The organism is Streptomyces sp. NPDC102462 (assembly GCF_044765425.1).
Taxonomy (GTDB): Bacteria; Actinomycetota; Actinomycetes; order Streptomycetales; family Streptomycetaceae; genus Streptomyces.
Window position 1 is genome coordinate 1 of the sequence record NZ_JBIWKB010000048.1, and the last position, 55,916, is coordinate 55,916.

The window sequence follows — 55,916 nt, forward strand, 5'->3', positions numbered from 1 at the left end:
AAGCGAGCCGAGCACCGCGATGCGCCACCACCAACCACGGCAGTCCTCACGATCTCCAGACCGAACACCACCTAAGTCACCGGCATTGGGCCTAGGCGGGCTCGCTGCCCGTCCGAGCCGGAGCGGGTCGTGCGAGGCCCGCGAGGAGGACGTCGACCATGTGGCGGGCGCGGTAGTCGGGGAACGTCCCCGCTCCGATGCACAGGTTGCCGACGGCGATCATCAGGTCCAGGGGGCGTACGTCCGCACGCGTCTGGCCGGCGTCCGCGGACGCCCGCAGCAGCTGATCGAGCACCGGGACCAAGCGGTGGACGAACTCGGCGTGCAGGCTTTCGTAGCCTGCCTGGTCGGATTGCAGGGCCTCGGCCAGGCCGTGCTTGGTGACCAGGAAGTCGGTGAACCGGGCCACCCATGCCCGAAGGGCCTCGTAGGGGGTTTCGGGAGTCCGGCCGGGAGCGGTGGGCTGTGGCGCGGCGAGCGCGTCGAGTTGGTGGCGGAAGACCGCGACGACCAGGTCGGAGCGGGTGGGGAAGTGGCGATAGAGGGTCCCCATGCCGACGCCGGCCTCCGCGGCGATGTCCCGCACCGGCGCGTCGATCCCGGCGCGCACGAACACGGCCGCGGCGGCGTCGAGAAGGGTCTGTGCGTTGCGGCGCGCGTCCGAGCGCTTGCGCCGGCCGACCACGGCCTGCGGCGACTCAGCCGATGACACTGCGGGAACCTCCAGCCTCGTCGAGCGGAGCGATGCTCTGCAGATTGATGTGGAGTGTTGCTCCGGTTGCATCATGCCAGACCGTGGCGCGTCCTGGCCGTCACCCGTGTCTGCTGGGCAAGGACCTTTGCCCCTGTGGGCACCCCCGCTTGCAAAGCGGAGCGATGCTCCATATGGTGTAGCGGAGCGGCGCTCCACATAACTGGTGGTGCCAGACGCCGCGCAGCCTGGGCTCACTGGGCCGTTTGAGAAAGGCATTCACCTCATGAGCGACACCACGTACGCCGACGGCGGCAACGACTTCACCGCCCCGGTCATCTCTGTCAGCCCCATCGCCCTGGCCGCCCCGGACCGCGGCCAGGACCTGCGGGTACGGGTCACAGCGCCGGCGACCGGCCACCACCTGCCCGTCATCGTCTTCTCGCACGGCATGACCTTGACCATGGACGATTACGCACCGCTGGCCGGCTTCTGGGCCGCCCACGGGTTTGTCGTCATCCAGCCCACCCATCTCGACTCGCTGGGACTGCTCCCCGACGACCCGCGCAACCCGCTCATCTGGCGTATCCGCACCAGCGATCTGACCGGGATCCTGGACCAGCTCGACACCGTCGAAGCCGGCGTACCGGGGCTGGCCGGCCGCATCGACCGTGACCGTATTGCGGTCGCCGGACATTCCTGGGGCGCACAGACCGCCAGCACCCTCGTGGGCGCACGGGTCGTCGACGCCGACGGCATTCCCGGTGAGAGCATGAGCGACTCGCGTGTGAAGGCGGCGGTACTGCTGTGCCTGCCCGGTACCGGCGGCGCCGACCTGAGCCCGCTCGCGGTCCAGTACTTCCCGTTCATGAGCCCTGATTTCGCCGAGTTGAAGACGCCCAGCCTCATGGTCGCCGGTGACCATGACCAGTCCCCGCTGACGGTGCGCGGTCCGGACTGGTTCACCGACGGCTACCGCCTCGGCCCGGGCGTCACCGATCTGCTGACCCTGTTCGGCGCGGAACACGGACTCGGCGGTATCCATGGCTCCCACGACACACGCACCACCGACGAAAACCCCGAGCGTGTCGCGCTCGTCCAGAACGCCACGCTGGCGTACCTGCGTACCGCGCTGGGCCTCGACAACGACGCCTGGCCCACCGCCCGTCGGTCTCTGGCCGCGGCCGTCGACCCGCTGGGAAGCATCGACTCGAAGTGACCAAACCCCTCGCAATCGGTGCGGGCATCTCGCCCCGACGTGCCGCTGGCCCGGCGTGAGTACGCAACTCACGGCCTTCCCTACGACGATGCCTCCTGCTGACCCAGCAGCCCCCAGGACCGCTCGTTCCACGACGTCGCCCACCGGGGCGGCGTAGACAGCCAAGGGAAAAATCATGATCGTTGTCACCGGTGCGACCGGCGCGCTGAACGGCACCACCGTCGAGCACCTTCTCAAGCGCGTGCCCGCCGAGCAGATCGGCGTCAGTGTCCGCGATGCCGGCAAGGCGCGGCACTTCGCCGACCGCGGCGTGCGGGTACGCCAGGGTTCCTACGAGGACCCGGCCGCGTTGCGGCACTCCTTCGAGGGAGCCGAGCAGGTCCTGCTCGTCTCCTCCAGCGATCCGCATGCCGGTGCCGTCGCCCTGCATCGCGTCGGCATCGAGGCCGCCGTCGCAGCAGGAGCCCGGCGCATCCTCTAAGGTCGCCTCCGGCACCCCGGAGGGCATGGCGCGGATGACGCTGACCACCTTCCAGGCCGCCCGGGAAGGCCGCTTCGCCGGAGTCGATCCGCTGCTCGCCGAGCTGCTGGGCCGGGAACCCCGCAGCGTCGCCGACCAACTCGCGGACACGAAGGCCGCCTGAAAGAGGGGCCAGCGGCGTGCTCAACAGGGGGCGTGCCGGGCTGCGTGGTCGGTGTGCGGGGCCGCCCCGGCGGAGGCTGCCGCGGGTGCGTTCGGCGGCGTCGGTGACGAGGCCGGCGCGCATGTGGTCCGCGATCGCCCACCCGGCCGGGCGGCGTGAGGCGAGGGGCGCTGCTCGTTCAGCGGCGGCTTGTGGCCTGCTTGCTGGACCATGCGGTGGCGTCAGCTCCGTATCGAGCCAAGAGATGTGCGAACTGGATCCGCTCCTCCGGCGACCAGGCGGCGGTGATCTCCAGGAACGCCTTGCGCTGTTCAGCGGCGAAGCGGTTGCGTTCGGCCTCGCCGTGCTCGGTGAGTTCGAGCACGGTGCGGCGTCCGTCGGACTGGGACGCCGTCCGGCGCAGCAGCCCGTCCTCAATGCAGGCGGCGACGGTCCGGCTGGCCACCGGCTGGGCGACGCCCATCTCGGCAGCGAGCCCACCGACGGTCGTCTCGCCCGGCGCATCGGCGATCACATTGAGTACCAGGTTGCGGGAGAGGTCCTTGCTCGACGCAGGTGCGCGTCGTCGCAGACGTGACAGCGCCGGGCCGATCTGGTCCAACACCGGGTCGTCGGAGGGCTGCTCGGAGAAGGACGCGCTGCTCATGTACCGAGTCTAGGCCAGGGCCGCCCATTTGCATATCGCCGGACAAGTACATAGCATCTGGTATGTAAATCTTGAACGAGCGAGGAAACGAGGCGGACCGCTATGGCGCTCACCGCGATCACCAACGCGCAGATCTTCGACGGAGAGAAGACGGTAGGCGTCCGGACCGTGGTCATCGACGGCGGGAGGATCGCTCGTGTCGGTGGCGACGCTCCCCAAGGCAGTGAGATCGTCGACGGCAGCGGCGCCACACTGCTGCCGGGACTCATCGACGCCCATGTCCACTCCGCTCCGGGTTCCCTGGCGCTCGCCCTGCGGTTCGGGGTGACGACCGAACTGGAGATGCAGGGGATGAACACACGGGAGAACCGGGGGCTCATCACCGACGACGACACCGTGGCCGACGTGCGCTCTTCCGGCTTCGCCATCACACCGCCCGGTGGTCACCCGAGCGAACTGATGCCCGAAGGCTTCCGGCCGAAGTGGGATCTGCCCCCGGTGATGCCCCTGATGCCGTTCTCCACCACTCCCGAGGAAGCGGCCGCCTTCGTGCCCCAACTCCTCGCGCGGGGATCCGACTTCATCAAATTCATGATCGACGACGGCAGCGTGGAGGGACACCCCGGGCTGCCCTCGCTCGACCAGGCCACCGTGAACGCCGGCGTCGCCGAAGCCAAGAAGTACGGCGCCCTCACTGTGGCCCACGCGCTGACCGTGGAGGCCACCAGGATGGCAGCCGAAGCCGGCATCGACGGCGTCACCCATGTGTTCATGGACCAGCCGCACACCGCCGAGATCATCGGCCTCATCAAAGAAGCGGGCATGTTCGTCATTCCCTGCATCACTCTCAATGCCTCGATGATGGGGAAGACCGGCAGCGCACTCGCCGACGACCCCCGGGTCGCCGCACGCCTCGACAGCAAGTGGGACCAGACCCTGCGCTCCAGCTACAACCGCTACCCACAGGGCAGGCTCCAAGACGTGTACGACACCGTGCGTGCTCTGGACGCCGCCGGCGTCGACGTGCTGGCCGGCACCGACGTCTCCATGCCCGAGACGTTCTTCGGGGGACTGGCGCACGGAGCGAGCCTGCACCACGAACTGCACTACCTGGTGGCGGCCGGCCTCACACCGGAACGGGCCCTGCGCGCGGCCACCGCGACCACAGCCCGCCGCTTCCGCCTCAGCGACCGGGGCCGTATCGCCGAGGGCCTTCGCGCCGACCTTCTGCTGGTCGACGGCGACCCGACCAGCAACATCAGCGACACCCTCAACACCCGTGCCATCTGGCGCCGCGGCACCCGTCTGGCGGGATGACGGCAGGCCGACCAGGAGCACCGCCATGCGGCCGACGTTCCGGTTGTCCTCGCCGGCGTCGTCGGCATTGCCCGGGACGATCTCGCCGATCTCGCCCGGGTCCAGCCGCGGCACCTTGGCCGAGGTCGCGCGGCCAGGCCCTGACCCCGGACGCCGTGGCAGGTCCCTCACTTGTCGTTCTGTATCCGGACCAGGTGCACGGCCGCACTGGCCCAGTCTCCGGTCGGCAGATCGAGGTGCAGTCCGTACTCGGTGAGCACGGTGGAGTGGTGGACGGTGCCGCTCTCGGCGTTCCGGTAACGCGCGCCCGGTGGCAGGCCGCACAGGCGGACGGGCAGGAGCGGGCTGCCGTAACGGGGACTGTGCCGATAGGTGAGAATCAGCAACTCGTCGGCGTCCTCGGCGAGATACTGCACAATGGTGGGGCATTCGCCGAGCGGCGCGGCCAGCCGGTACTGACGTCCGTGCTGCATGAGGTGGCGTACCGCCTTGTAGGAGGCCACCAGCGCGGCACCTTCCGCAAGTTCCTCCTGCGACCACTGGGTCAGGTCGCCTAATGGTGATGCGGATGTTCGTCGGCTCGGAACTGGCGGAAAAGGCCGAGGCCGACCAGATCGCCCTGAACGGCGGCGCCACCGTGTTCCACGCCCCGGATGTCACGGACGGTCCCCTCAGCCCCACTCGCCACGTCGTGCCGCTCGCACAGCTGCGGCGCCCGCTGCTGCCTCCCAGGATTTCCCGGGCCACCCTCGCCGCTCTGCTGCTGGACGAGGCGGAGGCGGGCAAGCACGGCACCGGAATCGTCGTATCCCTCAGCTGATCGCAGACTGACGCGAGGGCCCCGTGCCGCCGGGGCACCGGCGTGACCGCACCGCATGAGTGGCTTCTTCGAAAGGTCGACATGAGTAACCACTGGCAAGATCGGACTGGTGACGGGTGCCGGCAGCGGAATCGGCCGCGCGACGGCGATCGAGCTGGCCGGGCAAGGCGCCACCGTCATCGTCACCGACATCGACGAGACGACAGCGACCGAGACCACCGAGATGATCAAGGAGAGCGGCGGGGAAGCACTGGTCGTCGCCCTCGACATCGGCGACGAAAGCTCCGTGCGGATGGCTGTCGAGCGCACAGTCGCTGCCTATGGCGGACTCGACTTCGCCGTGAACAACGCCGGCCTGGCCTCACACCACCGGCAGCTCGACCAGATGGGCCTGGCCGAGTTCGAGCGCGTTGTCCACGTCAACCTGGCCGGAACCTTCCTGTGCATGAAGTACGAGCTGCCCGCTCTGCAGAGTCGCGGCGGCGGCGCGATCGTCACCATCGCCTCCAACGGCGGCCTGTACGCGATCCCGCACGCCCCCGCCTACGTGGCCGCCAAACACGGGATCGTCGGGCTCACCAAGGTCGCTGCCGTCGACTACGCGCCGGACGGCATCCGGGTCAACGCCGTGTGCCCCGGCCCGACCCGCACACCCGGGTTCGAGCGGGTGGCGGCAGGCACCGACATGGTCGCGATGCAGGAGGCGATCACCCGGCTCGGCCGGATGGCCACACCACAGGAGGCCGCGGCGACCGCGGTGTGGCTCTGCTCGGACGCGACGTCCTACGTCACCGGAATCGCGCTGTCGGTCGACGGCGGCCGACGGGCATGAGAGCCACCGCGGTTGTGGACGACGGGCTTTCTTGGCGGGCCGATTTAGTCATGACGGTCACGAGGCTCTGTACGCGGCGTTGGACCGCGGCTGGGGGAGCCGGCACCGCCCCGGAAACGTGCCGCACCGCCTGGGTTCAGGCCACGGCCACCCTGAAGAACTGACCTCTGCTCCGCCAGCCGGAGTGCAGCACACACCCCGTCACCACCCTCGTCCCAGCCATCCATCTCTTGCTCGTGCCTGAAAGTAGATGAGGGAGCGCTCGGTACGTACAGCGCTGTCCCCGGGCTTGGCGGGAGCGGGGCGGTGATGGACCCAGGGTCAGGCCGGCTGGCGCACTCACTGCCAGAAACACTCATCGATCACGATCTGAGGATCGGTGTGCCTGCGGGTGAAGTGGTATCGGAGCCACCCCCGGCCGTGACCGAAGTAGATGATGTGCTCGCCACCGGGGCGGGTGGACTGGACGGGTTCGACACTCATTCCGCCTGGCAGGCCGCGGTCGCTGTCGATGCCCCGGAAGTACGGGTCGGCGGCGGTGACGAGTTCTGCGCGGGCTTCGTCGACCAAGACACGTGCCTCTTCGGGGAGGGCGTTTCGGTTGTCCTCCGCGTCCTTGGTCCAGTCGGCCTGCCAGGGCGGCCCCATGAAACCGTCGCTCACTGGCCGGGCTCTGCCTTCGCTGCCGTGCGCCGAATGCGTCCGGCTTCTTCAATGAGTGACTTGGCGCGGGCGTAGTCAGGTTCTCGGCTGGCCTCGTCCTCCAGGCCGTGCACCTTCGCTTCCAGTTGGGGGTCGCGGGCGAGGGCGAACTCGCCCCACCAGCGGGCCATGAAGGCGGGGACCGGCGCGAGGTCGTAAGCGTCGGCGATGTCACGGCGCCAGTGTCGATCGAAGTCGACGAGGAGTTGCGGCGCATGCTGGGCGATGGCGGCGCGGAGCGCTTTTGGTGTCCTGTCGGGCATGGGGGGCACGGCTCCAGAGCCGAAGGTGGCGGTAGTCATGAACGGCAGTTCCCCTACGCGGCGGTCGGTCAGGCGGCGGTTGGCTTCGTCCGGCCTGGGGCAGTGCCGTCAGGCTCTTCGGTAGATGGCTTCTTGTTGTCCTCGGCGGCGCTTTGTGTGAACCGCTGTCCGGCACGGGCGAGGCTGTTGTCACGCAGGGTGTAGATCATGCTGGAGTCCTTGTAGCCCAGCATGCGGGCAAGCCTGGCGACCCGTCCGTACGGGAGCTTTTCGCCGACGGGTGCGGTGACGGCGGCACGAACGTCGTCTTCCAGTTGTTCACGGAGCTTGGCGAGCTGCTTTTCCGCGCGGGTGATCTCGGCGCGGGTATTGCGGACCCTCTGCACGTCGGGGTCCTGGTCGTCCTCGTGCTGCTTCGCCGACATGCCTGTCAGCATGGCACCGCAGACCACGGTTTGCAACACTGTAGATAATGATACTGTGGTCTCACAGTCCACAGTATCTCTCAGTGTTCTGAGTCGCAGTTGGTGGAGACGGAGCCGCGGCCGGCGTGGCGAGCTCGGCGTTGGGCCGGCCGGTGGTGTGGGTGGCGAAGCACCTGATCCGCATACCGTCGGCGTCCGTGATTCTCAACTGGGCGCCGGGGTGCGGTCGTTCCTTCCCGGACGATCAGCCGTATGCGCCTTCGGCCGGCCGTCGAGCAAGCGCCCCCGGAGTGGGCGGAACCAGTACGGTGTCGTCACTGACAGTCCGGACGCGGTTTCAATAAGTGAGCACCCCTTGCCGGGAGTATCGCTTGTCGGGGTGGTTCCGGCGGGCGGTCAGGGGGCGTACTGTTTGAGAGGGTATGTTGCACCCTTGTGTGATGTGACCGCTGCTAGCGCGAGGAGGTGAACGGGATGAGTTCCTGCAGCAGTAGTCCCAGCTCCCATTCCGTTGCACCTGAGGCGCCCGGCGGCCATCGTGCCGCCGTCTGACGGCTGTCTCGACCCGGGCAGTGATCATGTTCGCCGCCGGCCCGCCTGCGGGTGCCGATCAGGTGGAGGTGCGTCATGACGATCACCATCGCACTGCCCCGCTTCCCTGTTCCCGCCGTGACCGCGCGTGGTCTGCGGCAGTTGCTGCCGGTCGCCGAACCCGCGATCCTCGCCGTGGCCGACGCATGCGGCATCGGGATGCCGGTGAGCCTGCTGTGGCTGAGCGTCAAGCTGGCCCGTTCGTCTGCACGGAGCTGACCGACTTCCTGGAGGCAGACGGTGAACGATCTGCGAGAAGAAGCCCGCCAGGCGGTGCGCCAGGCGGGACAACGGCTGACCGAGGACGCGGCCGCCTTGATGGCCGCGTCCGCGGAGGCAGCCGAGATCGGATTGGAGACGCGTGCGGAAGAGCTACGGCGCGCCGTTCTCGTCGCCTGGAGCGTCGGCGTGGCGCCCGAGGACATCGCCCGTGATGCCGGTGTGGAGATCGGTGTGATCCATGACTGGGCGCCGAGCACATGCGCCCAGGCCACGCCCGGAGGGCGAAGTCCGGAACCGCCGCCGTCCGCCATCGCGTCGAACTGAGATCAGCCGAGACCCCGATGGGCGGCCCACAGCGCCCCCGCACGGCTGGCCGCGTCGGCGACCAGGGCCGCCAGTTCGGGTCTGTCGGGGACAGGGAACGAGACATACGCGCCCCGACCACCACCGACTGGCCGGCCATAGGCTTTCACGGCGAGGTGACCGTCCCGGAGAAGCCGGACGTTGAGTGTGGTCAGTGTGAACGCTTCACCGCGTCGAGTGTCCGTCCAGCGGAGCGCCTGCGGGATCGTGACATTGATCGCCAGAGCACTCACTTCCAACTCGCTGCTCATGGACGGATGATCTCACGCGAGTCGCCACAGTCGGCGGCCGCCTTGAACGTCCCTGACTCCATGAGCACCGGAAGCTGGACCCCGTTCCCGTATTTCTGACGGGCGTGGGCCGGAAGGGAGACCCGGAACAAGGGGACGGTCAGCTCGGCATCGCACCTCGCACAGACGAAAACGAACAAGGGCCCCCTCCGCATGGAAAACAACTACATGGTTGCAGCTCGGCGGCAGCCGGCCGACGTGTTTTCTCGTCCGCCATGGGAAAGGCGCTGCCACGGCGTGGAGCATCAACGCAGCTCGGACGAAGGCCGACCGCCGTCTCTGGCGGCGGCAAGCGGCTCCTGCGTCACAGTGAGTGGCCGTCGCTCCCTCCGGGACAACCGTCGATGTCACGGAAGGTGAGCCAGAACCTGAGTGCAGGCAGCACGACGAGTACTGACCGACGCCCGGTGTGGCGTGCCGCAGGGGAGTTCGGCGTTCCCCCGGGCACAGGCGAGGTCAGATACCGAACGCAGCCGCGTAGCGGACGGTGCCGCTGGGGAGCGGATGGCTGGCGCCGAGGCTGAGTGCCATCAGGGCGTCGTCCGGGACGTCGATGGTCACCCCGATGCCGTGTACCGAGGCACGGACGAACCCGAACCGAGGATAGTACGACGGGTGTCCGAGGACGACCACATAGTGCTCGCCCAGCGACCTTGCTGCGGCCAGGGCCGCGCGGACGGCCGCGGAGCCCGCACCGGTCCGCTGCCGTTCCGGGTGGACGGCACACGGCGCCAGGCACAGGGCCGGTGTGGTGTCGATGTGGCAGCGGGTCAGCAGGGCGTAGCCCACCGGGCGCCCGGCCTCGTCCGCTGCGACGACGGAAAGGCCCTCGATCCAGGCGGTCGGGTCGGCGCGCAGAGCGTCGACGAGGTCGGCCTCCAGGGCGGTGGGGAAAGCGGCGAGGATGATGTCGCGGATGGCAGGGATGTCGGCGCCGGTTTCGGCGCGCGTGATCCAGGTGTCGCCCATGACGATGGAAGATCCTTTTCAGGAGGGGTCCGTGTGGTTCCCCGCGAGCTCACGCTCTCAACGAGGGCAGGGTATGAGGGTCAGGCCACAGCCCGGGACGCCGCGAGGGAGACCCGGGCGCTGCGCATGGTGGCCCTGAGCGCGGTCATCAACCTCACCTCCCCGGTCCTCAATTCCTGATCGCACACGAACACAGCAACCATACAGCGTTCCGAGCTTCCGCCACCGTTGTCCCAAGGGACGCCGAACCGTTGATCCGGCGGTACCCGTGGTACCGCTACCGCTGACCGTACGTGCCCAGGTGGTGGGAGTGCAGCGAGAGTAATCACCGGGTTCGATCTGCCTGCTGACGGCGCCGTCCTTGCTAAGGGCGTTGAAACCCTTCGCGGAGTCCCCGAGGACATACGCACGCGCGCCGCTGCCGGGCTTGCCGGCGCCGATGATGAGGAGGATGCCCGGCCCGTGCGTGACGACCGCATCGTGAGCGCGTTCATGCGGCTCGACCGTACGGTGGGCGCGGTCTGTGTGCTCACCTGCTCGGGGGCCTGACGGTTGCCGTGGGGTCGAGGGCGGTGCGGTCGAACGGGCCGCCGTGGGAGGCGGCGTACGCGATGGCGTCGTTGACGGCATCGAGACCGAACGTACGGACCTGTTCGGGTGCGAGGTCCAGCGTGCCGGAGGCGAGGAGCCGGATGACGCCGGCGTTCGCCGTGCGCGGGTACATCCACTGGCCGCGCACGGTGATGGAGTTGCGCATGATCCACGGGTACGGGAGTGCGAGGTCGTCGCCACCGAGCATGCCGATGCCGCCCATGAGGACGACACGTCCGTACTCGCGCACGGCCATGGCCGCCACACGCACCGCGGAGCTGGGTGCGCTCGGCGGGAGCAGATCGATCACCATGTCGATCGGGCCGCCGCCGGCCGCGGACATCGCCGCTCGGTCGACGGCCTCGTCCCCGGTCAACTGCACCGGGCGTACACGCGGACCGAACCGGTCGGCGAGAAGGTCGAGCGCTGCCCGATTGCGACCCGGCGCGACCACGCGGCCCGCCCCCATCGCGAGCGCGACGGCGACCGCACTGCTGCCGAGGTTGCCGGTGGCCCCGCTGACGAGCAGCGTCTCACCAGCCGCGAGCCCGCCTGCCAGCAGCCCGCCGTAAGAGATGGTGTGCACAGTGAGCGCGGCCCAGCGGGCCGGGTCGTCCCCCGCGGCGGCGGGCAGCGGGAAGACGTTCTCCGTCGGGACCCGCATGAGTTCGGCGAACGCCCCGTCGTGCAGGTGCCGGGCCAGCCGCGCGCCGCCCTCGCCACGGGAGCTCCAGCCCTGAAGCGTGATGTCGGGCGTCAGGGCGTCGTCCCGCGAGCGCACCGTGGAGTCGCACCACACCAGGTCCCCGGGGCGCAGCCGGGTGGCGTCCGGACCCACATGGACGATCCGTCCCACGCCGCCGACCCCGGGCACGACGGGAGGGACCAGCGGGTACTTCCGTTCGCCGCTGAACACCTCGGCCGCGTACGGGGGAACGCAGGCAGCCAGCACCTCGACCACCACCTCACCGCCGCCGGCCTCGGGGTCGGGCATCTCCCGCACCGTGAGCGGGGCGCCGAACCGCGTCAGTACTGCTGCTCGCATGCGATGACCTCCATGTTCGTCCAGGTCCTTCGGCATCGACACTAGGAGTCCGACGATCATGCGGGAAGCGACGATCCCGCATCCGTGGTATGCGTATGACGCATGGACATCTCCAGTACGGGTCTGCGGGTCCTGCAGCAGATCGCGGAATCCGGCAGCTTCACCGCGGCAGCCGCCAGGCTCGGCTACACGCAGTCGGCGGTCTCACGACAGGCCGCCTCCCTCGAACGGAGCGCGGGCACCACCCTGTTCGACCGCCGACCCGACGGGGTCCGGCTCACCCCCGCGGGTCTGACCCTGCTGCGCCACGCCCGCACCATCCTGGACTGCCTCGCGGCGGCCGAGTCCGACCTCACCGGCACCGTCCCACGGACCGAACCGGTGCGGCTGGGACTGTTCCTGAGCGCCGGCGCCGTCATCCTGCCCGCCGCGCTCACCCGCCTCACGGCCACCGATCCGCAGATCACGGTCACGACGACCGAGGGCACCACGCCCGCCCTGATCCGGGCGCTGCGGGCGGGCTCGATCGACCTCGCGGTGCTGTCGTCCCGCCCGCCCCACCGGCCCCTGGACAGCGAGTCGCCGCGCCTGCATGTCGAGACCGCTCTGGACACCGAACTGGTCCTGGCGACGCCTTCGACCGGGAAGTTCGCCGGCCGCACCACGGTGCATGTCGACGAACTGGTCGACGCCGCGTGGATCGCCACCCCGTCGTCGAACTCCGAGCCACTGCTCGGCGTCTGGCCCGGCCTGCCCGGACGGCCGCGCATCGTCCACCGCGCACGCGACTGGCTGACGAAACTCCACCTGGTCGCCGGCGGCTTCGGGGTGACGACGGTGCCGTCCCGGCTCTCGCCGGTGCTACCGCCCGGAGTGAGCCTGCTACACGTCGAAGGCGCGCCCCCTGAGATCCGCCGTGTTCTCGTGGCGCGCCTCCCCGGCCGCCCCACCCCGGCGATCACCGCCGTCACCCGAGCGATCACTTCGACCGTCTGACACATGCCGCCGGAGCGATCGGTACGGCCGTGCCCGATAGGGGCGCCGGAACCAGCGGCGCACTTCGCCGCGCCCGCTCGGCGCCGTAACCCGAAAAAACAGTGGCCGCGCGGGCTCGGGGCCACATACGTTCACCTCCATGGTTGACGCAGCTTTCGGACATCCGCGCCTCGCCGCCATCTACGACCCACTCGATCCGGACCGCAGCGATCTCGACGCGTATCTCGCGATGGCGGAGGAGTTCGAGGCCCGGTCCGTGCTGGACATCGGGTGCGGTACGGGCGTGTTCGCGCTGCTGCTCGCCGGGCGCGGGATCACGGTCACCGGGATCGATCCGGCGCGGGCGTCCGTCGACGTCGCGCGTGGCAAGCCGGGCGCGGAGCGGGTGCGCTGGCTCGACGGCGACGCCGGGGACCTGCCGCCCCTGCAGATCGACCTGGTGACGATGACCGGGAACGTCGCCCAGGCGATCGCCGATCCGCAGGCGTGGCGTACGACGCTGCGCGGCGCGTACGAGGCGTTGCGACCTGGCGGGCGGCTTGTCTTCGAGACACGCGATCCGGCGCGCCGCGTCTGGGAGGAGTGGGCGGAGTGGTCACGCGAGACCACGTACCGCATGACGGACATCCCGGGAGTCGGCCACGTCGAGACCTGGGCCGAGCTGACGGACGTGAGCCTGCCGCTGGTGAGCTTCCGGGGTACGCACGTGTTCGCAGCGGACGGGGAGGTACTGACCTCGGAATCGACACTTCGCTTCCGTGAACGTACGGAGATCGAGCGGGACTTGCACGAGCACGGCTTCGTCGTCGAGGACGTACGCGACGCACCCGACCGGCCGGGCAGGGAGTTCGTGTTCGTGGCGCGGCGCGGTACCGCGGAGCCCGTACCTCCCGGAATGCCCTAGGGAGCGTGCGCACCACACGGCGCCGGGCAGACGGGGCATCGAAGGCCCTCCCCAAGCCCCCTGCCCCAGCGCTTACTTGAGTCCTCCTGCGGTCAGGCCGGCGACGATGCGCCGCTGGAAGAGCAGGACGGCGATGACGAGAGGGACGGTGACGACGACCCCGGCCGCCATTTGTGTTCCGTAGGGCTGGTCGAAGCCGTAGGCGCCGGTGAAGCGGGAGATGGCGACAGTGGCTGTTTGCATGTCCTTCTTGTTGACCATGGAAAGCGCGATGATGAAGTCGTTCCAGGCGGCGATGAAGGTGATGATCGCGGTGGTGTACACGCCGGGTGCGGCGAGCGGGAGGATGACCTTACGGAAGGCTTGACCCCTGGTGCATCCGTCGATCATCGCCGCTTGTTCCAGTTCGGTGGGGAGTTGGCGGAAGAACGACGCCAAGTACCAGACGGCCAGGGGAAGGGCGAACGACAGGCTCGGCACGATCATGGCCTGGTAGGTGTTGATCCATGCGATGTCGGTGAAGAGCTTCAGCAACGGCACGACGATGGAGATCGGTGGGAACATGGATGTCGCGATGATGACGGCCGCGACCAGGTTCTTGAAGCGGAACTCCAGCCGTGCCAGGGCATAGGCCGCAAGGGTACCGATCACCAGGGTGATGACTGTGGTGATGCCCGCCACGATGAGGCTGTTGAGCAGGGCGCGTCCGAACCCGACACCGGGCTTGAAGACCGCGCGGAAGTTCGCGGTGGACCATGGCCTGGGCAGGGCGGAGAGCTGGAACTGGTCCGAGGGCCGGCGGAACGCGGAGACCGCCATCCAGTAGAACGGCGCCAGGCAGTAGACAACGATGACGGCCATGCCGAAGGAGCGGACGACGGCCGCGACACTCGAACGCGTGGCACGCACTCTCCTTCTGGGCCGGCCCGTCGCAAGGGTGGTCATGCGGGAGTTCCCCTTCCTGCGAGCGAGCGCGTTGCCGGCCGGGGCCGACGCGCCGGATTCTTGGTGCGCGCTTCGGCGATGAGATCGGTGCCGAGGATCTTGACGAACGCGTACGCGACGATGACGACGTACAGGAACAGCAGTGTGGCGTAGGCGGCGGCAGGTCCGTAATGCAGGTTGTTGGCTTCGTTGAAGGCGAGCACGGACAGCGTCTGCACCGAGTATTTCTGGTTCCCCACCAGCAGGTAGGGCAGGTCGAACAGGCGCAGCACGTCGAGGAGGCGGAACAGCACGGCAACAAGGAGGGCCGGCTTGACCAGCGGCAGCGTGATCTTTCGGAACTGGACCCAGGCATTCGCACCGTCCACCCGGGCCGCCTCGTGGAGTTCGGCGGGTATGAGCTGGAGGCCGGCGAGCGTGAGCAGGCCGATGAAGGGGGCCGTCTTCCAGGTGTCGGCGATGACGACGGCCCACTTGGCCGGCCAGCCGTCCGCGGACCACAGGATCTGCTGCCCCAGGAGGTTGTTGGCGATGCCGTTGGCGTCGAAGACCCATCGCCAGAGCAGGCCGGACACGGCGGTGGGAACCGCCCACGGTACGAGGATGCTGGCGCGCACGAGGGCACGGCCGCGCAGCGCATGATGCATGACCAGGGCCATGGCCAGCCCGATGACCGCTTCGAGGGCCACGGTGGTGACCGTGAAGAAGGTGGTGTTTCCCAAGGCGTTCCAGAATCGGGAGCCGCCGGCACCGGTGAACGCGTCGGTGTAGTTGCGCAACCCGACGAAGTGCTCGCCGTTGATGACGAAGCCGTTCGCGTCGAGTCCTTCTCCACGCTGATAGAGGGACACGCGCACCGCGGAGACCAGCGGGTAGCCGATGACCAGGGCCAGGACGAGAAAAGTGGGTGAGAGCAACAGGGCGGCGAGGCGGCCTTCGCCGTGACCGGCGCCGCGCGGTCTGGTTTTCGGCGCGGGCTTTGCGGGAGGTGGGGCAAGGGCGGGTGCGGTAGAGGTCATGAAGGGCTCGGCCTTCCGTGCGATCAGTCAGGAGCAGACGACGGGCCGGACGCGCCGGGGAGGGGCCGCGCCCGCCCGTCCGTTCACGGCTGAGAAGTGAGCTGCGTCAGTTTGGTCTGCAGCGAGGCCAGCGCGGTGGCGGGCTCGGCGTCACCGGAGAGCACCGGGTAGATGGCGTCCTGGATGGCCGCGGACACATCGCCGTAGCGAACGGCCTTGGGACGTGCGACTGCGGCGTCCAGGGACCGCTTGAGGTCGGCCAGGTAGGGGAACTTCTTCTGCAGGGCGCGGTCCTCGTACAGGGCGGTTCGGGTGGGAGCGGTGGACGCGGCGAGCAGGTTGGCGCGTTCGGAACTGTCGCTTGTCAGGTAGGTGATGAAGTCGCGGGCGGTCGTCTTGTGCCGGGTGAAGGACGAGACGGCGAGGTTGTAACCGCCCAGGGTCGAGGAGCCGGTGCCGTCGAGGCCGGGCAGGGGCGCGACGTCGAACTTGCCGGCGACCTTGGAGGAGCCATCGGTCTTGTTGGCCAGGTCCCACACGTAGGGCCAGTTGCGCATGAAGATCGCCTTGCCGGACTGGAACGCCTTCCGTCCGTTCTCTTCCTGATAGGTGAGGTCCTCGTGCGGGATGGTGCCGTCCTTGAAGGCGCCTGCCAGCCAGCTGAGTGCGGTCTTCGCCTGGGCGGTGTCGACCGTGGGGTTTCCGTCGGTGTCGAAGACATGCCCTCCGGAGGACTGCACGGCCTCGGAGAAGTTGACGACCAGGCCCTCGTACTTGTCGAACTGCCCCGCGTAGCAGGAGGCCCCCTTGGCCTGCGGAAGTGCCTTGACCTTGGCGCAGTCGGCCCGCATCTCCTGCCAGGTGGTCGGTGGCGTCTTGATTCCCGCGGCGGTGAGCAGATCGCTTCGGTAGAAGAGCAGGCCGCCGTTGGTCTGCCAGGGGACGCTGTAGAGGGTGCCGCGGTACTTCGCCGAATCGACGGCGGCCGGGAGCAGACCGCTCGTGCTGGTCGAGGCGGGCATCGCGTCGATCCACCGGTTGGCCGCGAACTCGGAGGTCCATGTCACGTCCAGTCCGAGCACCGAGAAGGCGGTCGACTTGACCTGGGCGTTCTGCTGGAGTTGCTGCAGTTGGGCGTCGGCGGAGGCGGGGAGTTCGTCCAGCGTGACCTTCTCGGAGGGGTGGGCGGTGTTCCAGGCGTCCACCTGCTTCTGCAGGGCGCCGGACGTGTCCTTGCCGACGGCGAAGGTGATGGGACCGCGATCGGTGCTGCTGCCTGCTGTGGACGTCTTGTCGTTCGCGTCGCCGCTGGAGCAGCCGGCCAGGACGAGGGCGGTGGTGGCTGCCAGGGCTGCCAGGCCGGTGATTCTCGACGTACGCCAGGTGGTGCGGGTGCGGCTCATACGTGCTCCTTGCGGTGAGGGGGAGTACGGGAGGGGGAACGGGCGCGGCTCGCGAGCGGTCGTCGCAGACCGGGGAGGGAAGTCCCGGTCAGTCAGCTGTGTCGAGGCTCGGGAACGGGCGTCAGGAGACCTGAGTGACCGCCCGATCGGGAGTCCGTGCTCGGGGAGTTGCGGCTCTCCAGGTAGTCGATGATCGCAACGGCCCCGGCCGCGGCCCAGGCTTGTGGACGGCATGCATTCGGATAGGCGAGAACGGGCTCACCATCGTGGGCGGAGGTGCCCGCGTACAGTTCCGGGAGTCGGAAATCAAACTGCTCGGCGGCGGTGACGACACCCTCTGCCAGCGAATGAGCGACGGCGTGCCGGCCCTCGGCGGCCAGTCCGAGCACCGCGATGGCTGTGTCGTGCGGCCAGACGCTGCCGCAGTGGTATGTGTGCGGGTTGAACGCCCTGCTGGTCGAGGACAGGGTGCGCAGTCCATAGCCGCAGTCGAGGTCGGGTTGCGACAGTCGACGGGCCACCAGGTCCGCCTCATCGGAGTTGAGCAGGCCGGTGCCGAGCAGATGCGCCATGTTCGAGGCCGCTCCGTCCACAGGCCGTTTGGCCGCGTCCAGGGCTATGGCGGGATAGACGCCGGTGGCGTCGTTGATCCAGAAGGCGGCGCGGAACCGCTGTTGGAGCCGGGCCGCCCAGTCCCGCCAGCGGTCGGCTCCGGGCAGTCCGAAGGCGTCGAGGAGGGTGGCGCCCTCGGTGGCGGCCGCATACGCGTAGCCCTGCACCTCACACAGTGCCAGCGGGGCCTGTGCGTGTCGCCCGTCCGCCCAGCGCACGGCGCCCGCGGTGTCCTTCCATCCCTGATTGGCCAGGCCGCCCCGGGTGGAGGACCGGTACTCGATGAAACCGTCCCCGTCACTGTCGCCGTGGGTCGTGATCCACTCAAGTGCCGTGAGCAGGCTCGGAAGAAGCGCCTCGATCTCGGCTTCGTCCGCGCCTGCCCGCCAGGTGCTGTGCAGGAGGCGGACCCACAACATGGTGGCGTCGATGGTGCCGAAGTAAAGGGGAGGGATCACCATGTCGTTCAGGCGCAGGGTCTCCCGGCGTACTTCGTGAAGAATCTTGCCCGGCTCCTCCTCCGCCACCGCGTCGTGACGTCCGCCCTGGCGCCGCTGCAAGGTGCGCAGTGTCCCGAGGGCCAACCGCCGCGCCTCGGGCATGAGCAAGGAGGCCGACCACAGGGCGTCCCGGCCGAAGAGGGTGAAATACCAGGGGCTGCCGGCGGCGAGGAAGCAGTCCGCAGGCTCCAGGGGATCGGCCAGCAGCATGCGCTGCAGATCCTGGAGACTTGCCCGCAGCAGTCTGCGACGCCGAGGGTCGCGCGGCTCCTCCACTCCGGTTCGGCGGGTGAGCACCGGCGGAATCCGCGGGGAGACGGACAGGAAGGTGCGCTCGACCGTCCCCGGATCGTTGTGCCGGGCGACCGCCCGCAAGGTCACCCCGGCCGACTGCGCAGGCGCCAGGTCCAAGGTGAACGACAGCACCACGTCCGCGTCCTCGGACGTCATCTGCATCGGAACCGGGTCCGCGGTCAGCCGAACCTCCTGTGCCGCGCCTGCCCAGCACGCGCCTCCGGACACCGGGTGAGCATCCACGTGCGGCTCCTGCCGGCCGCCGCGCACGACATGGACCGGCGCCAGATCGGTGCCGGCACGCGCCCGAAGAGTCGCCGTCACGGGGGCATCACCGTAATTGACCAGCTCCAACCGTTCCTTGAGCCCGTCCTGGCCCACGGACCGGTGGCGGTGCAGCACCACCGACGGATCGGCGCCCTCGTCGCCGTCCAGACGCACTCGGGAGGTGAAGACGGCGCTTGCGGGGTCCTGGAGCTGACACCCGACCGGCTCCACCGCAGCGTCGGCCACCTCCACCTCCAGGCGGGAGAGCACCCGGTAGTCATTGGTGTAGAAGCCGTCGAGGCCCTGCGCACGTATCTGGCCGTCGCCGGAACTCAGGCACACGGAGGGTGCCCAGAGCAACGTGACCAGTTCATGCAGAGAGCTCGGGCGGACGTGGCTCACATCGCCTCCGTGAACGTGGACGGGCTGACTTACGGTAGGATTTTGAGCGCGCAAATCACGGCGGAGGGAACCGTAGCAGGCCGGACGACCGCCGACCAGGGCCCGAGTTCAGGGACAATGCGGTGCGGGCGGACCAGTAGGAATCGGAGGCGCAGATGGCGGAACCGGGGCACCGCGAGCCGGCGGGCGGAAACGTTCCCACCCTGCAGGACGTGGCACGGGCGGCGGGAGTGTCCAGGCAAACCGTGTCCAATGTCCTGCACGCGCCCGAGCGTGTGCGACCCGCCACCCGTGAGCGTGTCGTGGAGTTCATCTCCCGGCTCGGCTACCAGCCCAATCGCCAAGCGCAAGCGCTGGCGCGCAGCGCCTCGCGCATGATCGGTTACCGGATCCGCCCGCTGGCCACCGGAGCCCTCACCTCGATCCACGACAGGTTTCTGCACGCTCTGGCCGAGGCCGGCCGGGCGGCCGACCACCACCTGCTGCTGTTCTCAGCCGACGACGAGTCCGCGGAGATCGACAGCGCCGGCCGGCTCCATCGCGGTGGAGCCGCTGACGCGTTCGTCCTGTACGACCTGACAGCCGACGACCGACGCCCGAAGGCGCTGATCGACATGGGGATTCCGTTCATCGCGTTCGGGCGGACGGACTCGGGTGCCGACACCTATCCCTGGGTCGACGTGGACAATGTCATGGGCACTCGCCTTGCCGTGGACCACCTGGTCAACCGCGGTCATCGCCGCATCGCGTTCCTCGGCTGGCCGTCCGGTCGCACCATCGGCGACCGCAGGGCACGTGGCTGGCACCAAGCCGTCGAAAGCCACCATCTCGCCTCGACCTGTGGAGTCCTGGACGCACGCAGCGAGGACTCGGTCCAAGCGGCCATCCAGGTCACCTTCAGACTGCTCGAACACGCCGAGCCTCCCACCGCCATCGTCACGGCCACCGACACGCTGGCCGTGGGTGCGATGCAGGCGGCTCAGCGATGGGGGCTCGAGGTGGGACGCGACCTCGCCATCGTCGGTTTCGACGACACGCCCACGGCGGCCGCCCTGGAACTCAGCAGCATCCGGCAGCCCATCGAGTTGGTCGGCCGGCAGGTCGTCGCGGCCCTGCTCGGCAGTGATGAGGCGGGTCCCGGACACCAGCTCCTGGAACCCCAGCTGGTCATTCGGTCCTCCAGCGCCCGGCCCGCGAGCCCGCGGCGGTAGCACCGCTCGTCCCGGCTGATGACCAGGCCGATGCGGGACACCCTTGAGCAATCGGTGCGCACACTCTTGACATGTGCAGCATCGGTTGGTTCCTTGGGGCCGCGTGTTTGAGCGCTCAAAAACGACCGTCCTCGTCGCCTCGCATCCTGGCGACCGACCCCCCAGGAACCGCCATGAGACGCATCACACCGTCGCCGTCACAGTTGCCGACCGACGGACCTCCCCGCCACCGAACCCTGCGCCGACGCCTCCTCGGCGCAGTCCTCGGGGTCGCCCTCGTCGGCTTCGCCGCCGGTGTCCAGACCCTCCACGCCGATCCGGCCCGCGCCAACACGACCCAGGTCGACAGCGCAGTCATCGGCTGGGACGGGGACAAAGACGCCGCCATCGCTCACCGAGGCGGCAGTTTCGACATCCGCGACGGGAAGAACACGACGGCAAGGTTCGGGATCTACAACAACCCCGCATCCCTTCAGTGGTCGAACGCCGGCGGCTACTACCCGGCACTGGTGACCAGCTTCCAGCGCGACAACACCACCGTGACCATCACCAACTTCGGCGACAAGGTGACGACCGGCGGCCACGACTACGTCGCCGTCTACTCGCGCGTCACCGTGGACAACCACGACACGGTGGCCCACACCGAGGACCCGGCGCCCTCGTCCGGCCTGATCCCGCTGAACAACGTGGGCAATACGGTGCAGCCCGGCCAGACGGTTTCGCACGACTACGTCATCGCCGTCGACCGCTTCGGAGCCACGTACCCGTGGCCTTCCGACAGCAGCCTGGCCGCGGCGGGTTCGTACGATTCCCACTACGCGCACATGACCACCTACTGGGACGGCCGGCTCCAGGAGATCGCCCAACTCGACCTGCCGGATCCCCGGCTGGTCAACGCCTACAAGGCGGGCCTGATCTACGGCGAGATCGTCAAGGACGACACCGCGCTCCATGTCGGGGAGAACGGCTACGACCAGGTCTGGAACCACGACCTCGTCGGCATGCTCGTCAACCGTTTCGCACAGGGCGACCTCGCCGACGCCAAGGCCCAGCTCACCCAGTTCGACCCGAACAACTCCCCGGCCAACTACGACGACGGACACTGGACCTTCCCCTGGCCCTGGGCCGTCTACCTGCAGAAGACCGGCGACACCGCCTTCGTGCAGAGCAACTTCAACCGCATCCGGACCGAGGCCCACCAGATCCAGACCGACGCGACCGGGCCCGGCGGCGTCATGAAGGCCACCTACGACATCGACAGCATGGGCCACTGGACCGTCGACAACGCCGAAGCCCTGATGGGCCTGACCGCCTACCGCTACATCGCGGACAAGCTCGGCAACACCCCCGAGGCGAACTGGGCGCAGCAGACCTACAACACCCTGCTGTCCGCGGTGAACACAGCGCTGACCAACACCATCAACGCCAACCACCTGACCTACATCCCCTGCGCCGTGGACGCGCCCAACGACGGCAACGCCTGCGGCCAGAAGAACAACGCCAACTGGGCCGCGTTGTTCCTGTTCGGCCGCTGGAACTGGGACGGCTACCTCTTCGGCGCTCAGCAGAGCGGCCCGATGGCCGCCATGCTCGACTCCACCTACGCCAACGGATTCGCCAAGCTCTCCGGGCTGCCCCCGCACACCTACGGCGGCTACACCGGCTTCAGCACCGGCTACAACGCCGGGTACGGTGAGGCCGGGCTCGCTTCCGCCGACCACCGCGCCGAAGGCGTGTACGACTACCAGTTCATGATCACGAACACGCAGAGCGCGCCGTTCTCCTGGTGGGAGGGCATCCCCACCGCCGGGACCACCAACTGGTCACCCGGCACGCACGCCACCGCCGGCACCGGTTCCAGCCCGCACATGTGGGGTCAGGCCAACGGCTCCAAGGTGCTGCTCGATTCCTTCCTCGCCGAGAAGACCGACGGACAGGTCATCGTCGGCCGCGGCCTGCCCACCGAATGGCTGCGCTCCGGCGCCAGGACCAGCGCCACCAACGTCCCGATCGCCGGCGGCCACCGCATGGGCGCCACCATCACCAGCAGCGGCTCCGCGGTGACGCTGAACCTGAGCGGTGACAGGCCCGCCGGCGGCGTGTCCTTCCAAGTCCCCGCCTTCGTCGGGAACATCGCCTCCGCCACCGCGGGCACCGTGAACTCGGCCACCGGCACGGTCACCCTCCCGGCCGGCACCACGTCCACCACCGTCACCCTCACCAGGCCCCCCGCCTTCCAGAGTTCCGGCGGTCTCGACCTCAATGGCTACTGCAAGTCGATCGGAAACACCGGCGGCGTCAGCCTCGACGGCACCACCGCCAACGACTGGCACTGCGTCACCCCCGACGGCGACCATGTCTCCATGAGCATGGATGACGCCTGCACCTACGCCTACCCGTACGCCGCGAGCGTCTTCTCGCGTGCCGCCACGGCCAGTGACCCGAACAGTTGGGCCTGCTGGCACTTCTGACCCAGCCCGGTCGGCCGCACCCACGGACCCGTTCCCGGCCTGACGCCCGCACACGTCGGGCCGGGAGCCCCGGGCCCGCAAGGCAGCAGCCGACCCCAAGGGCCCTGATGTGACCACCGTTCGATGTCGTCGATCTCGGCGACCGCACCGCGCGCGTCCTGCACACTCCGGGCCATCGGCCCGGCAGCAGTCCTTGAGTCTGAGCCCCCACCGGACACCCAGGAGTGTTTCGTGACCGACGTCAGCCGCCGAAGGTTTCTGCAACTCGCCGCGGGCACAGCCACGGCGACCAGCCTGTCCGCCGGGATCGCGCGTGCCGCGTCCATCCCGCCCGCCGCCGGGAGCGGCACACTCGCCGACGTCCAGCACGTCGTCGTCCTCATGCAGGAGAACCGGTCCTTCGACCACTACTTCGGGACGCTGCGCGGAGTCCGCGGTTTCGGCGACCCGCGCCCGCTCGTGCTGCCGTCCGGGAAGACCGTCTTCCACCAGGCCGCCACGTCGGGGCGCGAAACGCTGCCCTTCCGCCCGGACGCCGACCACCTCGGACTGCAGTTCATCCAGGACCTCGATCACAGCTGGTCCGGCACGCACGCGGCGTGGAACGGCGGCGCGTACGACCGGTGGATCCCCGCCAAGTCCACGACATCGATGGCCTATCTGACCCGCCGGGACATCCCGTACCACTACGCCCTGGCGGACGCTTTCACGGTGTGCGACGCCTACCACTGCTCGATGCTCAGCTCGACCGACCCCAACCGCTACTACATGTTCACCGGTTACTCGGGGAACGACGGCAAGGGCGGCGGGCCGGTGCTCGGCAACGAGGAGGCCGGCTACTCCTGGACCACCTTCCCCGAGATCCTGCAGCAGGCCGGCATCAGCTGGAAGGTCTACCAGGACATCGGCACGGGGCTGAACGCCGCCGGCGGTTGGGGCTGGACCAGCGACGCGTTCATCGGCAACTACGGCGACAACTCGCTGCTCTACTTCAACCAGTACCGCAACGCGCAGGCCGGCAACCCGCTGTACGACCGCGCCCGCACCGGGACCCACGCGGCAGGCGGCGACGGCTACTTCGACCGGCTGCGGGCCGACGTGGCCGCGGGCACCCTGCCGCAGGTCTCCTGGATCGCCGCGCCCGAGGCGTTCTGCGAACACCCCAACTGGCCCGCCAACTACGGCGCCTGGTACGTCTCACGGGTCCTGGACGCGCTCACGTCCAACCCGGACGTATGGAGCCGCACGGTCCTGCTGCTGACCTACGACGAGAACGACGGCTTCTTCGACCATGTGGTCCCGCCGTTCCCGCCGGCCTCCGCGGACCGCGGCCTGTCCACCGCGGACGTGAGGCAGGACCTGTTCGGCGGTTCGTCGGGCTACGGCGCCGGGCCGTACGGGCTCGGGCCGCGTGTGCCGATGCTCGTCATCTCCCCGTGGAGCACCGGAGGTTGGGTCTGCTCGCAGACCTTCGACCACACCTCCATCGTGCAGTTCATAGAGAAGCGCTTCGGCGTGCACAACCCCAACGTCTCCGCCTGGCGCCGCGCCGTCTGCGGCGACCTCACCTCTGCCTTCGACTTCTCCCGCAGCGACGCAGGCGTCCCCGGCCTGCCCGACACCAGCGGCTACGCCCCGCCCGACCACGGCAACCCCGGCGACTACGTGCCCGCTCCGCCGGCCACCGGTACGCTGCCCAAGCAGGAGAGCGGCCTGCGCAACGCCCGGCCGCTGCCGTATGACCTGGTCGTGGACACCAAGGCGGTGGGCGGCCGCATGCAGTTCACGTTCGCCAGTCTCGGCGCCGCCGGGGCCGCCTTCCACGTCACCTCGGCCACCCGCTCCGACGGTCCCTGGCCCTACACCGTCCAGGGCGGCAAGAGCCTGACCGACAGCTGGGCGCTGCCCGGCACCCGCTACGACTTCTCCGTGTACGGTCCCAACGGGTTCCTGCGCCGCCAGGCCGGAACCAACACCGCGGTGGGCCCCGAGGTCATCGCCCGCCATGACAACGCCGCCGGACAGGTCACGCTGACGTTCACCAACGCCGGCAGCACAGCCGTCACCTTCACCGCCACCGACGCATACGCGCCGAACGACCACTACTCCTACACCGTGCAGCCCGGCGCATCCCGCACGGTCGCCGCCTGGGGCGTTGCCGACGGCCACCACTGGTACGACGTCACCGTCACCTGCAGCGGCGACGGCGCGTTCGTGCGGCGCTTCGCCGGGCACGTGGAGACCGGCGCGGCCGGCACCAGCGACCCTGCGACCGCCACCGTCTGAACCGGCCAGGCCCGGCGCCGCAGGGCGCCGGGCCGACAGGCAGGCAGCGGTTGCAGGGGGTGGAGCCACAGAGGGTGAGGCGTTCGGCGCCGGGTCAGGTGAGCAGGTCTGCCCGCTGTCAGGCGCGCGGGCCGTTCGGCTGGGTGCGCCAGGCCAGCACACCGCCGGAGAACCCGGAGCGGAGCCGCGCTGTGATGCGCAGTGCCGTGGTAGTGACGGTGGGGAAGGAGACCTGGTTGAACCGGTCGGTGGCGATGCCGTAGTCGGGGGCGCCGTCCACGGGGTGCCACTGGCCGTCCGCGGCGAGGTACTCCAGCCGCCAGGACTCGGGGACGCGACAGGCACCGTGGCCGGTGTCGTCGTACCAGTACACCGATACCGTGTCGACGCGGACGGGCTCGGCGTAGCCGTACCGGACCCACTCCTCGGTACCGGTGCGGTCCCACCAGGTGAAGCGCGGAATCGCCTGGTCGTAGGAAGTCGATGGCTCGACGTCGGCGTTCATGAGCAGTGCCTGAGGACTGTCGACGCCGCTGAAGGAGGCGGTGACCGCCGCCCACTCGAATGCCCTGCCGGACGTGGAGGCGGTCGGGAAGGATGTGATGCGCAGTCGCGCGGCGGCCGCCGGGATCAGGGTGAGGCGTTCGACCGGCTCCGTGGTGCGGGCCGGGCTCTGCTGCAGCGGAGCCACCACGTCCTGGTCGTCGCTCCGCCAGCCGGTCAGGCGCCGGCCCTTGGCCCGCATGAGGACCGGGGTGCCGGAATGGGTGAAGGGGTTGGCGGCGCGGGCGCGGGTGCGTTCGACGGTGAAGGACCGGGCAGGATCGTGCCGGTCCAGCTCCAGTGCGTAGTTCCACGGCGAGGCGGGGCGCACCTCGTACTCCGGCCATGCGCTGCTGCCGCCGGACTGCTGCCACTCCTCCTCGATGCGCAGGGAGTAGTTGACAGGGCCGTGATAGATGGAGACGGAGTTCTCGTTGCTGCTCCAGGTGCGCACCGTCGTGCGCATCGGCAACCGCAGGACGATCTGGTCGCGGTCGTGCCACCGGCGGTCCAGGACGAGGTGGCCGCCGCTGCGCCGGACGGGCACGGGGCGCCCGCCGAGCCGGACCGAGGGCTCCTCGCACCATCCCGGAACCCGCAGGTACAGCGGGAAGTGGACGGCACGGGGAGTGGACACGGTCAGGGTGACGGTGTCGTCGAAGGGGTAGTCGGTGCGCTCGGTGACGGTGACCGTGGTGCCGTCACCCACCTTGGCGCGTACGGAGGACTCGGCGTACAGGGAGGCGCACAGGCCGCCGTCGACGCTCGCGAGCCACATCTCCTCGGCGTAGTAGGGCCACCCCATCCCGTAGTTGTGCGGACAGCAGCGGTACTGGTGGATGCCGGGCATGTACGCCTGCATGGCGAAGGAGTTGTTGAACTGGCCGTGTGACTTGGCAACGTTGTCCAACTGGATGCTGTTGGCCGCCGTCACGTAGTGGGTGCCCTTCTGCTCTGGGTCGAAGGCGGCGGGCAGCATGTTGAGGGCCAGGTCCTCGCAGCGGTCGGCCCACAGGGTGTCACCGGTGATACGGGTGAGTATCTGGTGGCTGTGCATGTACTCGACGATGCCGCACGTCTCGAAGCCCTGGCGCGGGTCGTGGTAGCCGGGGCGTGCGTTCTCGTCCGCGGCGAAGCCGCCGCCGGGGAACTGCCCGTAGCTGCCCATGACGGTGTCGTAGACACGGTGCGTGGCCACGAGGAAGGAGGGGTCGCCGGCGAGGACGCCGTACTGGGCGGGTTCCCGGAAGCCCTGGGCGAGATTGACGTTGTGCCAGGTCGGGATCGTGTGGGTGTAGTCGGCGCTGTGGGTGTGCATGGCGCGGACCAGGTCCAGCAGCCAGTCGTCGCCCGTGCGGTTGTAGAGCCAGTAGGCGGTGTCGATGGTGTCTCCGACGCGGGCCGAACCCCAGCCCTGCCCGAAGAGGGTGCCGGGCTGGGCGTGGAGGAACTTCAGCCAGCCGGTCAGAGTTGGTACGACGCGATCGTCGCCGCTGTACTCGTGCCAGGTGCGCAGCGCGTCCAGGACCGGCATGTAGGGCCAGAAGTCCGGTCCGCCGTTGAGCGAGGTGCGCAGGCCGGAGGGGCCGAAGAAGCCGTCGGGCTGCCGGGTGGCGAGGATGCGGTCGATCCAGGCGCGGGTGAGTTCGAGGGTACGGCTGTCCTGGGTGACGTAGCCCAGGTCGCCGAACCCCCGCAGCCAGTAGGGGAGTTCCTCCCAGCCGTCCCGCTCCGGAACGGCCCATCCGCTGGTCTTCTCGTCCAGGTAGTCGGACACCTCGGGCATGCGCCCGGTCAGGCCGTCGAGTTGGAGGTCCAGCTGGGTGCGCAGCCAGCCCTTCGGAGTGATGCTGCCGGGCGGCAGCCGCAGGAACGGCTCCTGCTGCAGAGGGGCGCGGTTGACGGTGTAGTGGGGGTGGGAGCCGGCGGCCGGGGCGACTGGACTCGGGGACGACGAGGCCTGCGCGGGTGCGGCGCCGCCGCTCAGTGCGACGGCACCGGCCGCGGCAGACATGGATCTGGTCAGGAACGTACGGCGTTCCATGGGGCGTCCCTCCTGGTCAAGGACCGCGTCCAGCGGTCGCGCGGAACAGTGCAGGGGCATGTGGCGGGGTGGCACCGGCAGGCCGACACGGGCCGGCGCAGTCGTGCGGTGTGGTTCTGCCGTTCGATCGCTGCAGGTGTGCGGTGAGAGCGGGGCGAGGACATCGCCGATGACGGTCCGCGCCTTCCACCACGGTGACGGCCAGTCGGCTTGCCGGTGGCAGCAGGTGAAGGGTGCGCGAAGCGGGGGAGAGCGCTGATTCGGGGTCGGTCGGGCGGGCCGTGTGGCGCAGCGCGCCGGGGGCGCCCGCCGGGGCCGGCACCCAGCAGTGGTCGTCGCCGCCGGCGGCGGTCAGTCGGTTGTCCTCCTCGTCGATCCGATGGCCGTTCGGGTGGGCGGTGCGAAAGTCGTCTGGGCATACGGAGCTCTCGCTGACGAGCGAAGCGGAAACCCGCCGGGCTTGTAGGCGACCCGGCCCGACAGGTTCGTACAACGTTGTAGATGCACAGTGGACGACGGCCTCAAAAGCTGTCAAGACGTCAGACTCGCCCGTTGCGGGAACGTCCATCACCGAGCATCTTCCCGCCGGGCGGCATGGGCTGAGCCAGGTGCCGCGACCAGGGTGCCTCCACGGCACGCCGGTCGCGGCGCCCGGCTGCGGCGCCTGAGCGGTCGCTCAGATGGAGAAGCGCTCCTTCGCCAGAAGGGGACGCACCCGTGATGCGAAGCCGCCGGTGCGGAAGGGGCGTTGCCCCAGTCCGGGGCGCAACTGCTGGGCGAGGGCGGCGGCGATCATGCCCTGGTCGAGGGCCAGGACGAAGTCGCTGACCCGTCCGGTCGTCACGTTCACGGAGTCCCGGAAGCCGTACGTGTCGTCGTACGCGCCGAAGTCCGCATCGAGCGCCTTGAGGTTCCTGAGGGCCTCGGTGCGGGCGTACGGCAGTGCGAGGAAGGAGGCGTGCGGGGTGACGACGCCGAGGGAGTTGTAGCCGTCCTCCTGCATGCCGATGGCGTCGACGCCGTATTCGCGGTACCCGCCCTCGGGGATGTTGGCCGGCGAGAAGCCCCAGTATCCGTAGTTCGCTTCCTGCATGCCGTGTTCGATCTGGCTGCGGACGTAGCGGGTGTGCGTGACACCCCACGAACGCGACGACCATTCGGGCTCCGGCACGAACAGCGGCACCATCAGCGCCTCGAACATCGACCCGCCCCAGGTGGGCACCAGCTTGCGGCCGCGGTAGGTGTAGTGCCCCTGCCAGACACGGACACCGTCGATGGTCTTGTACGAGCCCTCGGGCTCCTGCTCCTGCCCCATGCCGGGCAGCAGTGTGCGGAACATGTGCCAGTAGTGCTCGGTGGGCAGGCTGCCGTCGGCGATGCCGAGGTAACTGGCCATCCTTGGTTCGGTGTTGAGGGCACCGTAGTGGTGCCCGGTCGGCTCGCCCTTGCCGGGCTTGTCCGGCCAGAAGCCGCCGCGGAGCTGGCCGGGGCCCGCGACCGGGTCGGCCGGGTCGTAGGGCGTGTAGTAGTACGACCAGTCGGCGCCGGCGAGGAGCTTCGCGATGCGCGGGCGCAGGGCGGGGGAGGCGTCGGCAGCGATGAGCAGGCCGGTGACGAGCCAGGCGTTGTCGACGGTGGAGAGGAACGGGCGGACGGTGCTGCCGTTCTCGGGCCAGGCCGTGAGGACCGAACCGTTGTGTGCGTCGTACCAGTTGAACCAGAATCCGTGGGCCCGCTCCAGCTTTTCCACCGCGGCCACGGTCTTGGCGAGGCGGTGTTCCATCGTCTCCCGGGCGATCACGCCGAGCCCGCCGGCGGCGGCCGTCGACCAGAGCCCGCAGCCGATGTTCGTCGGCGAGGTCTGCACGGACGGCACCGGGGCGCCGGACCCGCTGACGTCGACCTTGTCGGTGACGAGGCCGAAGTCGGTGGTCATCGCCTCGATCGAGCGGTACGTCGAGCGGAACCAGGTGCGCAGCAGCGACGTTTCGGAGACGGCCGGAGCCGCGCTCGCGGCCGGAGCCGAGCCGAGTACGAGGGCGGCGCCGCCGGCGCCGGCAGTGGTGAGGAACGTACGGCGGTCCATGAAGGTCCTTCTTCCGAAAGGGCGGATGTGGAAGGGAAGTTCGTGGTGCTCGTGGGGCGCGAAGGGCGGGGTCGGCGCCTGTCAGGGCAGTGCCGGCACCGCCCGGCGCGGGCCTGCGGGGTCAGGAGCTCACAGGCCCGGGGACCGGGACGGCGGGGCGGGAGTCCCGGTCCCGTACGCCACGGATCGGCCCACCCGGGTGGGGAGCCGGCTCCGTGACGGGTCTTGTGCCGAGGACTCAGAGGCGCGGCAGGGCCTTTTCCCGGCCCAGGCGGCCGAGCCAGTGGGCGGCAGGCTTGGGCGTGCGCGCGAAGGTCTCGCGGTCCCAGCCGATGAGCCCGAACGTCGCCTCGTAGGTGCCCCACTCGTAGTTGTCGAGCGCGCTCCAGGCGAGGTAGCCGCGGACGTCGATGCCGTCCTCGATGCAGGCGGCGACGGCGTCGAGCGCGCCCGCGTAGTAGTCGATACGGCGCTGCTCGTCCGCGGTGGCGATGCCGTTCTCGGTGACGATCAACGGCGTGCCGGGACCGATGAGTTCGGCGGTGTGCCGGATTGCGTGGCCGACGGCCTCGGGGTAGTACTCCCACGACGTCAGGGTGCGCTCGACGTCGGCCGGGGCCGGGACCGGGCCGTCCGCGCCGATCCTGGTCCGGGTGTAGGACTGCACGCCGATCCAGTCGTCGCCGCGCGCCGCCTCGATGAAGATGTCCTCGCGGGGGTACCGGTAGGCGTCGGTGATGTCCTCGGCGCCGGGCTCGGCCTGGTAGACCTGGTTGGCGATCGTCCAGCCCACCTGGATCCCGGAGTTGATGGCGCGGACCACCTTCACGGCGGCGTGATGCGCGGCGATGACCGCGTGCGTCGTCTCCTCGTCGGGGAAGGGCAGTCCGGCGGGCGGGAAGCCCTGCTCACCGCGCTTGGCGAGACCGGCCATCACGGCGATCATGTTCGGCTCGTTGATGGTGCACACATGGCTGACGCCCTCGCCGATGATCGGCGCACACTCCACGACGTACCGTGCGAAGAGCTCTACGGCGCCGTCGGCGGTGAAGCCGCCCAGGTCCTCGAACCACTGCGGGATCGTGAAGTGGTGCAGCGTGATCACCGGGCGCAGGCCGCGGGCGAGCGCGCCCTCGACCATGCGTCGGTAGTGGGCGATCTCGGCGCGCGAGAAGTGGCCGCGGGCGGGCTCGATCCGCGCCCACTCGATGCTGAACCGGTAGTCGGTGAAGCCGAGTTCGGCGAGCAGGTCCATGTCCTGCGCCCAGCGGTGGTAGCTGTCGCAGGCGTCCAGGCTCGGCTCCTGGATGCCGGCTGCCGGGTCGTGCTCCTTGCGCCACCAGTCGCTGTTGACGTTGTTGCCCTCGATCTGGTGGGCGGCGGTGGAGGCGCCCCACAGGAAGCCGTCGGGGAAGGGCGTGCGGGCAGGGGCGAGCGTCATGGTGTTGCCTGTCTTTCTGCGTACGTGGGGAGGGCGACCTGGGCGGGTCACTTCATGCCTGCGGTGGCGATGCCCTGGGTGAAGTGCCGCTGGAGAACGGCGAAGACGATGAGCACGGGCAGGACGACGAGGAGCGAGCCCGCCATCAGCATTCCGTTGCCGCCGCCGATCGTGCGGTTGGGGTCGTTCGCGAAGGTCGCGAGGGCCACCGGGAGGGTGTACTTGCCCGGGTCGTTGGTCGCGATGAGCGGCCAGATGAAGTTGTTCCACGACCCGAGGAACGTGAAGATCGTCAGCGTCGCGAGTGCCGGTTTGACCAGCGGAAGCACGATCCGCCAGAAGATGTACCACTCACCGGCGCCGTCCATCCGGGCAGCTTCGAGCAGTTCGTCCGGGATGGCCTGCATGAACTGCCGCATCAGGAAGACACCGAAGGCGCCCGCCGCGAAGGGCAGCACCAGTCCTGCGTAGGTGTCCAGCAGATTCAGCTGGTTGATGAGCACGAACAGCGGCAGGACCATCAGGTTCGCCGGCACCATCAGCGCGGCGAGCACGATCCCGAAGACCTTCGAGCGGCCGGTGAAGTTCAGCTTGGCCAGCGCGTAGCCGAGCATGGAGCAGAACAGCAGGTTGCACACGGTCACGAGCACGGCGACGATCACCGAGTTCATGAAGTAGCGCGGCATGTCCAGCTGGTCGAGCAGATCCCGGAAGTTCTGCAGGGTCCACTCGGACGGGATCCAGACGGGCGGGCTCGCGGTGAGGTCCTTCTTGGTCTTGAAGGAGCTCAGCGCCATCCACAGGAAGGGCGCGGCCATGACCAGCAGGCCGAGCGAGGCGACGACGTAGAGGAGCGGCTTGCGGACGTGGCCGTCCGTCCTGCGCGTGGGGGTGACGGCGCTCATTTCGTGTTGTCCTTCATCAGTCGCAGCTGCAGCACCGTGATGCCCATGATCACCACGAAGAGGACGTACGCCATGGCGCTCGCATAGCCCATGTTGAAGAAGCTGAAGCCCTGTTTGTACATGTCGAGCGACACCGTCAGCGTGGCATCGGAGGGACCGCCCTGCGTCATCACGAACGGTTCCTCGAACACGTTGAGGTAGCCGATGGTGGTGATGACCGTGGCGTACAGGAGGGTCGGGCGCAGCAGCGGCACCGTGATGCGGCGCAGTTCCTGCCAGGCGCTCGCCCCGTCGAGCCGCGCGGCCTCGCGGACCTCGGTCGGGATGGCCTGCAGGCCGGCGATCATCAGGACCATCACGGTGCCGAGGTTGCGCCACACCGCCATCACGATCAGGGACGGCATGGCCCACGCCTCAGAGCCGAGGAAGTCCGGTGCCGTGAAGCCGAGTTCGTCACCCAGCCCGGCGATCAGACCGTCCGAGGGGTCGAGCACGAACCGCCACACGATCGCCACCGCGACGATGGTGGTGACCACCGGTGCGTAGAAGCCGACGCGGAAGAAGGTGCGGGCGCGGTCGATGCCGTTGTTGAGCAGGACCGCGACCAGCAGACCGAGCCCGATGGTCAGCGGCACCCCGATGACGACGAAGTAGGCGGTGTTGAACAGCGCTCTGAGGAACTGGTCGTCGCCGAACAGCTTGGCGTAGTTGTCGAAGCCGACGAACTCCGCCTCCAGGGGGCGTCTGACGTTGCGCTGCCCGAAGTCGGTGAAGCTCATCAGGAGCGTCGCGATGATCGGGAAGAGCATGAAGACCGCGAACAGCGCCAGGAACGGGGTGGAGAACAGCCAGCCGGCCAGGTTCTGCCTCCCCATCGGGCGTCTTCCGCGCCGCCTCCTGCTGCCGTTTTCCGGCTCGCCTGGGACCTTTGCGGCCCCGGACCGCGCGGGGGTGGGTGTCGTGATGGACATGGTGCGCCCTTCGGACTTCTGCGTGGGAGAAGGGGTTACTTCTGGACGAGGCCTTCGATCTCGCTGTTGGCGGCGTCGAGCGCGGTCTTCGCGGATGCCTTCCCCTGGACGACCTTCTCGATCGCGGAGTCGATCTTCGAGGTGATCTCGGTCCACTTCGGCTGGGCTGGGGAGACCTTCGCCGACTCCATCTGGGTCTTCCAGACCCTCATCTTCGGGTCGGTGGCGAGCTCGCCCGACTTCCAGGCGTTCACGTTGGCCGGGAGGTCCTTGGTGCGCTGGAACCAGTCGGCCTGGCCCTTGGCGTCGGTCAGGTACTTGATGAACTCCTTGGCGGCGGCCTTGTGTTCGCTGTCCGCGGAGATCGTCAGGGCGGAGCCTCCTGCCATGGAGGCGGAGGTCTCGTCGGCGGGCACGTTCGCGACGGCCCACTTGTCCTTCAGGTCCGGGTAGTTCTCGTCGATCAGGCCCATGAACCAGGGACCGCCGAAGAACATCGGCACGGAGCCGTTGTTGAAGTCCTTCGTCACGTCGTAGCCGGGGCGGACCGACTTCTCGGCGAGGCCCTTCTTGAAGTAGGTGCCGTAGTTCTCCAGGGCCTTGACGGCCTTCGGGCTGTTGGCGACGGCCTTGCCGTCCTGGGTGACGATCTCGCCGCCCGCGGAGTAGAGGAACTGGTAGAAGCTCTGGACCGTGTCGAGGCCGCCGGGCTGGATCGAGATGCCGTACTTCGTTCCGGCGTTCTTCTGGTACTTCTCCGCTGCCGTCTGCAGCTCGGCCATGGTGGCCGGGGCCTTGTCGATGCCGGCCTTCTCGGCGAGGTCGGTGCGGTAGAAGAGCACGCGGGTGTCCACGTACCAGGGCACGCCGTACGTCTTGCCGTCGTACTGGCCCTGCCTCCAGCCCGCAGGGAAGTAGTCCTTCTCCTGGAAGCTCTCGGTGTCGACCGGCTCCAGGGCGCCCATGTCCGCGAACTCGGTCACGTAGCTGCTGCCCATCTGCATGACGTCGGGCAGCTTGTTCGCGGCAGCGGCGGCGACCAGCTTCTGGTGGGCGACGTCCCAACCGATCGGGGTCACCTTGACCGTGATGTTCGGGTTGGCCTTCTGGTAGACCTTCGCGACGTCACCGAGCTTCTCGCCCTCAGTGCCCATGGCCCACACGGTCAGCGTCTGCTTCGCGTCGGCCTTGACCTGTTCGCCGCCGGAGCCGCCGCAGGCGGTCAGGCTCAGGGCGGACGCCAGGGTGACCGCGATCGCGGTGGTGGTGGCTCGGCGGTTCATGGACGGCTCCTCCTTGAGCGGAACATGGAATGTATGCGTTGTCTGTAAGCGCATACATCACTCTGTGGGAACCCGTCGGATGTAGCAAGAGGGGGCTTGGTCACACTCTCGTAACGGGGGTGACATCAAGGCGCTGTGAATGTGTCGTGTGTGTGCGGGTGCAAGTCGACCCTAGACGAAACACTCCACCGGGCTGCGTGTGTGCCTGGACGCGCGGCGACGGCGGCGAGGGGCTGCGCAAGCCGGTGCTGGTGGTTGCAACGTTGTACGACTCGTCGGTGCCGCCGCCCGGGCAGCTCGCCGTGCGCAACTCGCTCGCCGAGGCGGGCGAGCCGCAGGTCACTGAGGCCGGGCACGGCGAGTATGAGGGGACGCAGGCGGACCAGGCCGCGTCACTGCTGAGCTCTTCGCCCGTGTGCTCAAGTGACGTGTGTAGGGGGGCGCAGTGGGAGGATCGGCAGGGCGAGCGGGCGGGCCGTGTCGACGGTGAGGTGTCGTCGCCGAGCCTGCTGCCGCCGTTCAGTGATGACGCCCGGACGTCGCCGCGCCGTCCCCCAGGTTGCCGACGGCTATTTCAGCCGGCCCGTGCACCCGCAGCTGCTCCGGCGGGTGATGGACACCGGCAGTACCATCGACACGGGCTCCTTGTCCTGCCGCCCGGTCAGACGGCGTACCAGGAGCTCCACCGCTTCCTCGCCCATCTGCCGCATCGGTTGACGCACCGTGGTGAGCGCGGGGCGCACCAGACGGCTGAGCGCGATGCCGTCGAAGCCGGTGACAGCGATGTCATCCGGCACCCGCATGCCCCGGCGCTCCAGCGTGTGCAGGGCGCCCACGGCCATCTGGTCGTTGGCGAACAGCAGCGCCTGCGGCCGCTCCCCGGGTCGGTCGAGTAGCTCATCGGCGGCGCGAGCACCCTCGGCCTGTGTCATCATGCGGACGCGCAGATCGGGTTCTTCGGGCACGGAGACACCCGCGGCGCGGCAGGCTTCGACGTACCCGCGGAAACGGGCCTCCACGTCCGGTGACTCCTCCGCGGACCCGACGTAGGCGAGGCGGCGCAACCCGTGGTCCTCGATGAGGTGGCGGGTGAGTTCGCGCTGGCCGTCGGCGTTGGCGACCTCGATGTGGTCCAGGTGGTCGAGGTCGTCGGACTCGCGCGGCCCCGCCAGCATCACCACCGGCTGCCGCTGCGAGATGACCTCCAGGTCCTCCGTCGGGACGGTGCGGGCCAGTACCGCGAACCCGTCGACGCGGCCCGCCACCTTCGCCACCAGGCTCTCCGGGCCACCCTTGAGCGAAGCCGCGATCAGCAGCGCGTACCCATGGCGGCGCGCGGCGCGCTCCATGCCGCGGATGATCTGGTCGGAATAGAGCATCGCGGCGTCGTCGGCGTCGTCGCCTGCGCTGTTCTCGGCCTCCGACTCGGCGTCCGGGTCGGAGTAGTCAGGGAAACACAGGCCGAGTACTCCGGTGGTGCGGCTGGCGAGACCGCGAGCATTTCCACTGGGCACGTAGCCGAGCTCGCGGGCGGCCCTGAGGACACGCTCGCGAGTCTGAGCGCGGACCGTGTCGGGGGTGCGGTAGACCCGGGACACGGTGGCGATGGAGACGCCGGAGCGTTCGGCGACGTCGTACACAGTGGGAGCTGCGCTCACTGGGTGGGATCCCCCCGAGTCCGTTGCAGGCCGGCCGGGCCTGAGAGTGTGTGAAAGCGCATTCACCCTAGGTCGGGACGCCGCGCGGGGCAAGGTCGGCCCGGGGCATGGGTTCGCAGAGGTGTCATCGCGGCGACCGGGAAGGTTCACGAGGCGCACCTGCGCCGGCGCATCACCGCTGCCTTGCAGGCATGGCCATCCCGTCACTCCCCGACCGAGCCTGGTCGAAGCCTGCGCCCAGGCGGGCGGCCCGCACCGCCGCCGATCCGATCCCGATGGACTTCGAACGGGCCTGGGCGCGCGGCTCGCCGGATTCCGGCAGCGGCTCGGCGAAGGACTGATCATGCGGATCTCCACCCTGCGGCGGCCAGGCCACCCACCCCGGTGCCTGCATGTGCCACGCCGGCAAGTGGGGCATCGAGGGATTCATGGAATCCACCGCCAAGGATGTCGCCCCGTTCGGTATCGGCGTCACCATCATCGAGGCCGGAGGCGCGCGGACCGAGTTCCGCTACAGCAGCCTGCGGATGGCGACTCCGCTGGGGGAGTACGACGGCACGCCGGCCGCCATGACCCGCGCAGCCAAGGACCGCAGTCGGCCTTCCCTCGGCTCGTGGAGGTGGCTGGTGGCGTCGGTGCTCGGTCTGCGGGAGGCTCGGGAGGAGAAGGTCCGGGAAGAGATCGCGCGGCTGGGGGAGGAGGCGGAGCGGGTGCAGGCTGCACTCGGTGAGGCGGAACGTGTGCTGCGTGGGCTGGTGGATGCCCGCGCGACGGTGGCCGCGGTGCTGGCCGAGCTGCCCCCCGCGGCCGGGGAGCCGCAGCGGGGCGCAGTGGCCGGCTCGGTGGTGCGGCACCGGATCGACAGCATGACGGCGTCGGTCCTGGCGCCGGACTACCAGCGGAACGTGTCGGTGCTGGAGCCGGAAGCGGGCCGGGAGGGCATGCGCTGTCTAGCATCTGGCCGGGGTTCCGGGGTTCCGGGGTTCCGGGCTTCAGGTGGTGTCCCGGCGAAGGTCGAGGGGGTGCAGTCGAAGGCGAAACGCCTGGTGGAGCGGGGGTGGGCTCGGCATGTGTGGGCGGGGGTGCTCACCGCGCTCGTGGTGCCGGCCGGCTGAAGGCACCGGGGCGGCGTCCGGCGAGGCGGCCGCTCATGCCTCGGCCGCCCAGCCGACCGGCACAGCCACCGTCCGCCCACACCAGACGGGTGGAGAAGTGCATTTTGCGCAGTTGGTTAGGGGCGGCGGGCCAGCAAGTGGGCGTCGAGGAAGCCTCGATCGGAGGCCGGGTCATGGAGCAGCCGGGCGAACGTGACGAGCCCGGCCCCGGCCAGCAACTCGGTGAACCGGTCTACCGGCCAGCTATAGGCGGGCGTCACCTTGTGGTCGAAGCGGACCGGCTCTGGTCCGTCCGTCGCAAAGAACGAGACCAGGAGCAGGCCCCCTGGTGCCAGAACACGTACCTGCTCGGCGAGCAGCGAGGGCAATTCCTCAGGCGGGGTATGGATCATCGAGTAGTGGGCCAGCACGCCGCCGAGCGCGCCGTCCCCGACCGGCAGAGCTTCCATCAGCGCCTCATCGAACCGCAGCGCCGGATGGGCCCGCCGGGCGTGGTCGACCATGCCCGGGGAGAGATCCAGCCCGAAGGCGTCCAGCCCCAGTTCGTGCAACATGGCCGTCAGGTGTCCAGGCCCGCACCCGACGTCGGCTGTCCGCGGGTTCCCCGTCCCGCGCACCAGCTCCGCGAAAGTGCCGATCATGTTCCGCGAGAACGGGTGCGCCTCCAACCGATTAGCGAACATGGACGCATAGAGTTCGACGACCTCGTCGTAGGCCGCCCTGGTCTGGTTCTGGTGTTCCGCCACGGGGAGAAGCTAACACCCCTGCCGTTCAAGGCGGTTCTCCGGGGCCATACCCCCCGGGGCTGATCCCATCACATGTAAGGGACGACGTCAGTAGTGCGGAGGAGGTACGTGCCGAGGCACTTGCGCGATGCCGGCGCAGTGCACTTGTTCCGCCGGTGTCGTATTCCGGCGCAGCGCGGGAGCCGTTCGAATGCGGTAGGTGGCCAGAAACATGGAAAAGGCGCGCCCTGTTCGTGGCTGGGCGGAGCCACATCAGAAAGAGGTGGCCTCGTTGCGCGCCAGGGAGGCAGGATCGGCCCTGTGATGCGCCATGCCCACGAGGATCCCGAACTGCTGGCTGTGGTTCGCCGCTATGTCACGCCCGAGCGGCGCCATCTGAAACTCGGCGGCGCCTCGCTACGCATGCAAAGCCCCGAGTACGACCGATTCGTCCGAGGATGCGGGAGTCATCACGGCGGAGGAGATCGCTACCCTCCTTGAGGGCGGGTGGCGCGAGCGGAGGACTGCGACGTGGCTCGTAGCTGTTTCTCAACGGACCGAGTTCCGTGAGCGCCTCGGGGAGCTCCTGCTGGCCAGCGAAGTCTGCTGTGTTGGTCTGGCTTACTGCGTGGCCTTGGCCAGTTTTGGAACGCCGCGTGACGCCGAACTGCTGGCCGCCTACCTTGATCATTACCTTCGCCGTCCCGACCTCGCGTACGACCAAGCCGTGGCTATGGGCGCTCTCCTGTACATCGATCTGAATCTCAGAGGCGATCAAGCGGCCCGCTTCCTGGTGCCGGGTGGCTTGTGGCAACAGTGGCTGGAGAGTGCATCCCACATGCAGCTCACCACTACCCCTGACACCTACCTGAGCGTCATTCGTCGACTCTGCGCCTTCGTCGACGAATGTGCCGAAGCGACATGACGGCTACGCCCCTGACCAGGTAGTCCTGCGGGTATTGGGGTGACGTCAACGAAACGTTGAGCATAAGGGCTCTCCCGTGAACGATCTACGGCGGGCGGACTGGCGCCCTGGTTTCTTCGTTGCCCGGCGAGGGCCAGGTTGTGCAGGCGGGGGCGATGCCGAGCAAGGCGTGGTGGACGCCGTCGCCCTTCAGGCTGCAGTCGCGGAAGATCTTCCAGGTCTTCATGCGGGCGAAAGCACGCTCGATGCCGACACGGACTTTGCGGTGGGAGGCGTTGTGTTCCTCTTTCCACTCGGGCAGTTCGGTTCGGCCGGGTGAGCGGCGGTGCGGGATGACCAGTTCGGTTCCTCGGTAGCCGCCGTCAGCGATGACGGTGGTGTGGGCCGATGGCGTCCTTGGCGCCGGACAGCTCCCACGCCGTGCAGTCGTTGCGGTTGCCGGGCGGCGACCGGCCGACAGCGACGAAGAGCCGGGTGTCGGCGTCGACGACGACCTGGTGGTTGGTGGAGTACCGATAGTTCTTCGATTGCTCGGCGATCCTGTGGTCGCGGGTGGGGGACCGGAGTGCCGTCCACCATCAGCACGGTGTCCTTGCGGAACCGCTTACGGGGCTGGATCGCGAGCGACGGACCAAGGTGGTCGATGACGCGGTCCGCATCCGACTTCGACAGCCCGAACAACGGCAGCAGCTGCCGCAGGGTGAGGTTCCTGCGTCAGTACGCGGTGACCAGTGGGACCCGGTCCTCCAGCCGCAGGCTCCAGGGCCGGCCCTTGCGGATCGGATCGGCACTCTCGAGCCGCAGCGCGGTCACGAGCCTTCCGAACTGCCGCGGGCTCAGCCCAGTGAACGGGGCGATCCGGGACGAATCCGACGCGTGATCACAGCAGGCACACCGAGATCCACTCGTCGCCCGGTGTGGCAGTTCTGGACAGTCTCACCGAGCCTCGATCGGCGCCCGCACAGGCCATGGCGACCTGGGTCAGTCGAAGAGGGCAACGAGTCCGTTCACCCAGATGGCGAGGAACGCAAGGATCGCCACCAGGCATCCGGCCCCTGCCAGGAAGTCGGCGAAGGCGCTCCCCCTGCTGGCTGCGTTCTCGCCAGACGGCACCGTGTCCCAGTCGACGGGGCGTCCCATGGCATCGGAGCAGGCTGCTCGTACTGCTGCGAGTTGCTCTCTGGCAAAGGCCGTTCGGGCAAGCGATTCCGGGCCCTGCCAGGCAAGTGCCCTCATGCGCTGCGGAGCTGTCTGGTATCTCGCCTCGAAGGCGGAGGTCTCGGCTGCGTCCCGGTCCTGTTCGAGGTACATCCAGCGGCCCGCTTCTGCAGGCTCTCCGTACAGGCGGTACACCTCCGCCAGGCGCCGGCGAAGCAGCAGGTCGTTCGGAAAGGAGGACACCAGCCCGCGCAGGCGCTGGCGCGCTACGGGGACCCGGCCGGCGGCCAGGTCTGCATCGACTCGGGCAAGGGTGTCTCTCAGAGGCATGAACGCATGATCGGGTACCGCAGTGACCACCGTCGACCTGGTTTTGTCGCTCAGCACTCGCCCGCCCCAACGACATCGGCCGAACTCCACTGAGACCGAGTTGCCATCGTGATCTTGCATCGTGATCCAGTCCTTGCGCTCGGCCTGAACCGTTGCTCCCAGCGCACACAGCCGCTTGACCTCTGCGGCTGAATCGGCCGTGCTCAGGTCGAGATGGACCCGGTTCTTGGCCCGCTTGCCTTCTGGCACCGCTTGAAGGAAGTTGCGAGGCAACCTGCCTTCCCGGCCAACAAGCAGGACAGTGGGGTCGTCCTCCGAAAAGGGTGCGGTGCGTACGACACCTGGACACGTCGCTCCTCCGGGGGCGTGCCCGTCGGTGAGGGGCCGCGCGATGGCGAGCCGAACGAGACCCGCTCCGCGAATGTGCGGGATTCCCTCAGCCCCCCTGCGCTCCAGAGGATCTGATGACATCGAGCCGTGTCCGGCGGTGCACGGCTCGCCACGAGCAACGAGGTTACTGACGCGCATCACTTCAGGGGGCTCGTCATCGGCGTGGCGCTCTCCCGCATGTCCTCCAGTGAGTGCCCCTTCGTCTCGTCGACGAAGCAGAACACGAGCAGCCGCGAGAGCAGGGCCACGGATGCGTAGACCGTAGCTTCCTGGTAGTGAGAGGTCGCGCAGGCTCGGGAACGAGAAGTTGAACAGGACGCCCGTGAGCCAGTCGGCGGCGGCGCACACCGACAGCGCGACGCCGCGTATGCGGTTGGGGAACATCTCGCCGTGGCCTCGCCCTCATCCTGAACGGCCTGACGCACCGTGTCGGGGTGTAGGGAGCCGATTGGTTCCGCGGGTCAGGCGCAAGATGGGTGCGGAGATCCACTGCCCGGCCGCTGCGGTCGTCGACATCAGCGGCAGACCATGTGAACCACCCCGGTGACCGGACGCGGCCCATGCCGTTTGTGCTCGGCCGACCGGCGGCGTCTCGTCGGGTGGCCGGTGCGACCGCGGTGAAGCGCGTCATTTCTCGGCCGGGATGGGGGCTCGGGGAAGGCGTAGCTCGAAGCATGCTCCGAGGGTCCGGGGGGCGAGGGTGAGGGTGCCTCGGTGGCGGTGCGCCAGGTCGCGGGCGATGGCGAGGCCCAGGCCGGTGCCACCGTGGTCGCGGGAGCGGGCGTCGTCGAGTCGGACGAAGCGTTCGAAGATGCGCTCGGCGTCCTCGGTGGGCACCCCCGGTCCGTCGTCGTGCACCGTGAGGACGACCCGGTGGTCCTGGTTCCGGACGGTGATCTGGATGCGGTGCGCGGCGTGGCGGACGGCGTTGTCAATGAGGTTGCGCAGCAGCCTTTCGAGTTCGTCGGGGTTTCCGCGTACGTAGGCGGGGGCGGTGCTGTCGCAGCTGAGGGTCAACGCCCGTTCGGTGAGGGGGTATTGCTCCGTCAGCCGGGAGGCGATGGCTGTCAGGTCGATGGCTTCGGGGTCGGCTGTGGGAGTGCGGGTGTCGAGGCGGGCGAGGAGCAGCAGGTCTTCGGCGAGGGCCTGGAGACGGCGGGTCTGTCGTGCGGCGGTGGTGGCCGTGGCGGGCCAGTCGGTGCGTTCCGGGTAGGCGAGCGCGACTTCCAGGCTGGCCAGCAGTGTGGTGAGGGGGCTGCGCAGTTCGTGGGCGGCGTCCGCGACGAAGCGGCGCTGCTGGGCGGCGGCGGTGTCGAGGCGTTGAAGGGTGGTGTTGATGGTGGTGGCCAGGGCGGTGATCTCGTGTCCCGTGGCGGGGACGGTGACGCGTTCGCGGGGGTCGCTCGCGGTGACCGAGGCGGTGAGGACGCGGATGGCCTCGACCGGCCGCAGCGCGATGCGGACGGCGAAGTAGGTGACGGCGGCGATCAGTACGAGGCTGATGATCCCGGCCAGGAGCAGCAGACGGTCGGTGATCTTGGTGGTCGCGTCGGCCGTGTACGGCAGCACCACCACATAAACCCGTAGCTTGGCGTCGGCGGCGACGCCCAGAGCGGCGACTTTGCGGCTGCTGAGTCCATCGGCCCGGATATCGGCGGTCATGACCCGCTGGCTCCCGCCGGCCACACTGAATTTGTCCCTGGGGTTGTAGTGGCGGTTCACAGGTATGCGGACGGTGGTGAGCGGTATCAGCGCGGCCATCCCGGTCGTCGGCGGGGTGGGCATCACATGGCGGGTGCCGGGATTGAAGTCCTCCATGCCTCCGCCGTAGGCGACAGCGGAGCGCCGGCCGGTCGCGACGACCTCGTACGGCACGGTGCTTCTCCGTACGGGAACCACACCCTCGTTCAGCTGATCGACGAGAGACCCGAGCTGCGTCTGGGCTTGTTCTTCGGCGATCTGCGTGCTCTGGCGGTGGACGTCGTGGTGTACCCACAAGCCGATGCCGGCCAGAATGACGGCGGCGGTCAAGGCGGCGGCCAGGGCGGCGCTGGCCCGTACCGAACGCGGCCACCAGCGGCGTCGCGGCTCAGTCGCGTTCACGGTCGTCCACCAGCCGGTAGCCGATACCCCGTACGGTCTGCAGGGACTGCCGGTGGAACGCGGTGTCCACCTTCTTGCGGAGGGCGCTGACGCGCGCCTCCACCAGGTTGGGATCCTCGGCTTCGTCGGGCCACGCGTGATAGAGCAGATCCGTTTTGGAGACCGCCTGGCCCGCCCGGCGGGCCAGCAGCTCCAGCACGGCGAACTCCCGGGGTGTGAGTTCCACCCGGACCCCGGCCCGGCGGCACACCCGGCCGGCGACGTCCAACGAGAGGTCGCCCACGGCAAGGACGGGCGGGACGGCCGCGGCGGCTCGTCTGACCAGGGCTCGCAGCCGTGCGACGAGCACCATGTAGGAGAAGGGTTTGGCCAGGTAGTCGTCGGCCCCCGTGTCCAGGGCCTCTGCCTGATCCCACTCCCCGTCCTTGGCGGTGAGTACCAGGATGGGAGTCGCGTTGCCCTCCCGGCGCAGCTGGGCGCAGACCTTGTAGCCATTGAGTCCGGGCAGCATCAAGTCCAGTACGACAAGGGCGTATTCGCCGGTGCGGGCCATCCACAGTCCCTGCCGGCCGTCATGGGCGAGGTCGACGCTGTAGCCCTCGGCGGTCAGGCCGGTGTGCAGGGTGTGGGCAAGGTCCAGCTCGTCTTCGACCACCAGGATGCGCATGTGGTGCAGCCTCGCACAGTGCCGGGCCGCCTTCCTGATCGGCCGGTCAGGTTGGGTCAGCATCCGATCAATGAGGTCCCAGCACGCTGGCGGAGTCTCTTCGCCACTGCTGAAAGGCCCTGTCGCCGATGTCCCTTGATGAACGTGCCCCCGCCGTGGCCAGCACGGTTTCCCCTCCCGTACCCGCCCGTCGACAATCACCGGGCCCGGCCAAAGCCGTTGTCGTCATCGCGCCCTTGTCGCTGACCATCGCTCTGGGGCTGTGGGGTATCCGCAGGCAGAACACTATGTGGGGGGACGAGTCCGTCACCTATCAGCTCGCGCACCGCGATCTTTCGCAGATATGGCACACCGCCCAGCATGTTGATCTGGTCCATGCCCTTTACTACGCCGTGATGCATGAGATCTTCGGTCTCTTCGGCGGAGGGCTGCTGACGTTGCGGCTGCCGTCTGTAGTGGCAATGTCCGTGGCGGCGAGCGGAGTCGGGCTTCTGGCGCTGCGCCTGGCGGGACCCCGTGCCGGGCTGCTGGCCGGGCTGGTGTTTCCGCTCCTTCCCCAGGTACAGAAGTACGCGCAGGAAGGCCGCTCGTATGCCATGGTCTGTGCCCTGGTCACCTGGGCCACCTATGCGCTCGTGGTCAGCGTCCCGCATCGCGCCCGATGGCGGTGGGCGGTCTATGGCTCCATCATGCTGCTGGCCTGTCTGCTCCATGAGTTCGCGGTCCTCGCCCTGGTTGCCCACGGCGTCACACTGGTCGTCTCCCGTGTTCCACGACCGGTGCTGAGGGCGTGGAGTGTGGCTGCCGCGGGCGTTGTGGCCGGGCTGTTGCCACTGGCGATCTGCAGTGCGGGGCAGTCGGAGCAGGTGTCCTGGATCGGCGGACCGGTGCGGCTTCGCTATTTCCTGGTCGTGGCGGTCGTGGGCGTGGCGTGTGCCCGAGCGCCCCTGGGAGTGAGGGGGCCCGTGCGGCTTTCCGCGCTGGCTGTGCCGATTCTTGTGCTTCCGGGACTTCTGCTGCTGATCACCTCACTGGTCAAGCCCCTTTTCGTCGACCGGTATGTGCTCTACAGCAACATCGGAATCGCCCTGCTGCTGGGCGCCTGGATGGACCATTTCCACCGGCGGCAGCAGTCTCCCCGCAACGCGTGGATTGCGGCGGTTGCCGTGCTGGCCGCGCTCGTCCCACCGAGCCTTTCGCTGAGGACGCCCCAGAGCCGGAGCAATGACGTCACCGCCATCGGCGCCACCGTACGCAAGGAAGGCCGTCCCGGCGACGGACTGCTCTATCTCTCCGGCCGGCAACGGATCTTGACCGCGGCCAACCCCGAGGACACCCGTTTCCTGACGGATCTGGCCCTGGCACAGGACCCCGTTTCGTCGAACACGCTTGCGGGTGTCGAACTTCCCGCCCAGGATATAGCGGCACGCATGCTGGAATTCGACCGGATCGTCGCGGTTCGCGCGGCGGGGGGTGCGCACTCGCTGACCAACCCGCAGGAGAAGGCGAAAACAAGCACCCTGCGGCGCCACTTCCGCGAGTACGGAACAACCCATGTCAACGGGGCGCGAGTCACCGTCTATATCCGAGACCACGCCCCGACTCCGAAGGCCGGCCCTCGATCCAGCAGCCGGGAGCGAGCGGTGGGGTGATGAGGTGACCGCAACTGGAGCCGGCCCGTCAAAAGCCAAGGGCAGGACGATATCTGCCAGTTCAAACGCAGGGTTACTTCCGCGCTCAGTCGATTCCGCGGATGATGTGAGATTCCGCAGGATCCTCTTCATAGCCTGCGAGGCAGATCGCCGGTGCAGTCGCTGGACTCCTGACGGACTTTACGTCAGCAAGGGGGCGCGCGTCGACCATGATCTCGGCAGCTGAATTACTGCCGTCAACGGCATCGTCGTGAATCTTGGGCATGCTCTTCTTCGATTGTCTTTCCGTCACACCTGCCTCCATGGCCCGGGCGACCGATAGCATTGTTTTCGGTAATTTCTTTCGGCGGGCAGGCGCTTGACCAACGCCGCTTCGACCTGCACCTGACACCGAGTACACCTGAATAACCGCCATGGGCATAGGAACCGTGCCGGCAGAACGTGTGAACGTGTTGAAAGCTTGTGAAGCAGATGCCCGCTCGGCAGCCTCGTTTGTGTTGGGGGTGGGGATGGAGCAAGCGGTTTTGGAATCTGTCAGGTACTCCGCGGTGCGTCAGGACTGCGGTGCAGAACTGGAGTGTTGGGGGACCCAGGCCCTCGTCGACGGCCGCGCCAGCAGAACGGCGGGGTCAGATGCTCTCCGAGCATGGACCCGCGAGGCCGCACGTGAGCGGTTCGTCGGCCAAGGGTGTCCCCATCCTGCGGTGGCCGGCGGGGCGGCTGAATGCCTCGCCGGTGGCACCACTTGGGACGTGGACGCCATGTGGTCGCCGCCCTGCGGGCCGGGGCGAGCGGTTACCTGCTGAAGGACACCCGTCCAATTCGGCCTCATCTTCAGCCCGGCGCTCGCCGACATCCATGAGGTGGGACGGCTGGCCGAAGTCATCCAGCTTCGCGGGCGTCCTGAGCGGCACGGTGCCGCTCAGGACGCCCCTTTCGATGGCGGCCGACTGCTGCGCCGCGAGCCGGTCGCAGTGGTGGCGGCGATCCTGGTCCATCCTCATCGGACGGCTGATCGCCGAGAAGACCGGCATCCCGGCCGGTGACGTGAACGTGGCGCCCTCCAGCAACCGCGCTGCCGGCGTCACGCTGACCGACAAAAGGTGCTGCTGGAGTTCGGAGGCAAGTCGGCCAACGTCGTGCTGGACGACGCCGACCCGGAGCAGGTGGTGGGCACTTCCGTCCGGATGCCCTGCGCCGTGACCGGCGAGCCATGCGGGGTCTTCAGTCGCGATGGCCAACGGCGCACCCTGGTCGGCAACGCCCCCTCACCTGGCGACTGGATCGTCGCCGTCTCGAGACCTGGGCCTACTTCCCCCTGGAGGGGCTTCCCGCCGGCGGGCACGCCTTGCGGACTGGACCTGCCTGCTCAGTAGGGGCCTTCGCTGTCGGGGCCCCAGAGATTGAGGACTCCGTCGAGTTCGGTGAGGTCGGCCAGGAGGCGGTGCACGCTGCCGGTGCCCTCGATGGACAGGTGCACCTCGGTGCTGCCGGCGCCGAGCCTGGTCTCATCGGCGCCTTCCTGCCAGGGCGCACGGTCGACCCGGACGTTGAGCACGCGGAATCCTTCTGCCGTGCAGCGTTCCAGGATGCGCGCGAGGACCCCGCGTCCGGGCAGGTAGGACAGTTGCAGATCGGTCTGCTCGGGGGTGGAGACGGCCGGGACGCGGCGGGTGAGCACGGGGTAGCCCCGCACGATGAGGAAGTGCGCCCCGGTGACGCAGAAGGCGAGCAGCCACAGTCCGCCGCCGCAGGCCATTCCGACTGCCGCGGTCAGCCAGATGGTCGCGGCTGTGGTCAGCCCGCGCACGATGTCCCGCCGTACGAAGATCAGGCCGCCGCCGATGAAGCCGATGCCCGTGACGATCTGCGCCGCCACCCGGGAGGGATCGAGGACGACGTGGGGGAGACCGAGCACGTTGGTGAAGCCGTGCTGGGAGACCTCCATGAACAGCGCCGCTCCGACGCCCACCAGCGCATGGGTGCGCAGGCCGGCGCTCTTTTGCTGAACCGCCCGCTCCAGGCCGATCAAGGTCGACAGCAGCAGGGCCAGGCCGAGTTCGGCGATCTGCCGCAGGCCCTGGCCGCTGTTCGGGTTCCACAGCAGCGATGCGCTTGATTGCATGATCCGCTCCCGTCGCCGGTCCGCTTGAAAGGCTCAGGTACCCGGCTCAGCGAAGACACCACACTCGTGCTGGTACGGCGTGGCCTTCGCTCGGAAGGGAGCCAGAGCCTCGCCTTCTGCAACGATCACGTCATCAGCCGGCAACGGCACAGGCCGCAGGCCCCGAACTCCGTTGACGAGCCGGTTTCCGCAGCGCAAGACCTCTCGCGCATGCTGAACCACAAGGGCCTCGGGCTCGGAGACCGGCTGCGGACCGGTATCAAGGTGGGGACTTGGCTGCGCGGCGGGTCCTACGGCCTTCGGTATAGCGGGTAACGGGTCCGGCTCCGGCAAGGCTACGACGCCCGGCCAAGTTCTTCCTCTCTGGATGCGCTCTTCGACGAGCTGCCAGACCTCGACGCGGTGGTGTGCTGTGCCGCCAGCGGCCCGCTGGTCGACTTGGTGTCAGCGGCAGATGACGAGATCGCTGCCGGAGTGCGGGGCAAGCTCCTGGGGCAGGTTGCCCTGGCCCGGCGTGCCGTGCGTCATCTGCGGGACGGCGGCTCCGTCACCCTGACCGGGGGCACCTTCTCCGCGCCGCTGACCGGTGGGTCGCTGGGGGCCCTCATCAACACTGGCCTGGAGGGTTTCGTCCGCAACGCGGCTGGTGAGTTGCCGCGGAATCTGCGGATCAATCTCATCAGCCCGTAACCGGTGACGGGGAGGTGCACGGGCTACGCCGCCGTGCCGTGGCCCGTGCACCGGGGCAGACCCGGCGGGCGCTGCGCCAGGAACTCGACCGCACCGGGTTCGGCACCTTCCAGCAGCGCACCGGGATCACCGAACCCCAACGCGACACGGTGTGCGACGATGCCGCTGCGGGCCGACGCCGGACGTCGCCCGGCGCACGCCTGGGTGGGTACGACGGCCACGGCGAGGTGTCGTGGCCGTCGTCGCCCGCCCGGCCGACCCGGCGGCATCCGGCGTCGGCACGGGACTCAGACAGGGAGCACCGAAAGCGAGACCACACGTGCGTCGTTGCGGGCCCGGCCCCTGATCCGCAGGGCCACGTAGCGGGCGGTGCCCTTCGTGGTGAGTGTCGCGACACGACCCCTGGTCCGGAAGGTTCCGACCGGCTCGTACGACAGGCCGTCGGTGCTGAACTCGGCCTCCGCCGACGGCACACGCCCCCCTGTCCAGCTGATCCGGATCTCGCCGATCGCCGTCGGTGCTCCGAGGTCGACCACCATGCGGCCGTCGGCCCCAGGACTCCAGGAGGTGTGCGGGTCACCGTCGACCGCCGCCGCCGGGTCGGACATGCCGGCCGGGAGCGGAGCCGTCGGGAAGGTGACGCGACCGAGTGCCAGGTCAGTGAGTGGATAGGCGGGGCTACCGGGCACGGTGACGTCCTCGGTACGCCCGCGGCGCACGCTGACGTGCGTCGCACGCCCGCCGGGCCCGCTCAGCGGGATGACCACCAGTCGGCAGGAGGGCCCTGTCAGCCGGAGCGTGGCCGCGTCCACGACCTCGGCGCGCAATCCGGCCGGAACGCGCCCGCCGCCATCGGGTCGCAGGACGAACCGGGCGGGTGCCACCTCCGCCCGGGCGGCGGGGAGTTCGGCGCGATAGTCGGTGCCGTCGGCCGTCAGCGTCTGCATGCCCGCATACAACCGTACCGAACGGGTGTCCTGTGGTACGGACACCGTGGTGGTCACGGCAGCGGCCGACAGATTGAACAGGCTGAGGTGACCTCCCGCGGTGCTCGCGCGTACCCCGGGATGCTCCGACCTGGGCGCCTCGCGCCCCGCGGCAGTCTTCACCTCGGACGGGGCGCCGTCGGCGTAACCCTCGACGAGAACGGCCTCGGCCGGACCGTCGGAGAGGATCAGCGTGTCACCGTAGACGGCAAGCGGGTTCTTCCCACCGCGTACGACGAGGCCCGCCCGCCCGTCCACCGAGACCCAGCCGCCGGTGGTGGTGAGGTGGGCGTGCGGATAGCGCTCAAGGTCGGTCCAGGTCTTTCCGTCCACCGAGCCCTGGAGCACGTACGCCCGGCCGGCGGCGGCCTCCCAGCGCAGGGTGACACGGTCGAACTCCCGCTCCTGGCCGAAATCGACGGTGATCCAGCTGTCCGCCCGCGGACGGTCGGCGACGGAGACGGCCCAGCGCGTCGCCAGGTTGCCGTCGATGGCCAGGGCCGCGCCCTTGCCGGCGTCGGAGGACGAAGCCGTCGCGGTCGCACCGCGCGCGAGGTCCTCCCCCTCGGCGCCGTCGCGCACCTCGATCGCGTACAGGGAGTATCCGTACTTCGGGTCCGGGGTGATCCCGCGCATCCGCAACTGCCTGTAGGAAGCTCTGGTGAAGCTGATGTCGTCCGTGCGCCCGCCGCCGGGCGCCGGGGCGCCGCCGTCCTTGGCGGCGACGGTGGTCGCCCCCTCGGCGACGGTGTACGTACGGCCGCCGTCGAGGCCCTTGATTCCCGGCATGGTGAGGTTGTGCACTTCGAGGTGGCCCTCGCCGGCGGAGGTGCCGCTCGTCGCGTAGACGACGTCCCCGGAGGGAAGAGTGGTGAACCCCGCGAAGCCCGTGGGCAGGGTGAAGAGCGTTGCACTGCCGTCGAAGCCGTCACGGAGTTCGCTGTATGTGACGACGGAACGGGCGGAAGGTATGGCGTTGGTCGCGGGAAGGAACATGGGTGTGTTCCCACTGAGGTTGAACAGCCAGTCGTCGTGGGCGGGCTGCCAGGCGAACTTGACGTAGCCGGGCTTGCTGACGGCCGCGGCCCAGGCTGCCGGCGACTGGTGCGCGACCAGGCCGGGCCCGGGGCCGAAGTCCCGTACACCCCTGGCCCGTTCGAACAACTCCCGCTCCGTGAGCGGGCGTACCGCCTTGCCCTGTGCGGCCCGCCACTCGTGCAGCAGATAGCTGATGGCGATCTCGGCGCGGGCCTCCGGCTCGTACTTGGGCTCCCCGGAGAACTTGGTCAGACGGTTGGCCGGCGCGTACGCCTGGTAGGCCTCCAGGCGCTCGGCCAGCGCGGCCTCGGCACGGGCAGCGGCCCGGTCTCCCAGCACCTGGGCGAGGAACGCGAGGGGGATGACGTCACGTCCGTAAAGGTGCTCACGGTCGTTGACCATCGGCATCAGCGGCTCACCTGAGTCGCTCATCACCATGAGGAGGGTGTCCCACAGGAGCCCGGCGTTCGGCTGCGAGGTCAGGACCTCGGGTAGCGGCCTGCCGGCGGTGATGAAGTGCGCCGCGTTGCGCCCGGATGTTCGCCACAGTTCGGACTGGTAGTGCGGGCCGAACGAGCCGTGGTTCTCGACGATGAAGGTGTCGTAGAGGTTCTGAGCGGTGTTGTCGCTGATGGGAACACCGTCGACCAGCGCCGGATTGGCGCGGTCCGCGGCAGGCAGTCCGGTCTCGTTGCGGCTCCAGCGGCCGAAGGCGTCCCTCCACTGCGGATACTTCACGTTGTCGGGCGCCCAGGCGAGTCCGGGGGCCAGCGCCTGCGCGTAGACACCCATCTCCTCCAGCTTTGTGTCGCCCACGAAGCCGCCGTTGAGGCCGCGCGGTGTCCAGTCTCCCGAGGCGGGGTCGTCACCCGTGCCGAGACCGGCGGTGAACTCGGCCTGCGCCCGCGCGATCGTGTCCACGTTCTCGCGCGTCGCGCTGTCCAGCCGATCCCACAGAAGGCGCGCGGCAAGGACGAAGTAGAGCTGGAAGGTGGTGTCGAAGAAGAGGGTGCGGCCCCATTCGGTGCCTCCGGTGAGGCGGTTCGAGGAGGCGAAGTGCTTGATGGTCGCGAGGGTACGGGCGAGCAGGGTCTTCTCGTCGACGCCGGCCTGTTCGGCGTCGTACGTACCGCGGGTGAGCAGCAGAGCGTTCCCGAGGACGACGGCGAAGCCGAAACTCTTGGCGGTGTAGTGTCCGTTGGAGGCGTCCCACTGGGTCTCGGACCAGTTGGTGTGGGTGAGCAGGGCCCGGTAGTAGGCGTCGGCGATGTGATCGGGAGCGGCCGGGCGAGGAACACCCGGCCCCTCGTCGGCCGCGGCCGACGAAGCGCCGAGCGACGTCGACGCCGCCAACGCCACGGTCAGACCGGACAGTTGGGCGAACCGGCGTCTGCTCAGCGCGGGCAGGTGGTGGTTCACGGGGATGCGCCTCCTGGGATCGAGCCTTAGACAACGTTGTCAAAGTCCGGTTCATTCTTTGTGCGCAAAGTCCGAACCGTCAATCCCCGGGAGCCTCCGCACACGCTCGGCTCCAACTCGTGGATGCGATCCACGAACGGACAGGCCGCTACGGTGCCGAGCTGCGAGCCCAGCCGAGCAGGCCACCCTTCGTCAAGGTTTACTCCTGTTTGCCCTGGCGGACTTCCGCGATGGGCAGGGTGGTGGCGGGGGCGCCGAGCTCCCGTGGGGTGGGGCCGGCGGGTGTGGGGATGTCGGTGAGCCGGGCCAGGAGCGAGTCGATGGCGGTGCGGCCGTCGTCGGCCGCGGCGCGTTCGTCCTCGGTCAGCGGAACGGACGCGAGCACGCGCTGCAAGTTCTTCTTCGCTTCGAGAAGTTGCGCCATGCTTCGAGACCGTGGCCCGCGGCGACAACCTGGTCCTCGAAGACCAGCCCCGGCACCGGTCCGAGGAACATCGCCACCGCTGACCGAGCCACCCTGCCGTCACACGGCCGTGGCGTCCCTCCCGGATGCGAGGGGAGCCACGGCCGCCGACGCTGGAACCATGAGGGCCACCGCTACCTGGTCGGGCACCATCGCCTCCGGGATGACCACTTCTCTGAACTAGCCCGACTCCGAAGCTCCGTTGGCTCTGCCGACCGTCCTGCAGCAAGGGCCGACGTCGGCGAGGACGCTCGACGGACACGTGAGATTGAGCGGTGCGACTCTCGCGGCAACCGGCTCCAGAATGGCACTTGGCGCCGGAACCATGCCAGTCAGTGGCTCAGGGCGCGTAGCCGCACAGGTGGACCGCGCTCGTCTCGTCCGAGCCCTCCTCCATCTTGTCGGCGGGGAGTGCGCCGCTCAGAGGCGGCTCAGACGGGAAGTCCGGTGATGCTGAGGGCGAAGTCCACGTTCCCCACCCCATGGTTGGCGAGACCCACCGTGACCACGCCCGCTCCTTCCAGCCAGTGCGCCATTTTCAGGCCGCCGACGTCCAGCGGGCGCAGCCCAAGGCTCTCGATGAACGCCTCCACACTTGCCTTGGCCTGCGCATTGTCGCCAGCGATGAAGACGTCGGGCCGACCCTTCTCCAGGACATGACGGAAGACGGTGTTGAACGCCTTCACCACGCTGGCGCTGGCCGGGGCCGCCCTGGCGACTTCCTGCGCGATCGAGGTCTCCTCGCGGTGGGCCAGCCCGTCGAACGTGGAATTGAAGGGATTGCTGATGTCGACGATGACCTTGCCCGCGAGAGCGTCCCCGTACTGGGCGACGACCGGCACGACACCGTCGTACAACAGGGCCACGATGACGATGTCCCCGGCCGGGGCGGTGCCCCATTCTCCCGTCGTGGCGCCGCCCCCGAGAGCCTTGGCCAGGTCAGCGGCCTTGGACTGATCGCGGCCCATGACCTCGACGGTGTTGCCGCCCGATACCGCCCGCGCGCCGATGGTGCGGGCCATGTTCCCGGTGCCGATGATGCTGATGCTGCTCATGAGATGTCCTGCCCTGGTGGTGTGTTGTCCGGTTCAGATGGCGGTGGTGCCGCCGTCGGCGACGAGTTCCATGCCGTTGACGTAGCTGGAGTCGTCGGAGGCGAGGAAGAGGGCGGCGGTGGCGATTTCGTCGGGGCGGCCCATCTGGCCGCGGGGGATGAGGGACTCGAACTGGCGCTTGGTGGCCTCGTCGAAGAGCTCTTCCTGCTTGGCGGTGGCGACCTGGCCGGGAGTCAGGACGTTGACGCGGATGCGGCGGTCCTTGAGCTCGTTGAGCCAGACGCGGGCCCAGGCCTGCTGGACGGCCTTGCTGCCGGCGTAGACGCTCCAGCCGGGGAAGGCGCCGAGGGAGGCGTTGGAGCCGGTCATGAGGATGGAGCCGCCGTCGTTGAAGAGCGGGAGTGCCTTCTGGACGGTGAACAGGGTGCCGCGGGCGTTGAGCCAGAACGCGGCGTGGAAGTGGGCTTCGGTGATCTCGCCGAGCGGGGCGGGCTCGCCCACGCCGGCGCTGGCCCACAGCACGTCGAGGCTGCCCTTCTCCCGCTTGACGGTGTCGTACAGGCGGTCCAGGTCGTCCAGGTCGGCGGCGTCGCCCTGGACGCCGGTGACGTTGCGGCCGATCTGCTTCACGGCCTCGTCCAGGGCGTCCTGGCGGCGGCCGGTGATGAAGACGTGCGCTCCCTCGTCGACGAACAGCTTTGCGCCGGCCAGCGCCATGCCGGTGGTGCCGCCGGTGATGACCGCTACCTTGCCGTCGAGCTTTCCCATGGTCGCTCCCTTGGGTCGATGGTGCCGTGCGCACCTGGGGTGACGGTGTTATGTACACCGCCCTGTGTGCTTACGGTACGGGGCAGGTCGCCGGGGCGCAAACTATGTACACCGGACGTTACCCAGCGGGGTACCATGGACCCATGACGGAGTTGGAGAAGGGCCCCAAGGGTCGCCGCCGCGGCCGAGGCGCCCGCGAACGCATCCTCAGTGCGTCCCAGCAGCTGTTCCGCGAGCAGGGAATCAACCGCACCGGCATGGACCAGCTCTGCGCGGCGGCCCAGGTGTCCAAGCGCACGGCCTACCAGCACTTCACCAGCAAGGACGAGCTCGTCGCCGAGTACCTGCGCCGGTTCGATCCCTCCGTTCTGTCCGGCGTGTTCGACCGCACCGACCTCACGCCCCGCGAACGGCTCCTCGCCGCCTTCGACATCCCGCCCACCACCCCCCTGTGCCCCTACATCGGCGCCGCCGTCGAACTCCACGACCCCCAGCACCCCGCATCCCAGTACGCACGCGACTACAAGAAAGCCGTCGCCGCGCGGCTCGCCGACACCGCCCGCGAAGCCGGCGCCGCCGATCCTGAACAGCTCGGCGAGCAGCTTGCGCTGCTCATCGACGGCGCCGCGGCCCGTACCCGGGTCCTCGACGCCGACGCCTTCCCCACCGCCGCCGCCATCGCCGCCGTCCTCATCGACAACGCCATCCCCGCCGCGGCCGGCGATGACCGGCGACCGGAGGAGGTGTCAGGTTGACTTGGCATTCCGCGGCCGGGCTGGACGCGCTGCCGGTCGCGCGGCCGCACCCGCTGGTACGCGACACCAGCCGCCCGGCACCTGGCCCGGACCTCCTGGCTTTTAAGGAACTGGCCGCCTGCTGAAGCCAGCGGCAGAAGCCGCCGGGGAGAGCGGCGACCCCTGAAGGCTTGAGGAGTTTGAGGCGGTCATCCCGGCCCGGGGCGCTGACGCGCGGCCGGTTCGGACAGACGGCTGATCGCATGAGTCCGTAGGCGGTGGCGCATGACGAACTTGTACGCAGCTGGGAGGTTCTGTGAGCGGTTCGTCTGGGCCAGGCCGGCCCGGAACGAAGGCCAACAGGCGGGCAGCCGGCACAGCCGGCTGAAACCCGCCGTCGGGTTCTGGATCCCACGGACCGACTCCCGACACTACGAAGGGCGGACCGCCGGCGATCAGCGGACTTGAGCCGCGTCCGCAGCACATACTTCCAGTCGGTCTCAGATGCTTCGGGCCCCCTCCGACAACTGCTGCGCGAAGAGCGGAACCGGCTCAGAGGCCAGCCGCAACAGCGCCGCTCCATCAGGCCGTTTCACTCTCCAGCATGATGAACGGGGGTCGGTCGGACTGCTCAGGCGTGCCTTGAGACGGCATCGCCTCCGAGCTGCCACATCTCGTAGTTCCCGCATTCTGCGGTGATCTCGGCCGTCGACTGGGCCGCGGTGACGAAGTCGTCTACTACCGGTGAGGTGTGCGATGCCGCCACCGCGAGGCACACCTGGTCGGGTGCCAGATCGGGGATGGGCACATAGACGACGTCCGGATGCGAGTAGAACACGGATGCCGAACGGGCCAGGAAGGAGATGCCCCGTCCGGCCGCGACATGCGCGAGCGTCTCGTCCACCCCGCGCACCGGGTACCCGGCGTTGGGGAGCGGGCGTTTGGTGGGCTGCGTGCTTGGATCACCGTGCCAGACCAGCGGTTCGCCGGCCAGATCGGCCTCGGTGACCTCCTCCTTGTGGGCGAGTCGGTGTCCGGCGGGCAGTACCGCTACCCGCGGTTCGGTGTACAGCGGGGTGACGCGCAGGCCGGTCTCGTCGATGGGCAGCCGTACGTAGCCGACGTCGATGCGGCCGTCGAGCAGCATCGCAGCCTGGTCGTCCGCTTCGATCCGCTGTACGTCCACGACCACGTCCGGGTGCCGGTCCTCGAACGCGCGGGCCGCCGGGGTGACTGCAACGCCGGCCCGGAAGCCGACCATCAGCCGCCGCTTGCCACTGGCGACAGCGGACACCCGGCGGCGGACCGCGTGGGTTGAGGCGAGCAGCGGACCGGCGTCGGCCAGCAGTTGCCGGCCCGCATCTGTCAGCTCTACGCCGTGGCGATCCCTGGTGAACAGCGAGGCGCCGAGATCCTGCTCAAGCGCGCGGATCTGCCGGCTGAGTACCGGCTGTGCGATGTGAAGCTCATCGGCGGCGCGGCCGAAATGCAGCCGGTCGGCCACGGTGACGAAGTAACGCAGTTTGCGCAGATCCAGATCCATAAAACCCCCAGCCCGGTGATACCTCCAGGGTATCACCACGGCTCCAATAGGTCTTGGACACCGCTCAGACCCGCTGGCAGCATGAAAAACAGGCGCTCAAGGGCGTCGAAATGAATTCGGCACAAGAATTCGACACTGGAAATTGACAGCAGGGCCAAA

At 68.9% G+C, this 55,916-nt stretch carries 50 protein-coding genes and 5 pseudogenes; 22 read left to right on the forward strand and 33 right to left on the reverse strand.

What is annotated here, in order from left to right; translation table 11 throughout:
• Window positions 1-91: 91 nt before the first annotated feature.
• The gene (locus ACIRFL_RS31830; RefSeq protein ID WP_404035176.1) at window positions 92-712 is read right to left on the reverse strand and encodes a TetR/AcrR family transcriptional regulator; all 621 of its coding nucleotides are present in this window, start codon (window positions 710-712) and stop codon (window positions 92-94) included.
• A 265-nt stretch (window positions 713-977) separates the two neighbouring features.
• On the opposite strand from ACIRFL_RS31830, the gene ACIRFL_RS31835 reads away from it, so the two are divergent.
• From ACIRFL_RS31835 to ACIRFL_RS31845, 3 genes and pseudogenes are all read left to right on the forward strand, one after another.
• Window positions 978-1,910 (forward strand): alpha/beta hydrolase family protein, encoded by a 933-nt coding sequence (locus tag ACIRFL_RS31835; protein ID WP_404035179.1) that lies wholly within the window; start codon window positions 978-980, stop codon window positions 1,908-1,910.
• Window positions 1,911-2,085: 175 nt separating this feature from the next.
• Window positions 2,086-2,388 (forward strand): annotated as a pseudogene (locus tag ACIRFL_RS31840) (NAD(P)H-binding protein); the annotation flags it as partial.
• 28 nt (window positions 2,389-2,416) lie between these two features.
• Window positions 2,417-2,554, forward strand: coding sequence for a hypothetical protein (locus ACIRFL_RS31845; protein WP_404035182.1), 138 nt, complete (start codon window positions 2,417-2,419; stop codon window positions 2,552-2,554).
• Between the two features lie 178 nt (window positions 2,555-2,732).
• Here ACIRFL_RS31845 and ACIRFL_RS31850 read toward each other — a convergent pair whose 3' ends face one another.
• The gene (locus ACIRFL_RS31850; RefSeq protein ID WP_404035185.1) at window positions 2,733-3,200 is read right to left on the reverse strand and encodes a MarR family winged helix-turn-helix transcriptional regulator; all 468 of its coding nucleotides are present in this window, start codon (window positions 3,198-3,200) and stop codon (window positions 2,733-2,735) included.
• Between the two features lie 102 nt (window positions 3,201-3,302).
• Here ACIRFL_RS31850 and ACIRFL_RS31855 point away from each other — a divergent pair, with 102 nt between their 5' ends.
• Window positions 3,303-4,517 carry an amidohydrolase family protein gene (locus ACIRFL_RS31855; protein ID WP_404035187.1) on the forward strand — a complete coding sequence of 405 codons (1,215 nt, stop codon included), beginning with the start codon at window positions 3,303-3,305 and terminating at the stop codon, window positions 4,515-4,517.
• Window positions 4,518-4,684: 167 nt separating this feature from the next.
• Here the strand turns inward: ACIRFL_RS31855 and ACIRFL_RS31860 are convergent, their stop codons facing one another.
• Window positions 4,685-5,020: a GH36 C-terminal domain-containing protein gene (locus ACIRFL_RS31860; RefSeq protein ID WP_404035190.1), complete on the reverse strand. Its 336-nt coding sequence runs from the start codon at window positions 5,018-5,020 to the stop codon at window positions 4,685-4,687.
• A 65-nt stretch (window positions 5,021-5,085) separates the two neighbouring features.
• Between ACIRFL_RS31860 and ACIRFL_RS31865 the strand changes: the two genes are divergently transcribed.
• Both ACIRFL_RS31865 and ACIRFL_RS31870 read left to right on the forward strand, forming a co-directional pair.
• Entirely contained in the window at window positions 5,086-5,337 is a 252-nt protein-coding gene (locus ACIRFL_RS31865) for a hypothetical protein (RefSeq protein WP_404035193.1), read from the forward strand.
• A 109-nt stretch (window positions 5,338-5,446) separates the two neighbouring features.
• Window positions 5,447-6,169: an SDR family NAD(P)-dependent oxidoreductase gene (locus ACIRFL_RS31870; RefSeq protein ID WP_404035196.1), complete on the forward strand. Its 723-nt coding sequence runs from the start codon at window positions 5,447-5,449 to the stop codon at window positions 6,167-6,169.
• Window positions 6,170-6,508: 339 nt separating this feature from the next.
• Here ACIRFL_RS31870 and ACIRFL_RS31875 read toward each other — a convergent pair whose 3' ends face one another.
• From ACIRFL_RS31875 to ACIRFL_RS31885, 3 genes are read right to left on the reverse strand one after another with little or no spacing between them, the layout of a single operon-like run.
• Entirely contained in the window at window positions 6,509-6,832 is a 324-nt protein-coding gene (locus ACIRFL_RS31875; RefSeq protein WP_404035199.1) for a hypothetical protein, read from the reverse strand.
• Window positions 6,829-7,173 carry a DUF6247 family protein gene (locus ACIRFL_RS31880; RefSeq protein WP_404035201.1) on the reverse strand — a complete coding sequence of 115 codons (345 nt, stop codon included), beginning with the start codon at window positions 7,171-7,173 and terminating at the stop codon, window positions 6,829-6,831. Before ACIRFL_RS31880 ends, ACIRFL_RS31875 begins: the two co-directional genes overlap by 4 nt.
• A 29-nt stretch (window positions 7,174-7,202) precedes the next feature.
• Entirely contained in the window at window positions 7,203-7,598 is a 396-nt protein-coding gene (locus tag ACIRFL_RS31885; RefSeq protein ID WP_404035204.1) for a hypothetical protein, read from the reverse strand.
• A gap of 588 nt (window positions 7,599-8,186) precedes the next feature.
• Here ACIRFL_RS31885 and ACIRFL_RS31890 point away from each other — a divergent pair.
• A complete protein-coding gene (locus ACIRFL_RS31890; protein ID WP_404035207.1) occupies window positions 8,187-8,369 on the forward strand; it encodes a GNAT family acetyltransferase in 183 nt (60 codons plus the stop codon).
• A 21-nt stretch (window positions 8,370-8,390) separates the two neighbouring features.
• The gene (locus ACIRFL_RS31895; RefSeq protein ID WP_404035210.1) at window positions 8,391-8,696 is read left to right on the forward strand and encodes a hypothetical protein; all 306 of its coding nucleotides are present in this window, start codon (window positions 8,391-8,393) and stop codon (window positions 8,694-8,696) included.
• Window positions 8,697-8,698: 2 nt separating this feature from the next.
• Here ACIRFL_RS31895 and ACIRFL_RS31900 read toward each other — a convergent pair whose 3' ends face one another.
• From ACIRFL_RS31900 to ACIRFL_RS31910, 3 genes are all read right to left on the reverse strand, one after another.
• Complete coding sequence (locus tag ACIRFL_RS31900) at window positions 8,699-8,986, reverse strand: hypothetical protein (RefSeq protein ID WP_404035213.1); 288 nt, start codon at window positions 8,984-8,986, stop codon at window positions 8,699-8,701.
• A gap of 495 nt (window positions 8,987-9,481) precedes the next feature.
• Window positions 9,482-9,994: a GNAT family N-acetyltransferase gene (locus tag ACIRFL_RS31905; protein ID WP_404035216.1), complete on the reverse strand. Its 513-nt coding sequence runs from the start codon at window positions 9,992-9,994 to the stop codon at window positions 9,482-9,484.
• A 529-nt stretch (window positions 9,995-10,523) separates the two neighbouring features.
• Window positions 10,524-11,630, reverse strand: coding sequence for an alcohol dehydrogenase catalytic domain-containing protein (locus tag ACIRFL_RS31910; protein ID WP_404035218.1), 1,107 nt, complete (start codon window positions 11,628-11,630; stop codon window positions 10,524-10,526).
• 102 nt (window positions 11,631-11,732) lie between these two features.
• On the opposite strand from ACIRFL_RS31910, the gene ACIRFL_RS31915 reads away from it, so the two are divergent.
• Both ACIRFL_RS31915 and ACIRFL_RS31920 read left to right on the forward strand, forming a co-directional pair.
• Window positions 11,733-12,626 (forward strand): LysR family transcriptional regulator, encoded by an 894-nt coding sequence (locus ACIRFL_RS31915; protein ID WP_404035221.1) that lies wholly within the window; start codon window positions 11,733-11,735, stop codon window positions 12,624-12,626.
• Between the two features lie 139 nt (window positions 12,627-12,765).
• Window positions 12,766-13,530, forward strand: a complete 765-nt coding sequence (locus tag ACIRFL_RS31920) for a class I SAM-dependent methyltransferase (protein WP_404035224.1) — start codon at window positions 12,766-12,768, stop codon at window positions 13,528-13,530.
• A 72-nt stretch (window positions 13,531-13,602) separates the two neighbouring features.
• Here ACIRFL_RS31920 and ACIRFL_RS31925 read toward each other — a convergent pair whose 3' ends face one another.
• From ACIRFL_RS31925 to ACIRFL_RS31940, 4 genes are all read right to left on the reverse strand, one after another.
• Window positions 13,603-14,439 (reverse strand): carbohydrate ABC transporter permease, encoded by an 837-nt coding sequence (locus tag ACIRFL_RS31925; RefSeq protein ID WP_404035227.1) that lies wholly within the window; start codon window positions 14,437-14,439, stop codon window positions 13,603-13,605.
• Between the two features lie 32 nt (window positions 14,440-14,471).
• The gene (locus ACIRFL_RS31930) at window positions 14,472-15,392 is read right to left on the reverse strand and encodes a carbohydrate ABC transporter permease (RefSeq protein WP_404035230.1); all 921 of its coding nucleotides are present in this window, start codon (window positions 15,390-15,392) and stop codon (window positions 14,472-14,474) included.
• Window positions 15,393-15,577: 185 nt separating this feature from the next.
• Window positions 15,578-16,897 (reverse strand): ABC transporter substrate-binding protein, encoded by a 1,320-nt coding sequence (locus ACIRFL_RS31935; protein WP_404035233.1) that lies wholly within the window; start codon window positions 16,895-16,897, stop codon window positions 15,578-15,580.
• Window positions 16,898-16,989: 92 nt separating this feature from the next.
• Complete coding sequence (locus ACIRFL_RS31940) at window positions 16,990-18,972, reverse strand: glycogen debranching N-terminal domain-containing protein (protein WP_404035235.1); 1,983 nt, start codon at window positions 18,970-18,972, stop codon at window positions 16,990-16,992.
• 155 nt (window positions 18,973-19,127) lie between these two features.
• On the opposite strand from ACIRFL_RS31940, the gene ACIRFL_RS31945 reads away from it, so the two are divergent.
• The 3 genes from ACIRFL_RS31945 (at window position 19,128) to ACIRFL_RS31955 (ending at window position 24,940) form a co-directional block, all read left to right on the forward strand.
• Entirely contained in the window at window positions 19,128-20,183 is a 1,056-nt protein-coding gene (locus ACIRFL_RS31945; protein WP_404035238.1) for a LacI family DNA-binding transcriptional regulator, read from the forward strand.
• A gap of 173 nt (window positions 20,184-20,356) precedes the next feature.
• Window positions 20,357-22,654 carry a hypothetical protein gene (locus tag ACIRFL_RS31950; RefSeq protein ID WP_404035241.1) on the forward strand — a complete coding sequence of 766 codons (2,298 nt, stop codon included), beginning with the start codon at window positions 20,357-20,359 and terminating at the stop codon, window positions 22,652-22,654.
• A gap of 231 nt (window positions 22,655-22,885) precedes the next feature.
• Window positions 22,886-24,940, forward strand: coding sequence for a phosphocholine-specific phospholipase C (locus ACIRFL_RS31955; RefSeq protein ID WP_404035244.1), 2,055 nt, complete (start codon window positions 22,886-22,888; stop codon window positions 24,938-24,940).
• Window positions 24,941-25,058: 118 nt separating this feature from the next.
• Here the strand turns inward: ACIRFL_RS31955 and ACIRFL_RS31960 are convergent, their stop codons facing one another.
• The 7 genes from ACIRFL_RS31960 to ACIRFL_RS31990 form a co-directional block, all read right to left on the reverse strand.
• Window positions 25,059-27,527 (reverse strand): beta-L-arabinofuranosidase domain-containing protein, encoded by a 2,469-nt coding sequence (locus ACIRFL_RS31960; protein WP_404035247.1) that lies wholly within the window; start codon window positions 27,525-27,527, stop codon window positions 25,059-25,061.
• A 676-nt stretch (window positions 27,528-28,203) separates the two neighbouring features.
• Window positions 28,204-29,613: a glucoamylase family protein gene (locus tag ACIRFL_RS31965; protein ID WP_404035250.1), complete on the reverse strand. Its 1,410-nt coding sequence runs from the start codon at window positions 29,611-29,613 to the stop codon at window positions 28,204-28,206.
• 238 nt (window positions 29,614-29,851) lie between these two features.
• Window positions 29,852-31,054, reverse strand: a complete 1,203-nt coding sequence (locus ACIRFL_RS31970; RefSeq protein ID WP_404035252.1) for a glycoside hydrolase family 1 protein — start codon at window positions 31,052-31,054, stop codon at window positions 29,852-29,854.
• A gap of 47 nt (window positions 31,055-31,101) precedes the next feature.
• Window positions 31,102-31,959: a carbohydrate ABC transporter permease gene (locus tag ACIRFL_RS31975; RefSeq protein WP_404035255.1), complete on the reverse strand. Its 858-nt coding sequence runs from the start codon at window positions 31,957-31,959 to the stop codon at window positions 31,102-31,104.
• Window positions 31,956-32,930 carry a carbohydrate ABC transporter permease gene (locus ACIRFL_RS31980; protein ID WP_404035257.1) on the reverse strand — a complete coding sequence of 325 codons (975 nt, stop codon included), beginning with the start codon at window positions 32,928-32,930 and terminating at the stop codon, window positions 31,956-31,958. Before ACIRFL_RS31980 ends, ACIRFL_RS31975 begins: the two co-directional genes overlap by 4 nt.
• A gap of 35 nt (window positions 32,931-32,965) precedes the next feature.
• Window positions 32,966-34,213 (reverse strand): sugar ABC transporter substrate-binding protein, encoded by a 1,248-nt coding sequence (locus ACIRFL_RS31985; RefSeq protein WP_404035259.1) that lies wholly within the window; start codon window positions 34,211-34,213, stop codon window positions 32,966-32,968.
• 569 nt (window positions 34,214-34,782) lie between these two features.
• On the reverse strand, window positions 34,783-35,871 hold the full coding sequence (locus tag ACIRFL_RS31990) for a LacI family DNA-binding transcriptional regulator (RefSeq protein ID WP_404035262.1): 1,089 nt from the start codon (window positions 35,869-35,871) through the stop codon (window positions 34,783-34,785).
• 191 nt (window positions 35,872-36,062) lie between these two features.
• Between ACIRFL_RS31990 and ACIRFL_RS31995 the strand changes: the two genes are divergently transcribed.
• Together ACIRFL_RS31995 and ACIRFL_RS32000 are read left to right on the forward strand one after the other, a co-directional pair.
• On the forward strand, window positions 36,063-36,212 hold the full coding sequence (locus ACIRFL_RS31995; protein WP_404035264.1) for a hypothetical protein: 150 nt from the start codon (window positions 36,063-36,065) through the stop codon (window positions 36,210-36,212).
• Window positions 36,213-36,299: 87 nt separating this feature from the next.
• Window positions 36,300-36,986: a hypothetical protein gene (locus tag ACIRFL_RS32000; protein WP_404035267.1), complete on the forward strand. Its 687-nt coding sequence runs from the start codon at window positions 36,300-36,302 to the stop codon at window positions 36,984-36,986.
• Window positions 36,987-37,102: 116 nt separating this feature from the next.
• On the opposite strand, the gene ACIRFL_RS32005 is transcribed toward ACIRFL_RS32000, so the two are convergent.
• Window positions 37,103-37,732, reverse strand: coding sequence for a class I SAM-dependent methyltransferase (locus ACIRFL_RS32005; protein WP_404035270.1), 630 nt, complete (start codon window positions 37,730-37,732; stop codon window positions 37,103-37,105).
• 303 nt (window positions 37,733-38,035) lie between these two features.
• Between ACIRFL_RS32005 and ACIRFL_RS32010 the strand changes: the two are divergent.
• A pseudogene (locus ACIRFL_RS32010) lies at window positions 38,036-38,636 on the forward strand (DUF6000 family protein).
• Between the two features lie 122 nt (window positions 38,637-38,758).
• Here ACIRFL_RS32010 and ACIRFL_RS32015 read toward each other — a convergent pair.
• The 5 genes and pseudogenes from ACIRFL_RS32015 to ACIRFL_RS32035 all read right to left on the reverse strand — a co-directional run.
• Window positions 38,759-39,560: pseudogene (locus tag ACIRFL_RS32015) on the reverse strand (transposase); the annotation flags it as partial.
• Window positions 39,561-39,617: 57 nt separating this feature from the next.
• Window positions 39,618-40,124 (reverse strand): DUF6584 family protein, encoded by a 507-nt coding sequence (locus ACIRFL_RS32020; protein ID WP_404035332.1) that lies wholly within the window; start codon window positions 40,122-40,124, stop codon window positions 39,618-39,620.
• A gap of 102 nt (window positions 40,125-40,226) precedes the next feature.
• A pseudogene (locus ACIRFL_RS32025) lies at window positions 40,227-40,652 on the reverse strand (VOC family protein); the annotation flags it as partial.
• 489 nt (window positions 40,653-41,141) lie between these two features.
• Window positions 41,142-42,617 (reverse strand): sensor histidine kinase, encoded by a 1,476-nt coding sequence (locus tag ACIRFL_RS32030; protein WP_404035273.1) that lies wholly within the window; start codon window positions 42,615-42,617, stop codon window positions 41,142-41,144.
• Window positions 42,604-43,284, reverse strand: coding sequence for a response regulator transcription factor (locus tag ACIRFL_RS32035; RefSeq protein ID WP_404035276.1), 681 nt, complete (start codon window positions 43,282-43,284; stop codon window positions 42,604-42,606). Before ACIRFL_RS32035 ends, ACIRFL_RS32030 begins: the two co-directional genes overlap by 14 nt.
• 128 nt (window positions 43,285-43,412) lie before the next feature.
• Here ACIRFL_RS32035 and ACIRFL_RS32040 point away from each other — a divergent pair, with 128 nt between their 5' ends.
• A complete protein-coding gene (locus ACIRFL_RS32040; RefSeq protein ID WP_404035279.1) occupies window positions 43,413-44,936 on the forward strand; it encodes a hypothetical protein in 1,524 nt (507 codons plus the stop codon).
• 85 nt (window positions 44,937-45,021) lie between these two features.
• Here ACIRFL_RS32040 and ACIRFL_RS32045 read toward each other — a convergent pair whose 3' ends face one another.
• Entirely contained in the window at window positions 45,022-45,351 is a 330-nt protein-coding gene (locus ACIRFL_RS32045; protein ID WP_404035282.1) for a hypothetical protein, read from the reverse strand.
• A gap of 325 nt (window positions 45,352-45,676) precedes the next feature.
• Between ACIRFL_RS32045 and ACIRFL_RS32050 the strand changes: the two are divergent.
• Together ACIRFL_RS32050 and ACIRFL_RS32055 are read left to right on the forward strand one after the other, a co-directional pair.
• Window positions 45,677-45,756, forward strand: a pseudogene (locus ACIRFL_RS32050) (DNA-binding response regulator); the annotation flags it as partial.
• A 319-nt stretch (window positions 45,757-46,075) separates the two neighbouring features.
• Window positions 46,076-46,312 carry a hypothetical protein gene (locus ACIRFL_RS32055; protein ID WP_404035334.1) on the forward strand — a complete coding sequence of 79 codons (237 nt, stop codon included), beginning with the start codon at window positions 46,076-46,078 and terminating at the stop codon, window positions 46,310-46,312.
• On the opposite strand, the gene ACIRFL_RS32060 is transcribed toward ACIRFL_RS32055, so the two are convergent.
• Window positions 46,306-47,061 (reverse strand): MgtC/SapB family protein, encoded by a 756-nt coding sequence (locus ACIRFL_RS32060; protein WP_404035285.1) that lies wholly within the window; start codon window positions 47,059-47,061, stop codon window positions 46,306-46,308. The genes ACIRFL_RS32055 and ACIRFL_RS32060 overlap by 7 nt on opposite strands.
• Before the next feature lie 363 nt (window positions 47,062-47,424).
• On the opposite strand from ACIRFL_RS32060, the gene ACIRFL_RS32065 reads away from it, so the two are divergent.
• Entirely contained in the window at window positions 47,425-47,751 is a 327-nt protein-coding gene (locus ACIRFL_RS32065; RefSeq protein WP_404035337.1) for an SDR family oxidoreductase, read from the forward strand.
• 287 nt (window positions 47,752-48,038) lie between these two features.
• On the opposite strand, the gene ACIRFL_RS32070 is transcribed toward ACIRFL_RS32065, so the two are convergent.
• The 4 genes from ACIRFL_RS32070 to ACIRFL_RS32085 form a co-directional block, all read right to left on the reverse strand.
• On the reverse strand, window positions 48,039-51,194 hold the full coding sequence (locus tag ACIRFL_RS32070; RefSeq protein WP_404035288.1) for a discoidin domain-containing protein: 3,156 nt from the start codon (window positions 51,192-51,194) through the stop codon (window positions 48,039-48,041).
• A 199-nt stretch (window positions 51,195-51,393) separates the two neighbouring features.
• Complete coding sequence (locus tag ACIRFL_RS32075; RefSeq protein ID WP_404035291.1) at window positions 51,394-51,618, reverse strand: hypothetical protein; 225 nt, start codon at window positions 51,616-51,618, stop codon at window positions 51,394-51,396.
• Between the two features lie 470 nt (window positions 51,619-52,088).
• Window positions 52,089-52,712, reverse strand: a complete 624-nt coding sequence (locus ACIRFL_RS32080) for an NADPH-dependent F420 reductase (RefSeq protein ID WP_404035294.1) — start codon at window positions 52,710-52,712, stop codon at window positions 52,089-52,091.
• Window positions 52,713-52,745: 33 nt separating this feature from the next.
• On the reverse strand, window positions 52,746-53,480 hold the full coding sequence (locus ACIRFL_RS32085) for an SDR family NAD(P)-dependent oxidoreductase (RefSeq protein WP_189316376.1): 735 nt from the start codon (window positions 53,478-53,480) through the stop codon (window positions 52,746-52,748).
• A 143-nt stretch (window positions 53,481-53,623) separates the two neighbouring features.
• On the opposite strand from ACIRFL_RS32085, the gene ACIRFL_RS32090 reads away from it, so the two are divergent.
• Both ACIRFL_RS32090 and ACIRFL_RS32095 read left to right on the forward strand, forming a co-directional pair.
• Window positions 53,624-54,235 (forward strand): TetR/AcrR family transcriptional regulator, encoded by a 612-nt coding sequence (locus ACIRFL_RS32090; protein ID WP_404035297.1) that lies wholly within the window; start codon window positions 53,624-53,626, stop codon window positions 54,233-54,235.
• Window positions 54,232-54,360: a hypothetical protein gene (locus tag ACIRFL_RS32095; protein ID WP_404035300.1), complete on the forward strand. Its 129-nt coding sequence runs from the start codon at window positions 54,232-54,234 to the stop codon at window positions 54,358-54,360. The genes ACIRFL_RS32090 and ACIRFL_RS32095 overlap by 4 nt, the downstream gene beginning before the upstream one ends.
• 485 nt (window positions 54,361-54,845) lie before the next feature.
• Here ACIRFL_RS32095 and ACIRFL_RS32100 read toward each other — a convergent pair whose 3' ends face one another.
• On the reverse strand, window positions 54,846-55,757 hold the full coding sequence (locus ACIRFL_RS32100; protein WP_404035303.1) for a LysR family transcriptional regulator: 912 nt from the start codon (window positions 55,755-55,757) through the stop codon (window positions 54,846-54,848).
• Between the last annotated feature and the right edge of the window lie 159 nt (window positions 55,758-55,916).

Excerpts from the sequence above, each read along its gene's own strand:
- ACIRFL_RS31835 (WP_404035179.1), top strand. The coding sequence starts at position 978 with ATGAGCGACACCACGTACGCCGACGGCGGCAACGACTTCACCGCCCCG.
- ACIRFL_RS31845 (WP_404035182.1), top strand. The coding sequence starts at position 2,417 with ATGGCGCGGATGACGCTGACCACCTTCCAGGCCGCCCGGGAAGGCCGC.
- ACIRFL_RS31850 (WP_404035185.1), bottom strand. The coding sequence starts at position 3,200 with ATGAGCAGCGCGTCCTTCTCCGAGCAGCCCTCCGACGACCCGGTGTTG.
- ACIRFL_RS31855 (WP_404035187.1), top strand. The coding sequence starts at position 3,303 with ATGGCGCTCACCGCGATCACCAACGCGCAGATCTTCGACGGAGAGAAG.
- ACIRFL_RS31865 (WP_404035193.1), top strand. The coding sequence starts at position 5,086 with ATGTTCGTCGGCTCGGAACTGGCGGAAAAGGCCGAGGCCGACCAGATC.
- ACIRFL_RS31880 (WP_404035201.1), bottom strand. The coding sequence starts at position 7,173 with ATGACTACCGCCACCTTCGGCTCTGGAGCCGTGCCCCCCATGCCCGAC.
- ACIRFL_RS31890 (WP_404035207.1), top strand. The coding sequence starts at position 8,187 with ATGACGATCACCATCGCACTGCCCCGCTTCCCTGTTCCCGCCGTGACC.
- ACIRFL_RS31900 (WP_404035213.1), bottom strand. The coding sequence starts at position 8,986 with ATGAGCAGCGAGTTGGAAGTGAGTGCTCTGGCGATCAATGTCACGATC.
- ACIRFL_RS31905 (WP_404035216.1), bottom strand. The coding sequence starts at position 9,994 with ATGGGCGACACCTGGATCACGCGCGCCGAAACCGGCGCCGACATCCCT.
- ACIRFL_RS31910 (WP_404035218.1), bottom strand. The coding sequence starts at position 11,630 with ATGCGAGCAGCAGTACTGACGCGGTTCGGCGCCCCGCTCACGGTGCGG.
- ACIRFL_RS31915 (WP_404035221.1), top strand. The coding sequence starts at position 11,733 with ATGGACATCTCCAGTACGGGTCTGCGGGTCCTGCAGCAGATCGCGGAA.
- ACIRFL_RS31920 (WP_404035224.1), top strand. The coding sequence starts at position 12,766 with ATGGTTGACGCAGCTTTCGGACATCCGCGCCTCGCCGCCATCTACGAC.
- ACIRFL_RS31935 (WP_404035233.1), bottom strand. The coding sequence starts at position 16,897 with ATGAGCCGCACCCGCACCACCTGGCGTACGTCGAGAATCACCGGCCTG.
- ACIRFL_RS31945 (WP_404035238.1), top strand. The coding sequence starts at position 19,128 with ATGGCGGAACCGGGGCACCGCGAGCCGGCGGGCGGAAACGTTCCCACC.
- ACIRFL_RS31950 (WP_404035241.1), top strand. The coding sequence starts at position 20,357 with ATGAGACGCATCACACCGTCGCCGTCACAGTTGCCGACCGACGGACCT.
- ACIRFL_RS31960 (WP_404035247.1), bottom strand. The coding sequence starts at position 27,527 with ATGGAACGCCGTACGTTCCTGACCAGATCCATGTCTGCCGCGGCCGGT.
- ACIRFL_RS31965 (WP_404035250.1), bottom strand. The coding sequence starts at position 29,613 with ATGGACCGCCGTACGTTCCTCACCACTGCCGGCGCCGGCGGCGCCGCC.
- ACIRFL_RS31970 (WP_404035252.1), bottom strand. The coding sequence starts at position 31,054 with ATGACGCTCGCCCCTGCCCGCACGCCCTTCCCCGACGGCTTCCTGTGG.
- ACIRFL_RS31975 (WP_404035255.1), bottom strand. The coding sequence starts at position 31,959 with ATGAGCGCCGTCACCCCCACGCGCAGGACGGACGGCCACGTCCGCAAG.
- ACIRFL_RS31980 (WP_404035257.1), bottom strand. The coding sequence starts at position 32,930 with ATGTCCATCACGACACCCACCCCCGCGCGGTCCGGGGCCGCAAAGGTC.
- ACIRFL_RS31985 (WP_404035259.1), bottom strand. The coding sequence starts at position 34,213 with ATGAACCGCCGAGCCACCACCACCGCGATCGCGGTCACCCTGGCGTCC.
- ACIRFL_RS31995 (WP_404035264.1), top strand. The coding sequence starts at position 36,063 with ATGGCCATCCCGTCACTCCCCGACCGAGCCTGGTCGAAGCCTGCGCCC.
- ACIRFL_RS32000 (WP_404035267.1), top strand. The coding sequence starts at position 36,300 with ATGGAATCCACCGCCAAGGATGTCGCCCCGTTCGGTATCGGCGTCACC.
- ACIRFL_RS32020 (WP_404035332.1), bottom strand. The coding sequence starts at position 40,124 with ATGCCTCTGAGAGACACCCTTGCCCGAGTCGATGCAGACCTGGCCGCC.
- ACIRFL_RS32035 (WP_404035276.1), bottom strand. The coding sequence starts at position 43,284 with ATGCGCATCCTGGTGGTCGAAGACGAGCTGGACCTTGCCCACACCCTG.
- ACIRFL_RS32040 (WP_404035279.1), top strand. The coding sequence starts at position 43,413 with ATGTCCCTTGATGAACGTGCCCCCGCCGTGGCCAGCACGGTTTCCCCT.
- ACIRFL_RS32045 (WP_404035282.1), bottom strand. The coding sequence starts at position 45,351 with ATGGCGGTTATTCAGGTGTACTCGGTGTCAGGTGCAGGTCGAAGCGGC.
- ACIRFL_RS32060 (WP_404035285.1), bottom strand. The coding sequence starts at position 47,061 with ATGCAATCAAGCGCATCGCTGCTGTGGAACCCGAACAGCGGCCAGGGC.
- ACIRFL_RS32075 (WP_404035291.1), bottom strand. The coding sequence starts at position 51,618 with ATGGCGCAACTTCTCGAAGCGAAGAAGAACTTGCAGCGCGTGCTCGCG.
- ACIRFL_RS32080 (WP_404035294.1), bottom strand. The coding sequence starts at position 52,712 with ATGAGCAGCATCAGCATCATCGGCACCGGGAACATGGCCCGCACCATC.
- ACIRFL_RS32085 (WP_189316376.1), bottom strand. The coding sequence starts at position 53,480 with ATGGGAAAGCTCGACGGCAAGGTAGCGGTCATCACCGGCGGCACCACC.
- ACIRFL_RS32090 (WP_404035297.1), top strand. The coding sequence starts at position 53,624 with ATGACGGAGTTGGAGAAGGGCCCCAAGGGTCGCCGCCGCGGCCGAGGC.
- ACIRFL_RS32100 (WP_404035303.1), bottom strand. The coding sequence starts at position 55,757 with ATGGATCTGGATCTGCGCAAACTGCGTTACTTCGTCACCGTGGCCGAC.